The sequence below is a fragment of the Gordonia oleivorans genome, assembly GCF_040044975.1.
In the GTDB taxonomy this organism is placed as follows: domain Bacteria; phylum Actinomycetota; class Actinomycetes; order Mycobacteriales; family Mycobacteriaceae; genus Gordonia; species Gordonia oleivorans.
This window is the reverse complement of the sequence record NZ_JBDZDI010000001.1, coordinates 344,327-400,917: the sequence shown is the minus strand read 5'-3', so window position 1 is coordinate 400,917 and position 56,591 is coordinate 344,327. Positions and strand designations below refer to the sequence as shown.

At 66.9% G+C, this 56,591-nt stretch carries 53 protein-coding genes, 1 tRNA gene and 2 pseudogenes (2 of these 56 running past the window's edge); 25 read left to right on the top strand and 31 right to left on the bottom strand.

Annotation, left to right across the window (positions count from 1 at the left end; all coding sequences use genetic code 11):
• Both ABLE92_RS01755 and ABLE92_RS01750 read left to right on the top strand, forming a co-directional pair.
• Nucleotides 1-531 carry the 3' portion of a TNT domain-containing protein gene (locus ABLE92_RS01755; protein WP_348802809.1) on the top strand. It extends 177 nt beyond the left edge of the window, so only the last 531 of its 708 coding nucleotides appear in the window; its start codon lies beyond the left edge, outside the window; its stop codon occupies nt 529-531.
• 35 nt (nt 532-566) lie between these two features.
• The gene (locus ABLE92_RS01750) at nt 567-974 is read left to right on the top strand and encodes an Imm63 family immunity protein (RefSeq protein WP_348802807.1); all 408 of its coding nucleotides are present in this window, start codon (nt 567-569) and stop codon (nt 972-974) included.
• Between the two features lie 36 nt (nt 975-1,010).
• Here the strand turns inward: ABLE92_RS01750 and ABLE92_RS01745 are convergent, their stop codons facing one another.
• The 7 genes from ABLE92_RS01745 to ABLE92_RS01715 all read right to left on the bottom strand — a co-directional run bounded on the left by ABLE92_RS01745 (nt 1,011) and on the right by ABLE92_RS01715 (nt 9,696).
• Nucleotides 1,011-3,368 carry an MMPL family transporter gene (locus ABLE92_RS01745; RefSeq protein ID WP_348802805.1) on the bottom strand — a complete coding sequence of 786 codons (2,358 nt, stop codon included), beginning with the start codon at nt 3,366-3,368 and terminating at the stop codon, nt 1,011-1,013.
• Nucleotide 3,369: 1 nt separating this feature from the next.
• Nucleotides 3,370-4,026, bottom strand: coding sequence for a TetR/AcrR family transcriptional regulator (locus tag ABLE92_RS01740; RefSeq protein ID WP_348802803.1), 657 nt, complete (start codon nt 4,024-4,026; stop codon nt 3,370-3,372).
• A gap of 80 nt (nt 4,027-4,106) precedes the next feature.
• Nucleotides 4,107-5,594 carry a DEAD/DEAH box helicase gene (locus ABLE92_RS01735; protein WP_348802801.1) on the bottom strand — a complete coding sequence of 496 codons (1,488 nt, stop codon included), beginning with the start codon at nt 5,592-5,594 and terminating at the stop codon, nt 4,107-4,109.
• A gap of 285 nt (nt 5,595-5,879) precedes the next feature.
• Nucleotides 5,880-6,116, bottom strand: a complete 237-nt coding sequence (locus ABLE92_RS01730; protein WP_496560750.1) for a hypothetical protein — start codon at nt 6,114-6,116, stop codon at nt 5,880-5,882.
• Nucleotides 6,117-6,141: 25 nt separating this feature from the next.
• Nucleotides 6,142-7,683: an alkaline phosphatase family protein gene (locus tag ABLE92_RS01725; protein WP_348802800.1), complete on the bottom strand. Its 1,542-nt coding sequence runs from the start codon at nt 7,681-7,683 to the stop codon at nt 6,142-6,144.
• 138 nt (nt 7,684-7,821) lie between these two features.
• Complete coding sequence (locus tag ABLE92_RS01720; protein WP_348802798.1) at nt 7,822-9,366, bottom strand: alanine/glycine:cation symporter family protein; 1,545 nt, start codon at nt 9,364-9,366, stop codon at nt 7,822-7,824.
• A 180-nt stretch (nt 9,367-9,546) separates the two neighbouring features.
• Nucleotides 9,547-9,696 (bottom strand): hypothetical protein, encoded by a 150-nt coding sequence (locus ABLE92_RS01715; RefSeq protein WP_348802796.1) that lies wholly within the window; start codon nt 9,694-9,696, stop codon nt 9,547-9,549.
• Nucleotides 9,697-9,840: 144 nt separating this feature from the next.
• On the opposite strand from ABLE92_RS01715, the gene ABLE92_RS01710 reads away from it, so the two are divergent.
• From ABLE92_RS01710 to ABLE92_RS01695, 4 genes are all read left to right on the top strand, one after another.
• A complete protein-coding gene (locus tag ABLE92_RS01710) occupies nt 9,841-10,161 on the top strand; it encodes a hypothetical protein (RefSeq protein ID WP_348802794.1) in 321 nt (106 codons plus the stop codon).
• Nucleotides 10,161-11,627 carry a dihydrolipoyl dehydrogenase family protein gene (locus ABLE92_RS01705; protein WP_348802792.1) on the top strand — a complete coding sequence of 489 codons (1,467 nt, stop codon included), beginning with the start codon at nt 10,161-10,163 and terminating at the stop codon, nt 11,625-11,627. The genes ABLE92_RS01710 and ABLE92_RS01705 overlap by 1 nt, the downstream gene beginning before the upstream one ends.
• A 158-nt stretch (nt 11,628-11,785) precedes the next feature.
• On the top strand, nt 11,786-13,150 hold the full coding sequence (locus ABLE92_RS01700) for an MFS transporter (protein ID WP_348802791.1): 1,365 nt from the start codon (nt 11,786-11,788) through the stop codon (nt 13,148-13,150).
• 442 nt (nt 13,151-13,592) lie between these two features.
• A complete protein-coding gene (locus ABLE92_RS01695; protein ID WP_348802790.1) occupies nt 13,593-15,866 on the top strand; it encodes a DUF222 domain-containing protein in 2,274 nt (757 codons plus the stop codon).
• Between the two features lie 227 nt (nt 15,867-16,093).
• Here ABLE92_RS01695 and ABLE92_RS01690 read toward each other — a convergent pair whose 3' ends face one another.
• The gene (locus tag ABLE92_RS01690; protein ID WP_348802789.1) at nt 16,094-16,744 is read right to left on the bottom strand and encodes a GPR1/FUN34/YaaH family transporter; all 651 of its coding nucleotides are present in this window, start codon (nt 16,742-16,744) and stop codon (nt 16,094-16,096) included.
• A 254-nt stretch (nt 16,745-16,998) separates the two neighbouring features.
• Here ABLE92_RS01690 and ABLE92_RS01685 point away from each other — a divergent pair, with 254 nt between their 5' ends.
• From ABLE92_RS01685 to ABLE92_RS01675, 3 genes are read left to right on the top strand one after another with little or no spacing between them, the layout of a single operon-like run.
• On the top strand, nt 16,999-17,433 hold the full coding sequence (locus ABLE92_RS01685; protein ID WP_348802787.1) for a MarR family winged helix-turn-helix transcriptional regulator: 435 nt from the start codon (nt 16,999-17,001) through the stop codon (nt 17,431-17,433).
• 23 nt (nt 17,434-17,456) lie between these two features.
• Complete coding sequence (locus ABLE92_RS01680; protein ID WP_348802785.1) at nt 17,457-19,157, top strand: MFS transporter; 1,701 nt, start codon at nt 17,457-17,459, stop codon at nt 19,155-19,157.
• 10 nt (nt 19,158-19,167) lie between these two features.
• A complete protein-coding gene (locus ABLE92_RS01675) occupies nt 19,168-19,512 on the top strand; it encodes a DUF2200 domain-containing protein (protein ID WP_348802783.1) in 345 nt (114 codons plus the stop codon).
• 15 nt (nt 19,513-19,527) lie between these two features.
• On the opposite strand, the gene cynS is transcribed toward ABLE92_RS01675, so the two are convergent.
• The 9 genes from cynS to ABLE92_RS01630 all read right to left on the bottom strand — a co-directional run bounded on the left by cynS (nt 19,528) and on the right by ABLE92_RS01630 (nt 26,162).
• Nucleotides 19,528-19,980 (bottom strand): cyanase, encoded by a 453-nt coding sequence (gene cynS / locus ABLE92_RS01670; protein WP_348802782.1) that lies wholly within the window; start codon nt 19,978-19,980, stop codon nt 19,528-19,530.
• Between the two features lie 280 nt (nt 19,981-20,260).
• Nucleotides 20,261-20,443 carry a hypothetical protein gene (locus ABLE92_RS01665; protein ID WP_348802780.1) on the bottom strand — a complete coding sequence of 61 codons (183 nt, stop codon included), beginning with the start codon at nt 20,441-20,443 and terminating at the stop codon, nt 20,261-20,263.
• A gap of 113 nt (nt 20,444-20,556) precedes the next feature.
• On the bottom strand, nt 20,557-20,799 hold the full coding sequence (locus ABLE92_RS01660) for a ferredoxin (protein WP_348802779.1): 243 nt from the start codon (nt 20,797-20,799) through the stop codon (nt 20,557-20,559).
• On the bottom strand, nt 20,765-22,087 hold the full coding sequence (locus ABLE92_RS01655) for an NADH-ubiquinone oxidoreductase-F iron-sulfur binding region domain-containing protein (protein ID WP_348802778.1): 1,323 nt from the start codon (nt 22,085-22,087) through the stop codon (nt 20,765-20,767). The genes ABLE92_RS01660 and ABLE92_RS01655 overlap by 35 nt, the downstream gene beginning before the upstream one ends.
• The gene (locus ABLE92_RS01650; protein ID WP_348802776.1) at nt 22,084-22,704 is read right to left on the bottom strand and encodes a hypothetical protein; all 621 of its coding nucleotides are present in this window, start codon (nt 22,702-22,704) and stop codon (nt 22,084-22,086) included. Before ABLE92_RS01650 ends, ABLE92_RS01655 begins: the two co-directional genes overlap by 4 nt.
• The gene (locus tag ABLE92_RS01645; protein WP_348802774.1) at nt 22,701-23,660 is read right to left on the bottom strand and encodes an FAD:protein FMN transferase; all 960 of its coding nucleotides are present in this window, start codon (nt 23,658-23,660) and stop codon (nt 22,701-22,703) included. Before ABLE92_RS01645 ends, ABLE92_RS01650 begins: the two co-directional genes overlap by 4 nt.
• Complete coding sequence (locus ABLE92_RS01640) at nt 23,657-24,043, bottom strand: hypothetical protein (protein WP_348802773.1); 387 nt, start codon at nt 24,041-24,043, stop codon at nt 23,657-23,659. Before ABLE92_RS01640 ends, ABLE92_RS01645 begins: the two co-directional genes overlap by 4 nt.
• Before the next feature lie 47 nt (nt 24,044-24,090).
• Nucleotides 24,091-25,473, bottom strand: a complete 1,383-nt coding sequence (locus tag ABLE92_RS01635) for a HAMP domain-containing protein (RefSeq protein WP_348802772.1) — start codon at nt 25,471-25,473, stop codon at nt 24,091-24,093.
• Nucleotides 25,470-26,162 carry a response regulator transcription factor gene (locus tag ABLE92_RS01630; RefSeq protein ID WP_348802771.1) on the bottom strand — a complete coding sequence of 231 codons (693 nt, stop codon included), beginning with the start codon at nt 26,160-26,162 and terminating at the stop codon, nt 25,470-25,472. Before ABLE92_RS01630 ends, ABLE92_RS01635 begins: the two co-directional genes overlap by 4 nt.
• A gap of 75 nt (nt 26,163-26,237) precedes the next feature.
• Here ABLE92_RS01630 and ABLE92_RS01625 point away from each other — a divergent pair.
• The 3 genes and pseudogenes from ABLE92_RS01625 to ABLE92_RS01615 form a co-directional block, all read left to right on the top strand.
• Nucleotides 26,238-26,468, top strand: a pseudogene (locus ABLE92_RS01625) (GntR family transcriptional regulator); the annotation flags it as partial.
• A gap of 2 nt (nt 26,469-26,470) precedes the next feature.
• Nucleotides 26,471-26,659: pseudogene (locus ABLE92_RS01620) on the top strand (hypothetical protein); the annotation flags it as partial.
• A gap of 58 nt (nt 26,660-26,717) precedes the next feature.
• Nucleotides 26,718-26,912 (top strand): FCD domain-containing protein, encoded by a 195-nt coding sequence (locus ABLE92_RS01615; protein WP_348802770.1) that lies wholly within the window; start codon nt 26,718-26,720, stop codon nt 26,910-26,912.
• Nucleotides 26,913-26,992: 80 nt separating this feature from the next.
• On the opposite strand, the gene ABLE92_RS01610 is transcribed toward ABLE92_RS01615, so the two are convergent.
• The 3 genes from ABLE92_RS01610 to ABLE92_RS01600 form a co-directional block, all read right to left on the bottom strand.
• A complete protein-coding gene (locus ABLE92_RS01610; RefSeq protein WP_348802769.1) occupies nt 26,993-27,367 on the bottom strand; it encodes a hypothetical protein in 375 nt (124 codons plus the stop codon).
• A gap of 182 nt (nt 27,368-27,549) precedes the next feature.
• Nucleotides 27,550-28,065, bottom strand: coding sequence for a hypothetical protein (locus ABLE92_RS01605; RefSeq protein WP_348802768.1), 516 nt, complete (start codon nt 28,063-28,065; stop codon nt 27,550-27,552).
• Between the two features lie 119 nt (nt 28,066-28,184).
• Nucleotides 28,185-28,258: transfer RNA gene (locus ABLE92_RS01600), tRNA-Leu, on the bottom strand.
• Between the two features lie 131 nt (nt 28,259-28,389).
• Between ABLE92_RS01600 and ABLE92_RS01595 the strand changes: the two genes are divergently transcribed.
• The 3 genes from ABLE92_RS01595 to ABLE92_RS01585 all read left to right on the top strand — a co-directional run bounded on the left by ABLE92_RS01595 (nt 28,390) and on the right by ABLE92_RS01585 (nt 32,381).
• A complete protein-coding gene (locus ABLE92_RS01595) occupies nt 28,390-30,711 on the top strand; it encodes an MMPL family transporter (RefSeq protein WP_348802767.1) in 2,322 nt (773 codons plus the stop codon).
• Nucleotides 30,665-31,342: a TetR/AcrR family transcriptional regulator gene (locus ABLE92_RS01590; protein ID WP_348802766.1), complete on the top strand. Its 678-nt coding sequence runs from the start codon at nt 30,665-30,667 to the stop codon at nt 31,340-31,342. Before ABLE92_RS01595 ends, ABLE92_RS01590 begins: the two co-directional genes overlap by 47 nt.
• Nucleotides 31,343-31,523: 181 nt before the next feature.
• Entirely contained in the window at nt 31,524-32,381 is an 858-nt protein-coding gene (locus tag ABLE92_RS01585; protein WP_348802765.1) for a Bax inhibitor-1/YccA family protein, read from the top strand.
• A 65-nt stretch (nt 32,382-32,446) separates the two neighbouring features.
• On the opposite strand, the gene ABLE92_RS01580 is transcribed toward ABLE92_RS01585, so the two are convergent.
• Together ABLE92_RS01580 and ABLE92_RS01575 are read right to left on the bottom strand one after the other, a co-directional pair.
• Nucleotides 32,447-33,670 (bottom strand): acetyl-CoA C-acetyltransferase, encoded by a 1,224-nt coding sequence (locus tag ABLE92_RS01580; protein WP_348802764.1) that lies wholly within the window; start codon nt 33,668-33,670, stop codon nt 32,447-32,449.
• Nucleotides 33,671-33,718: 48 nt separating this feature from the next.
• Entirely contained in the window at nt 33,719-34,657 is a 939-nt protein-coding gene (locus ABLE92_RS01575; RefSeq protein ID WP_348802763.1) for an SGNH/GDSL hydrolase family protein, read from the bottom strand.
• Between the two features lie 84 nt (nt 34,658-34,741).
• On the opposite strand from ABLE92_RS01575, the gene ABLE92_RS01570 reads away from it, so the two are divergent.
• The 3 genes from ABLE92_RS01570 to ilvA are packed head-to-tail and all read left to right on the top strand — an operon-like array spanning nt 34,742 to nt 38,597.
• On the top strand, nt 34,742-36,142 hold the full coding sequence (locus ABLE92_RS01570) for a cystathionine beta-synthase (protein WP_348802762.1): 1,401 nt from the start codon (nt 34,742-34,744) through the stop codon (nt 36,140-36,142).
• Between the two features lie 39 nt (nt 36,143-36,181).
• Nucleotides 36,182-37,363, top strand: coding sequence for a cystathionine gamma-synthase (locus tag ABLE92_RS01565; RefSeq protein WP_348802761.1), 1,182 nt, complete (start codon nt 36,182-36,184; stop codon nt 37,361-37,363).
• Nucleotides 37,364-37,397: 34 nt separating this feature from the next.
• Nucleotides 37,398-38,597, top strand: a complete 1,200-nt coding sequence (gene ilvA / locus ABLE92_RS01560; protein WP_348802759.1) for a threonine ammonia-lyase — start codon at nt 37,398-37,400, stop codon at nt 38,595-38,597.
• 37 nt (nt 38,598-38,634) lie between these two features.
• On the opposite strand, the gene ABLE92_RS01555 is transcribed toward ilvA, so the two are convergent.
• Entirely contained in the window at nt 38,635-39,153 is a 519-nt protein-coding gene (locus ABLE92_RS01555; RefSeq protein WP_348802757.1) for an SRPBCC family protein, read from the bottom strand.
• 79 nt (nt 39,154-39,232) lie between these two features.
• Between ABLE92_RS01555 and ABLE92_RS01550 the strand changes: the two genes are divergently transcribed.
• Complete coding sequence (locus ABLE92_RS01550) at nt 39,233-42,604, top strand: AfsR/SARP family transcriptional regulator (protein WP_348802755.1); 3,372 nt, start codon at nt 39,233-39,235, stop codon at nt 42,602-42,604.
• Here the strand turns inward: ABLE92_RS01550 and ABLE92_RS01545 are convergent.
• The 3 genes from ABLE92_RS01545 to ABLE92_RS01535 form a co-directional block, all read right to left on the bottom strand.
• On the bottom strand, nt 42,586-43,422 hold the full coding sequence (locus tag ABLE92_RS01545; protein WP_348802754.1) for an ABC transporter permease: 837 nt from the start codon (nt 43,420-43,422) through the stop codon (nt 42,586-42,588). The two genes, ABLE92_RS01550 and ABLE92_RS01545, sit on opposite strands and share 19 nt — an antisense overlap.
• The gene (locus tag ABLE92_RS01540; RefSeq protein WP_348802753.1) at nt 43,419-44,456 is read right to left on the bottom strand and encodes an ATP-binding cassette domain-containing protein; all 1,038 of its coding nucleotides are present in this window, start codon (nt 44,454-44,456) and stop codon (nt 43,419-43,421) included. The genes ABLE92_RS01545 and ABLE92_RS01540 overlap by 4 nt, the downstream gene beginning before the upstream one ends.
• A gap of 98 nt (nt 44,457-44,554) precedes the next feature.
• Nucleotides 44,555-44,863 carry a hypothetical protein gene (locus ABLE92_RS01535; RefSeq protein WP_348802751.1) on the bottom strand — a complete coding sequence of 103 codons (309 nt, stop codon included), beginning with the start codon at nt 44,861-44,863 and terminating at the stop codon, nt 44,555-44,557.
• A 162-nt stretch (nt 44,864-45,025) separates the two neighbouring features.
• On the opposite strand from ABLE92_RS01535, the gene ABLE92_RS01530 reads away from it, so the two are divergent.
• The 6 genes from ABLE92_RS01530 to ABLE92_RS01505 all read left to right on the top strand — a co-directional run bounded on the left by ABLE92_RS01530 (nt 45,026) and on the right by ABLE92_RS01505 (nt 49,620).
• Complete coding sequence (locus tag ABLE92_RS01530) at nt 45,026-45,901, top strand: hypothetical protein (protein ID WP_348802750.1); 876 nt, start codon at nt 45,026-45,028, stop codon at nt 45,899-45,901.
• Nucleotides 45,902-46,000: 99 nt separating this feature from the next.
• The gene (locus ABLE92_RS01525; protein WP_348802749.1) at nt 46,001-46,264 is read left to right on the top strand and encodes a type II toxin-antitoxin system Phd/YefM family antitoxin; all 264 of its coding nucleotides are present in this window, start codon (nt 46,001-46,003) and stop codon (nt 46,262-46,264) included.
• A 6-nt stretch (nt 46,265-46,270) separates the two neighbouring features.
• Nucleotides 46,271-46,663, top strand: coding sequence for a type II toxin-antitoxin system VapC family toxin (locus ABLE92_RS01520; RefSeq protein ID WP_348802748.1), 393 nt, complete (start codon nt 46,271-46,273; stop codon nt 46,661-46,663).
• A 355-nt stretch (nt 46,664-47,018) separates the two neighbouring features.
• On the top strand, nt 47,019-47,765 hold the full coding sequence (locus ABLE92_RS01515; RefSeq protein WP_348802747.1) for a DUF4352 domain-containing protein: 747 nt from the start codon (nt 47,019-47,021) through the stop codon (nt 47,763-47,765).
• A gap of 332 nt (nt 47,766-48,097) precedes the next feature.
• A complete protein-coding gene (locus ABLE92_RS01510; protein WP_348802746.1) occupies nt 48,098-48,343 on the top strand; it encodes a helix-turn-helix domain-containing protein in 246 nt (81 codons plus the stop codon).
• Entirely contained in the window at nt 48,340-49,620 is a 1,281-nt protein-coding gene (locus ABLE92_RS01505) for a HipA domain-containing protein (protein WP_348802745.1), read from the top strand. Before ABLE92_RS01510 ends, ABLE92_RS01505 begins: the two co-directional genes overlap by 4 nt.
• A gap of 33 nt (nt 49,621-49,653) precedes the next feature.
• Here the strand turns inward: ABLE92_RS01505 and ABLE92_RS01500 are convergent, their stop codons facing one another.
• The 5 genes from ABLE92_RS01500 to ABLE92_RS01480 form a co-directional block, all read right to left on the bottom strand.
• Complete coding sequence (locus ABLE92_RS01500) at nt 49,654-50,844, bottom strand: Wadjet anti-phage system protein JetD domain-containing protein (protein ID WP_348802744.1); 1,191 nt, start codon at nt 50,842-50,844, stop codon at nt 49,654-49,656.
• A 28-nt stretch (nt 50,845-50,872) separates the two neighbouring features.
• A complete protein-coding gene (locus ABLE92_RS01495) occupies nt 50,873-54,268 on the bottom strand; it encodes an ATP-binding protein (protein WP_348802743.1) in 3,396 nt (1,131 codons plus the stop codon).
• Nucleotides 54,268-54,864 (bottom strand): DUF4194 domain-containing protein, encoded by a 597-nt coding sequence (locus ABLE92_RS01490; protein WP_348802741.1) that lies wholly within the window; start codon nt 54,862-54,864, stop codon nt 54,268-54,270. Before ABLE92_RS01490 ends, ABLE92_RS01495 begins: the two co-directional genes overlap by 1 nt.
• Entirely contained in the window at nt 54,861-56,315 is a 1,455-nt protein-coding gene (locus ABLE92_RS01485) for a DUF3375 domain-containing protein (protein ID WP_348802740.1), read from the bottom strand. The genes ABLE92_RS01490 and ABLE92_RS01485 overlap by 4 nt, the downstream gene beginning before the upstream one ends.
• Before the next feature lie 63 nt (nt 56,316-56,378).
• Nucleotides 56,379-56,591 carry the final stretch of an SGNH/GDSL hydrolase family protein gene (locus ABLE92_RS01480; RefSeq protein WP_348802739.1) on the bottom strand. It continues 669 nt past the right edge of the window, so the window shows 213 of its 882 coding nt (coding positions 670-882); the start codon falls outside the window, past its right edge; its stop codon occupies nt 56,379-56,381.

The window sequence follows — 56,591 nt, the reverse complement described above, 5'->3', positions numbered from 1 at the left end:
CCGGAAACCTTGTCGACGCTGCCGCCGGTGGCCACGCAACTCGAGGGTTATCGACGAACGGGGACGAAGGGCAAGAACAACCAGGAGTTCCTCCAGGCGTTCTGGACAGGGCCCAAAGAGACCGGGAAATGGAACTATCCCCCCGAGAACGGTTACGTCCTCGACGACGCCGGCAAACCCATCAAGTCCGAGAAGACGATGGTGCCCGGTGACCGGATGGACCGCTACGGCGGTGAGGGCGGCACTTTCATGGCCCCGGAGGGCACGCCGTATCCGCAACGGTCACTTCCGCCGGGAAACCTCGTCAGCAGCGCTTCGCCGTCGACCTGCAACTATCACGATTACATCGTGATCAGGCCGTTCAAGGTCTACGCCGGTGATATCGCGCCCGCATTCGACCAACCCGGTGGTGGCAAGCAGTACGAGATCGTCGATCCGTTGCTGGACCCGAACCCGGCCTGCGGCACCGCCGGCGTCCAGTTCCTGATCTGCGCCGGATACCTCGTCAAAATTTACCCCGGCCCGCTGTGACACCTGGCGGTGCTGACAGCCTGCTCGATGCGGAGATGCGAAGCAAGGTCGAGGACCTGGCCTCGCGCATGCACGCCCAGCCGGCCGACCTTCCCGAGATGGACCGTATCCGCGACGACGGCGTCCCGTCGTGTTGGCGGGACGCCGACGGATCGTGGCATCTGACGGTCCGAGAGCGCGCAAACACCCTGTCGGACAGGCCCACCCGGGATCCGGACGAGTACTTGCGGATCGTCGCCCAGAGCATCGCCGAGCAGCAGTCCTACCGACTGCACCCGCCGGGTTCGCCGGACTTCCGGCGGGAGTCCTGGCGGGCGCAGTTCGATTCGCTGGCGGCCATCAATCCGCTGTGGGCCCAGGCGTGGTTGCGGGAGATCCGACACACCCTCGTGGACAGGGGCGCCGATGCAACCGTCCTGGATCTGTTGCCGTTGGCCGACTGAGTTGGTGGGTGGCCTGCGCTGTCAGCGTCTGTACGGTCAGCGACTGGCCGGAACCGCGTCGCGGTCGGTGTCCGCCGATGGAGTCGTGTCCGCTGTCCCGCCGAGTGCCTCACCCTCGATGTCGACGTTGGGCAGGATGTGGTCGAGCCAGCGCGGCAGCCACCATGCCTTGTCGCCGAGAAGGGTCAGCACCGCGGGCATCAGGGTCATCCGGATGATGAACGCGTCGAAGACGACCGCGATCGCCAGCGCGAATCCCATCACCTTGATGAAGGCCATGTCCTGGAGCATGAACGCGGCGAAGACCGAGATCATGATCGCGGCGGCCGCGGCCACCACCCGGGCGCCGTGTCGATAGCCGACGATCACGGCCTGCTTGGCGTCGGTGCCGTGGACATAGGCCTCTCGCATCCGGGTCACCAGGAACACCTGATAGTCCATGGCGAGTCCGAACACGATGCCCACCAACATGATCGGCAGGAAGCTGACCAGCGGCTGCGGGTTGTTCACGATGCCCAGCCAGCCGTCGGTGAATAGTGCGACGGTGACACCGAAGGTGGCGGCAACCGACAGTAGGAAGCCGAGAGCCGCGACCAGGGGCACGAGGATCGACCGGAACACAACGATCAGGATCAGGAAGGCCAACCCGACCACCACGAGCAGATACGGGATCAGTGAGCCGGACAACCGGTCGGAGACATCGAGTTCGATGGCGGTCTGCCCGGTGACGCCGTAACTCACGTCGAGGCGTTGGTCGATCCCGGATTCGTTGTCGCGCAACGTGGTCACCAGATCGTGGGTCTGATCGGAGTCGGCGGCGGTGGCCGGGATGACGGTCACGATGGCGGCATCGGCATTGTTCTTGCTGACATCGCCGGCGTCGATCCATGCGGCAGCGACGCCGTCGGTGCCGCGGATGTCGTCGACGAGGCTGTCATAGGCACGGATGCGGGCTGCCTGATCGGGGAGTCGGGCACCGTCGGCGACGAGCACCAGTGGGCCGTTGTAGCCGGGGCCGTACTTCTCGGCAATGAGGTCGTAGGCCTGCCGTTGCGTGGTGGACGGGTCCGACGTGCCGTCATTGGGCAGCGCGAGTTTGAGGCCCGCCATCGGCAGCGCCAGCAGGATCAGGCCGACGACGATGACACCGGTGACCAGGCGCGGACGCTTGACCACCTGGTGCACATAGCGTTGCCCGTTGTGCACCCGCGCGGTCTCGTCGCCGGTCACGTCGGGAGCGTTGAGGAACGACAGTCGTCCGCCGAAGGCCTTGCCGCCGAACAGTCCGAGGATCGCCGGGAGCAGGGTGAGGGCCACCAGTACCGCGACGATGACGGTGGCCGCCGCCGCGATACCCATCGCGGTGAGGAACGGGATGTTGACGATGGCGAGTGCCGCGAGCGCGATGACCACGGTCGACCCGGCGAACACCACCGCCGAGCCCGCCGTTCCGACGGCTCTGCCCGCGGCCTCGGCACGCGTTGCGCTGCGGTGTATCTCATGGCGATAGCGGGACACGATGAACAGGGCGTAGTCGATACCGACCGCGAGTCCGATCATCGTTGCCAGGACCGGGGTTTCCTGACTGAGGTCGAAGAATCCGGTGGCGATGGACACGCCCATCATGCCGACGGCGACGCCGACGATGGCGGTGAGGATGGGCATACCCCAGGCCACCAATGAGGCGAAGGTGAGGATGAGGATCAGTGCGCCGACGGCGATACCGATCAGCTCCGAGGTCACACCGAGCTCGAAACTGCTTGTCGCCGTGCCCTTCATATCGACGGTCAGGCCGGCGTCGCGGCCGGTCTGGGCGACGGCGTCCATCTGATCGCGCATGGCGTCGGTGACGTCGGCGGAGGCGTCGACGTCGAATCCGGCGCCGAACTGCACCGCACTGGCGTCGGCGTTGACCGGGGAGCCGGCCTGCACCGTCGCGGCCGCCTGGTCCGGCGAGGCCCCGAACATCTTCTCCTGTGCGGCAACGAGTTCCTGACGTGCCGGGCCCGGTTGCTGTTGGGTTCCGTAGAGCTGCAACGGATTGACGACGGCGGTCTGGGGGTTCTTGACACCGTCGACCTGTCGGAGCTGGGTCACCATCTTCGCGACCGCGGCAGCGTACCGGGGATCGGTCAGTGAGGCGCCGTCGGGCGCGGCCACCACGTAGGTGACGCTGACGTCATTGCCGAACTTGGGTTTGTCCGGAAAGCGTTCGACCATCAGGTTCTGCGCGCGTTCGGACGGGATTCCGGGAATGGAGAAGGATTCGGTGGTGGGCTTGGAGAGGAATGCGGCTCCGAGGCCGAGCCCGATGAGGACCAACACCCAGATGGCGATGGTCTTGAATCTGTTGACGTAGGCCCAGCGGCCCACTCGGTACAGGAAATTGGCCACGTCAGTGCTCCTCGGGTGTCGGCCGTGGACGATTCGGCTGGGACAGTGATGGAAGTGGTTGTGCGATACCAGAACCGGTCTGGTCGAAGGCGAGATCGAGAATGCTGCGGGCGTCCGCTCCGACGGTGTCGCGAACTGTCATCCAGTGCTCGAGCCCCGACCGCGCGGTGGTGAGCGCGAGGCCGAAGGCGAGTCGGGGATACAACGCGGACGGGTCGACGCCGCGGGCGGCCATCATGGCGCGCAGTTGTTCTTCACAGGTGGCGAGCAGGTCGACGTGGCGGCTGTGGGCGGTCAGTGCCGGTTCGTTGTCGAAGAGGCGCAGGAGCGTCACGAACTGTTCGGGTTCGACGTCCTCGGTTTCGGTGGCGATCTCGATGAGGACCACACGGAGTGAATCCCACAGTGTTTCCGAACTCGGTCGGGAGCTCACGCCGGTCACGATCTGTTCGATCAGATCACCGGCGAAGCTGACCAGGGCGTCCTCTTTGCCGGTGAAGTAGTTGTGGAAGGTCCGGACGGAGACGCCGGCCTCGGCGGCGACGGCCTCGATGGTGACGTGGTCCATGCCGTCGCGCAGCGCGAGTGCGAGGACCGCGTGCGCGAGTGCCTGGCGGGTGGCCGCCTTCCTCGACTCGCGGAGGCCGGTGGGACGCATGTGTTCCACCGTACGTAAATTGCACGACCCTGCAATATTGCAGGGTCGTGCAATTTATGATCGTCTGGTCACACGCGGCGTCAGCGAGTGGTCTGGCTCACTGACCGTCGCGCGCCCTGTGAGCGGTTGCCGTGACCGCGGTTGCCGGTCGCCTGACCGTGCGACTGGCCGCGATTCGCGCCGTGCGAGCGGCCGCGACCGGTGCCGTTGTCGGCGGAACGTGCGGAACCCGAGCGGCCTCCACCGGATCGGGCGCCGCCGGATCGTGTACCTCCGGATCGTGCACCTCCGGCACGACCGCCTTCGGAACGTCCGCCGCCACCGGAACGGCGGCGGCCACCGGAGTTGCGGTTCTGTCCGCCGCGCTGCGCGGCTGCGGGGGCCTCGGGTGCCGGCGTCACGAACTCTGCGCGCTCACCGACCAGATCGTGGACGGCCGTCGACGTCGCCTCGACGCGCTGCGGGGTGACGGTGATCTTGGCCTTGCCCAGCAGCGACTTGAGGTCGCGGCGCTGCTCGGGCAGGCACAGGGTGACCACGTCGCCTGCGCTTCCTGCGCGGGCGGTGCGACCGGACCGGTGCAGGTAGGCCTTGTGCTCGGCCGGCGGATCGACATGGACGACGAGTTCGATGTCGTCCACGTGCACGCCGCGGGCGGCGACGTCGGTGGCGACGAGCACGCGCACCGAGCCGTCGCCGAAGGCGGCCAGGCTGCGATCACGTTGTGCCTGACTGAGATTGCCGTGCAGATCGACCGCCGGGATGCCCTCGGCGGTGAGCTTCTTGGCGAGTTTGCGGGCCTGGTGCTTGGTGCGCATGAACAGGACGCGGCGCCCGGTACCGGAGGCGAGTTCACGGACCACCGCCGTCTTCGCGGTGGTGTCGGCGACCTCGAAGACGTGGTGGGTCATCTGCTCGACCGGTGAGCTCGCGTCGTCGACCGAGTGCATCACCGGGTCGTGCAGGAATCGCTTGACGAGCTTGTCGACGCCATTGTCCAGCGTCGCCGAGAACAGCAGACGCTGTCCGTCGGCGGGGGTGGCGGCGAGGATGCGGGTCACCGCGGGCAGGAAGCCGAGGTCTGCCATGTGATCGGCCTCGTCGAGGACCGTGATCTCGACGTCGTCGAGGCGAATGATGTTCTGGCGCACCAGGTCTTCGAGGCGACCGGGGCATGCCACGACGATGTCGGCGCCGCGGCGCAGGGCTTGTTCTTGGCGGGTCTGCTTGACGCCGCCGAAGACGGTGGTCACACGCAGTCCGACGGCGGTGGCCAGCGGGGTCACCGCGTCGGCGATCTGGGTGGCCAGTTCACGGGTCGGCGCGAGGACCAGTCCGGTGGGGGCGCCCGGGGTGCGGGTCACCTCCATCTCGGCCAGACCGGCGACCAGCGGGATGGCGAAGGCCAGGGTCTTTCCTGAGCCGGTGCGGCCCCGGCCGAGGACGTCGGCGCCGTCGAGGGTGTCCGGCAAGGTGTCGGCTTGGATGGGGAATGCCTCGGTCTTACCGTCGGCGGCGAGAGCCTCGACCAGTGCGGTGGGCACGCCGAGGGACGCGAAGGTGGTCATGAACGTGTGGTGCCTTTCAGGCGGGTCTCACGGCGCAGGGGTCACCCACATCCGCGAGATCGGATGGCGAACGCGCGGGCTCGCGCATTCGTTCGCCGTATGAAGTGGAGTGATCGAGGCGGACGAATTATCTGCGGGCCTCTTCTATGAGGCCGCGGGGTCCGCCGACAACAGTCGTTCTACGACGCCTGACTCCGCGCTGGGCGGGTCATTCGTTGTATGACGCTACACGTGCAACGGCGTCAGCGCCGAATCGTGGTGTCGGTCACGGTATCGGCGACGGCGTCAGGCGACGCTGCTCACCACCGCGATCACCACACCGACGACGGTCAGCACAGCCACGACCACCGCATAGATCCACGCCGCGCGGCGTTGTCCGCGCCGGGCCGCGCTGATGCCGAGTCCGACAGCGATCAGGATCACCGCTGCGTAGACCGAGATGCCGATGGTGAGTCCGGCAACCGCGGCGTCGGTCATCGCGAGAATCTGCGGCGCGGCGGGCCCGTGGTACATACCGGTCATGACCTGAGTAGATCACGGCCGGTGCTCAGATCACCCCCGTGGGTGCTCGCCGGGTGCCGGGCTGCTGGGTGGGCATGCGGTTGGGTGGCACCGGGTACGGCGTGCCCTTGCCGAGCGTGCCCGCGGCGATGTTGGGACCGCATTGCACCAGGGCGTTCTGGGCGGCGGGGACCGGGTCGCCGAATCGCGGCCGCGCACTGTTGGGTGTGCTGCCGAAATCGAAGGCCGAGGTCATGTCGCCGACGACGGATCGGCGCCACGCCGTCAGGTTGGGGACGTCGACACCGAAGCGCTTCTCGATGAGGCGCAACTGCGAGGTGTGATCGAATCGTTCGGTCGCCACCAGACCGCCGCGGCTGTAAGGGGAGATGACGAAACACGGCACGCGATACCCGAGGCCGATCGGTCCGCGGATGCCCTTCGACGACGACACCGCGTTGATGTCGGGGACACTGACATATTCGCCGGGCGTTCCGGGCGGCGCGGTGGGCGGGATCACGTGATCGAAGAAGCCGCCGTTCTCGTCATAGCTGATGATGAGCGCGGTCTTCTCCCACACCGCCGGGTTGGAGGTGAGGATGTCGAGGAGTTGTACGATGCCGACGGCGCCCAGCGCGGCGGGAAGCGCCGGATGTTCGCACTCCATCGCCGGCGGCACCACCCACGACACCTTCGGCAGGCGGTTGGCCTTGACGTCGGCGGCGAAGTCGTTGGGGTAGGTGGGATCGATTCCGCGGCGGGCCAATTCGGAGTCCGGGTTCCGGGCCTGCGTGAAACAGCCCATCATCCCGTCGAGGATCACCGACGACACCGGCCCGAGATCCTTGTTGTTGTAGATCTTCCAGCTCACCCCGGCGTCGCGGAGATTCTCCGGCATGGTGCGCCAGCTGTAAGCGAATTTCGGTATGAGAGTGGGTGTTTCGAGAAGAGGGCCGCCGTGTTTGCCATCCGGGTCGAGGGATGCGCTCATCCAGTACAGCCGGTTGGGATCGGTCGGGCCGAGTACCGAACAGTGGTAGGCGTCGCACAGGGTGAAGGCCTCGGCGAGGCTGCGATGGACCGGGATGTCCTCACGTTCGTAATAGCCCATCAGCGCGGGTGCGTTGTCGGGGCCGACCGAGTCGATCGACATCGGCAGCCAACCGTCGTTGCGGCCGTGATTCCACGCCTGGTGCATTCCGGCCCACGAGTGATCGGGATCGTTGATGCACTCACCGTCGAGGTTGGCGTCGTGGGTGGTGTCGAGCCGGAACGGCATGGTGTGGCCGGTCGGGGTCGGGCCCACCCCCGGCGCCCAGCCCCGTTGTTTCCACAGTGGCGTCGATTCCCCGAAACCCCGTACCCCGGAATAGGTTCCGAAGTAGTGGTCGAATGACCGGTTCTCCTGCATGAACAGCACGATGTGCTCGATGTCCGAGAGCGAACCGCTGCCGCCGGGATCGGCCGACGCGTACGCCTTGTCGATGATCGGCGCGGCCCACGAGGTCAGCAGCGCACCTCCGCCGACGGCGGCGACACGATTGAGGAAGTCTCGCCGGGAATATCCGGCGAACGGGACATCGGGCACGGGCGCTCCTCGTCTGCGACGGTTGCACCGGGCTGATGGCCTTCAACTGATGGCACGTGGTGCTCACCGAACGGTGAGTCTAGACCCCAGCTCGCCCACGTGTGGATGAAGCCGGGACGAACATCCGGCGCCGCTCGATCAGACCACCGAACCCGTCCGCTCCGTCGACGAGTCGACCTTGTCCTTCTCCCAGAAGGTTGCCCCGACGATGCCCAAGGCCACCGGATCGAACTGCGGGTCGATGCCCGTTTTCTTCTGCCGTTCGTAGTCACGGAGTGCGGTGAACGCGGGTTGCTGCAAGATGAGGATGCCGACGATGTTGAGCCACGCCATCAGTCCGACGCCGATGTCGCCGAGAGTCCAGGCGTCCGTCGCCGTCGACACCGCGCCGATCGCCACCGACACCAGGATCAGGGCCTGCAGTAGCAGGGTGGCGTTGCTGCCGAGGGTGCTGCGCAGGGGGCGCACGTAGATCTTCGAGGCCTTGCCCATCAGGAATCGGAGATTGGTCTCAGCCATGTAGTAGTAGGCGATGATGGTGGTCAGGCAGAAGAACAGCAGTGACACCGCCACGAACGAGGAGCCCGCGCCGCTCCACAGGGTGTCGAATCCGGTTTGGACGAAGGTGGGTCCCACCTCGGCGTCGGCGGGCAGCATGCCACCTTCGGCGATGACCGCTCCGCTTTCCGATTCGCCCTCGAACACCCGGTACGCGCCGGTGGACAGGATGAGGAAGCCGGTGGCCGAGCAGACGAACAAGGTGTCGACGTAGACGGCGAAGGCCTGGACGAGTCCCTGCTTGGCCGGGTGGGAGACCTCCGCCGCGGCGGCGGCGTGCGGTCCGGTGCCCTGACCGGCCTCGTTGGAGTAGATGCCACGTTTGACGCCCCACATGATGGCGACGCCGATGATCGCGCCGAACGCCGAGTCCACGCCGAAGGCGGAACCGAAGACCGTGGCGATCACCCCGGGGACCTCCGAGGCGTTGAAGGCGACGATGATCAGCGCGATGACGATGTAGATGACCGCCATCAGCGGGACCACGATCGAGGCGAAGGTCGCGATGCGTTTGACGCCACCGATGATCACGAACGCCAGCACGATGACCGAGCCCACCGCGGCGATCCACTTCTCGATGCCCCAGGCGTTCTCCATCGCGATGGCCATCGAGTTCGACTGCACGCTGGGCAGCAGCAGGCCACAGGCCAGGGTGGTGACCGCGGCGAAGATCAGGCCGTAGACCTTGAAGGCGCCGGATGCCTTGGTGTGGGCGAACGCTCGGCTCAGGTAGTACGCCGGTCCGCCGCGGTACTCGCCGGTGAGGTGATCGCGCGTCTTGTAGATCTGACCCAGCGTGCACTCGACGAAGGAGGTCGACGCACCGAGGAAGGCGACCATCCACATCCAGAACAGTGCGCCCGGGCCGCCGAACGCGATGGCGGTGGCCACGCCCGCGATGTTTCCGGTACCCACACGACCGGCCAGTGACATGGTCAGCGCCTGGAACGACGAGACCCCCGACGGCGACTTCTCGCCGTGGAACATCAGCCGGATCATCTCCTTGAACTGACGTACCTGGACGAAGCGCGATCGGATGGAGAAGTACACACCTGCGGCGAGGCACAGGAAGACCAGTGCGTTGCTCCAGATGTATCCGTTGATCTCGGCGAGGACCTCGGACATGAGACTCCTGGCGTTGGGTGCCGTCCGTCAGGTCGACCCCTCGACCTGACGACGGAGAGGATGCCCGGGGCGTGGACGGCACGTGGCGAACTCTTGGACGTCTCTTTACCTTCGCATGACTCCGAGATGTTCGCGCGGTGAACGCGCGGCGGCGTCCTGGCCCGGCCGGGTGGGTGCTGGTCAGGCGGTCGAGTCCGGAGCCGCGGTGCGGATGAGGGCCTCGAGTTCGGCCCGGATCGATTCCAGCGGGTCGTAGCCGGCGATCGCCGTGGCGACGGCGGCTGCGTTGGTGACGAGCGCGTCGAGACGGGGCAGCAGCAGATCGTCCATTGATCGGGAATCGGGTGAATGAAGGTGTGCTGCAACTGGTATTGCGACAGTGCCAACCCTGTGTGGCGGTCGAGGTCAGGGAGGTATCCGTCGAGATCGCGTTCGTCGAAGTCGGCACGGCCGGTCAGTGGATCGAAAGCCGCAGTGCTGCAATCGGTGTCGGATCGCATCATCCTCGGTGGCGAGGCCTCAGAGGTGGCCGATCTCGGCTGGGTACATCGGCCGGCCGCCGAGGACGACCCACACGCACACCTGCGCATCCTCGTCACCGAACTCGTCTCATTGGCCGAGCGGGCCGCGCCGATCTGGCGGGTCACCCAGCAGGCGGCGGCGGAAGAACCGTGTTCGAGGTGCCGCGGACACACCGCCATCGGCTGGCCGGGACCGGCCGGCGGCGCCCGCGGTGAGCCTGCCGCCGGGTTCAATCGGCGTGTTCCGCGGAGCGTGCGGCCTACCGTGGAGTGATGACCACTTCGGAGAACTCCCCATCAGAGAACTCCCCATCAGAGATCTACGACGTCATCGTGATCGGCGCCGGGCCGGCAGGTGAGGACGCCGCCGACTACGCCATCCGCGGCAGCGATCGCACCGCCGCCATCATCGAGGAACAGTTGGTCGGCGGTGAATGCTCGTACTGGGCGTGCATGCCGAGCAAAGCGCTGCTTGGGGCCGGGGCGGCGCTCGACCGCGCGGTGGCGCTACCGGGTTCACGTGGACGGGTCACTACGTCAGCACCCGACGCGTCGGCGCTGCTGGACTGGCGGACCCGGATCGCCGGACGTGACGACACCGGCCAGGTGCAATGGCTTGACTCGGCCGGGATCGATTTGATCCGCGGACGCGGGCGCATCGTCGGGGAGCGTGTCGTCGAGGTCGGGGGTCGCACGGTCCGGGCGCGTGAGGCGGTGGTTCTGGCGACGGGGAGTGCCGCGGTGATCCCGCCCGTCGCGGGGTTGGCCGACGCGTTGCCGTGGACGTCGCGGGACGCGACGAACCTGCTCGAGGTGCCCGGCCGGATCGCGATCCTCGGCGGTGGGGTGGTGGCCTGTGAGGCCGCCACCTGGTGTGCCGATCTCGGCGCGGCCGTGACGATGGTGGTCCGCGGCGAGACGCTTTTACCGTCCATGGAACCCTTTGCCGGACAACGGGTTGTCGAAGAGTTGCGCGAGCGTGGCGTCGACATCCGGTTCGGATCCACCTTCACCGAGGTCTCGCGCCCGGACGTCGTCGACACCGGGTACGGGCGCATTCACGGCGGACCGGTCGCGGCAACGATCGCTGGTCACGGCGGTCATGCGGAAAGGTTCGAGGTCGACGAGATCCTGGTTGCCGCGGGGCGACGGCCGGGACTGGCGGGGCTGGGACTCGATTCGCTCGGTATCGATCCGTCGCGGCCGCTCGACGTCGACGATCACCTCAACGTTGCCGGGCATGACTGGCTGTATGCGGTCGGCGATGTGAACGGCCGTGCCCCGCTGACTCATATGGGGAAGTACCAAGCGCGGGTGGTCGGTGATGTGATTGCCGCGCGGGCGTCCGGTACGGCTTTCGACCCTCGGCATGCCGCGACCTCGGACCATGGCGCAATCCCGCAGGTCGTGTTCACCCGGCCGCAGGTGGCGTCGGTGGGAATAACGGAGGCCGAGGCTCGGGCGGCCGGCCACGCGGTGGCGGTGTCCGACCTCGACATTGCCGTCGCCGGGTCCGCAGTCGAGCGCGAGGACTACCGCGGGCACGCGACGTTGGTGATCGACAGTGATCGTGATGTGCTCATCGGGGCCACCTTTGTGGGGCCCGACATCGCCGAACTGCTGCACAGTGCGACGGTCGCCGTGGTGGGGGAGGTGCCGCTGTCTCGGTTGTGGCATGCGGTGCCGGCGTATCCGACGGTCAGTGAGGTGTGGCTGCGACTGTTGGAGAACTTGCGCTGAGTGAACCTTGGCTGACCGGTCCTACGGATATCGCGATGAATCGATCGACGGAATCGAACAAATCGGACCTGGTCAAGACTGGGTAAAACCCGGATGTGAGTGGGGCCACAACTGGGGAGCATTGTCTGCCAGACCACCACACAATCTGGAGGCAGCCCATGAGTTCCCCGTCCACCTGGTCCGGCCCGCAGCACCGAAGTAGCGTGCTCTGGATCGTCACCCTGGCCACCATCGCGATCGTCTTCGACGGTTACGACCTCGTCGTCTACGGCACCGTGCTGCCGATCCTGCTCGATGATCCCACCCAGCTCGGACACCTGAGCGCGGCCACCGCCGGTGCGCTCGGCTCGTATGCGCTGGTCGGGGTGATGATCGGCGCATTCATCGCGGGTGCCTTCGGCGATCGGGTGGGGCGGCGCCGGATGATGCTGTTCAACATCATCTGGTTCTCGGTCGGCATGGGTGCCACCGCGTTGGCGCACAACCTCGTCACCTTCGGCGTTCTGCGGTGCCTCACCGGCATCGGCATCGGTGGCCTGGTCGCCACCGTCGGCGCCATGGTGGCCGAGTTCGCGCCGCCTGCCAAACGCAATCTGTTCAACGCGATCGTCTACAGCGGCGTCCCGGCCGGCGGTGTCGTGGCCGCTGTGTTGGCACTGCTGTTCGCCGACCACATCGGATGGCGTGGACTGTTCTGGGTGGGCGCACTTCCGCTGATCACCCTCTTGCCGGTCGCCTGGTTCAAGATGCCCGAGTCGCCGCGTTGGCTGGTGGCCCGCGGCAGGATTGCCGAGGCGCAGGCCATCAGCGCACGTACCGGTATCCCGATGCCCGCCGAGGAATCACCGGCGGTGCCGAGCGTGGCCAGGGCTGTTGCCCCGTCGGAGAAGGTCGGGTTTGCCGCGCTGGCGACACGTCGGCTCGCCGTACCCACCCTGCTGCTGGGCCTGATGAGCTTCGCCGGGCTCCTGCTCACCTACGGACTGAACACCTGGCTGCCGCAGATCATGAAATCGGCCGGGTTCAACGCGAAGGGGTCCCTGTCGTTCCTGCTGGTGCTCAACGGTGGTGCGATCGTCGGCGGCCTGATTGCGGCCCGTCTTGCGGATCGTCGTGGGCCGCAACGGATCGTGGCCACATCCTTCTGCCTCGCCACCGTGGCGCTGGTATGCCTGACGGTGGGATTCCCGCTGCCGGTCCTGCTCGCTGCGGTTGCGGTGGCGGGCGTCGGCACCATCGGAACCCAGGTGCTCATCTACGGCTACGTCTCCAACTTCTATCCGACGAGTGCCCGGGCCGCGGGCGTGGCCTGGTGTGCCGGATTCGGCCGCCTGGGTGGAATCGTCGGACCGTTGATCGGCGGCATGCTGATCGGCGCGGGTATCTCCTCGAGTGTCGCCTTCTACATATTCGCCGGCATCGCGCTGGCAGGTTCGGTGGCCACCATGATGGTGCCATCGCGTGAGGCCGCGGAAAGCGCTGTGCCGAAGCATGATTCGCTGCCGCTTGCGACAGCGGAGTGATGTATCGCCCATCGTGACTGCGCCCTGCTCGGCCCCGACGTTCGCGTCGGGGTCGAGTTGCCTGTTGGTGGTCTGCAGTGAAAGCGCCTGCGGCACAGTGTCCAGAGAGAATATTGTTCGCCGATCGAGCCGCTGAGGAGCGCCGGCCGCCGCGTTGAGCTGCGTCGAAAAGACGAACCGTGTCCGCCGGGCCGGCTTGTCCGTCGGGCCGAGCTTGTCGAGGTCGAGGCCGAGGTCGAGCCCGCATTCCGCCGGTCGAGCCGACCGGAGCGCTAGCGAAGGTCGTGTCGAGACCACGCAAGACGACGCTGAAAACTCCACCACCCCAAACGCATTCAATTATTCACAACCTGTGAATAGCAAATACTTGCGATTCCGATAGAGAGTGGATATAATAGAACACATACGCCACAACGGCCTTTTCGGGGGAGGTGACATCAGCATGACAGACACCACCGACAGTCCCATGTCACGACCACTGCAGCTGATGCACCAACTCTCCGAGATCTTGGACGAGTTGGCCGACACTCCGATGACCGCCTGCTCCGACCTTGAGGTGGTGGAGGCGGCGAAACTGTCCGAACAGATCGCCATGCGGACCCACTTCCAAGGCGATCGGGCGATCCTGGAAATCTCTGATCGTGGTGTGCACCGCAAGGTCGGCAAACGCAGTCTGTCCAACTTTCTGAACTGGGATCTGCGGATCGCGCACCCCAGCATGCGGATCGCTCACATGAAGGCCACCGCCCGATTCCACGGGTTGACCGGGCAACCGGAGGAACCCAAGTTTCCGACCCTGTCGAAGGCGTATGAGCAGGGCTTCATCGGTCATACCCACCTGTCGGCGGCGTTGGAAGCCCTCGACAAGATCCCGAATGCCGTGCCGCACGACAAGAAGGTTGCGGCCGAAGCCACGTTGGGTGAGAAAGCCACCGAACACATCCCGGCGGACATCACGACGATGGGGGCGCGGATTTTGGCGCACCTGGACCCGGACGGGCAGTTGGTGGAGGAGAAGGAACGCCAACAGCGTCGTAACCTGTGGATCAACCAGTCTCGGGTCGATGGGATGGCGAAACTCAACGGGCATTTGACCCCGGTCACCCGTGCCTTGTGGGACACCATGCTCGACGCCTGGGCCAAACCCGGCATGAACAACTTGTCGGATGCGGAATCGCCGACCGGCGCGATCGGGGATGCCGACCCCGACGTGCTCGCCGCTGCAGTGAAGCGTGACGATCGTTCTCAAGCGCAACGCAATCATGATGCGATGCACGTGTTGTTGGTGTCGGCGATGAAAGAAGGGCTCCTCGGCAAGACCCATCGCGGCCTGCCGGTCGCGTTGATCATCAAAACCTTCCTGCAGGATCTCCTCGCGGGGGCTGGGTATGCCACCACTGCGTCCGGATCCACGATTCCTATTCCGGATTTGCTGAGTGCGTTGGGGGACATCAAAGACCCCAACGATCTGCAGCAGTTCCTGGCGGTGTTCTCCGACGCGATCGATCTGCCGTTGTATCTGGGGCGGGCGCGGCGGTTGGCGTCGACCGAGCAGCGGATCGCGTCGTTCTCCCGTACCGGTGGTGAGGTGTGCACCTTCCCTGGCTGCGGGCAACCCGCCTCCCGTTCGGAGATGCATCACGCCAACAAGGACTGGGCCGATGGTGGGAAAACCGACATCACCGATCTGGCGCCGGCGTGCGGTCCGCACAATCGGATCGTCGGGCCGAATCCCGGGCAGTACACCACCGGCATCTATACCGATGGGCCGCTGGCCGGACGCTGCTGGTGGCAACTCAACGCCGAACCCGGGATGCCGGAGAACCCGAAGATCGTCAACGATCACCCCGACATCACCGCACTCTACGAGCAGAAACTCGACCAGATCCGCGACCAGATCCACAGCGACCACAACGGCACCGATACCGGTAGTGGTTCCGGCGCAACCGAACCCGCAGACACCGACGTGGTTGACGCCGAAGCGGTCGATGCCGAAACTGATGACATCGAAGCCGCCGCCGCTGACGCGGAGGGTGACGCCGAGTCGGTCGATACCCTCATCGACGAACCGGCCGATCCCGACACCGACAGCAACCACGAGACTGAAGCCCCGGCAACCATCGAGGCCGAAACCCCGTCCCACCGTGGTGCTCCGAAGGATCAGCAGGCTCCGACCGCCGACACCTCGACCATCGACATCGCAGACAGCGTCGACAGCGAAGACATCGTGGACCACAGCGACGACCACGAGTCCGGCGTCGCTGAGCAACCGGAACCAGCCGTCGACGAATACGATTCCGGCGCAGCCCAATCCGATCCCGCCGAACCCCGACCACCCGATCAGCCCGACGGGCCCGACGCCGCAGGCGACGAGCACCCCGACGAACCCGGTGTCACCAACACCGGGGAGATCGACCTGGTCATCTTCGACGGAGACGATGTTCCGATCACCGACGATCCCGACGACCCAGCCACCGCTGCCGGGTTGGAGCGTGCCTCACGCACCCGAATCCGCGTCCGCGACACGACCGCCGAGGATCAGGCTCGCGAACGTCGCATCCGTAGTGGCGGATTCCGTATCAGCCGCGTCAAGATCGAACGTGAGCTCGAGGAACGTGAGCTCGATGAACTGGCCGCCATCGGCATGAACCCACGCAACAGCCGAATCGAACGAGTCCTGGCCGCCCGGCTCCACCACCGGCTCGACACTTCCTGAACCAGCTTGCCCCACCGGACTGGCCGGGCCGCACTGCCGCAGAAATGTTGTGGCCGTGGGGAGTTCCAGTGTCAGCTTGCGAGGCCTCGACCTCGACAGGATGGATCTCACGGGAGTAGCGGTTCTGCCCGCAGCAACAACGCCGCCGCGCCCGATCGGGACGCGGCGGATTGTTTGTGCTGCGGGAAGTGCGCTCCTGCAGCCACACTCATCATGTCCGGTTGTGGTCATCCACCGAGAACGGGGCGGCCCATCGGCAGTGCACGGCCACCTGTGGACGTCGACATCGCATCGAAGAACAGGTATGCCCCGACGGCTGCGAAGGCAAAGACGACCCAGCCTGCGGCGGTCTGGACGGCGGAGCTGCCCTGCGCGGTCGCGATCAGAACAAGCACGAGCGCGAGGTCGATCAATGCGAACAGCAGGGTGAATGCAGCGGGAAGCCGGAGGGTGGCCAGGGTCAACAGCACAATCACCACCAACCACGACGTGAGGAACACCTCCTGCGTCGCGACGGCGTTGTCGGCCCCGACGCCGTACCAGTTGTGCGTCAGTCCGAGAACCAGGGCGGCATAGCTGAACCAGAACCCGGAGAAGATGCCGAAGATCGCGGCAACCGCATTCTGCCCGAGAGACGATGCCCACACCGCGGCGACGAGCTGACCAACACCGGTGGCCGCCAGAATGATGGGAATCGAGGCGCCCACCGCGGTGGCAGGGACGACACCGATGAGCACCATGCCCAACGCGACCGAACCCACGATGAACGTCGGTACTCCGACGGTGGCGGGATTTCCGGTCGGGGCGGGCGCCGGCTCGGATGGTGGAGCGGAGACATCCGCGATCAGATCCGTTGGGGCCACGGCAACGTCAGTCATGAGAAGTCCTTTGCGAGGGAAGGGCATGCGTGGTGATGCCCACCGGAAACGTAGGACCCGGGTGTCGCAGATCACAATAGTCGGCGATATGAACCATCCGCGCACTGTCCGGTGGGGTAGTGGGTCAGCGCACCCGTTGTGCGGGAGTGCACCTGATCGTGCCTGGCCAAAGGGGCGGGCGGTGTCCGACTTGTGCGTAGTGGGCCGTTCGAGAGATTCGATCAGGAGCGCCTGATAAGCCTAGACTGATTAGCATGGCAAATGATGTCGTGATCGATGTGGCGTCTGATCTGCGCATCACCCTGGGAGCGTTGATCCGTCGACTCCGGTTGCATCGCAGTCCGGATGATCCCACCGTGCCCGAGACCGCGGTCCTGGCCCGGCTGGACCGCGAGGGGACCGCGACCTCGGCGGATTTGGCCCGGCAGGAGCAGATCAGCCCACAATCGATGGGTGCCACCATCGCAACCCTGCTCGACCGCGGGCTGATCACGCGCGCACCCGACCCGAATGATGGGCGGCGGGCGGTTCTGTGCCTCAACGACATCGGCCGGGCAGCACTGTGCGACCGACGAGATCACCGCACCCGTGCACTGGCGACCGCGATGGCCGAGGTCCTCACCGAGGACGAGGTGTCGGCGATCGGTGCCGCACTGCCACTGCTCGCACGCCTGGCCGACGCCCTGTGAGCGCGGAGTCGACCCCGGAAGCGGTGACCGCAGAGGACGATTCCGGGTACCGGTGGGTGGCGCTGTCCAACACCACCGCGGCGGTGTTCATGTCGGCGCTCGACGGGTCGATCGTGATCATCTCGTTGCCGGCGATCTTCCGTGGCATCGGCCTGGATCCGTTGGCCGCGCAAAACATCGGCTACCTGCTGTGGATGATCATGGGGTATCGGCTCGTCCAGGCCGTCGCGGTGACCACGCTGGGCAGGCTCGGCGACATGTTCGGCCGGGTGCGGATCTACAACGCAGGCTTCGCCGTCTTCACGGTCGCCTCGATTCTGCTGTCCTTCGACCCTTTTCACGCCTCCGGCGCCGCCATCTGGTTGATCGTGTGGCGTCTGTTGCAGGCGCTCGGCGGATCGATGCTCACCGGCAACTCTGCCGCGATCCTGACCGACGCGTTCCCGGCGGATCGACGAGGATTCGCACTGGGTCTCAATCAGGTTGCGGCCCTTGCTGGTCAGCTGAGCGGATTGGTGCTCGGGGGGCTCCTGGCCGCGTGGGATTGGCGAGCAGTGTTCTGGGTGAACGTGCCGATAGGTCTGTTCTTCACGGTGTGGGCGTACCGGAAGCTGCGTGACAATGGCGAACGGCATCCCGGCAAGATCGATTGGTGGGGTAACGCGACCTTCGCCATCGGACTGTCGGCGATCCTCATCGCCATCACCATCGGACTGCAGCCCTACGACGGGCACACGATGGGATGGGGCAACCCGGTGGTGATCGGCCTTCTCGTGACCGGTCTGCTCCTCCTGATCGCCTTCGTCGGAATCGAACGTGGCGTGGCCGAACCGATGATCGAGTTGTCGCTCTTCAGGATTCGTGCCTTCACCGCCGGTAATCTCGCCGCCCTGTGCGCCTCTCTGGCACAAGGTGGATTGCAGTTCGTGCTGATCATCTGGTTACAGGGAATCTGGCTGCCCCTGCGCGGCTACGACTATGCCGATACGCCGCTCTGGGCGGGGATCTTCATGCTGCCGTTGACGTGTGGTTTCTTCGTCGCGGGACCACTGACCGGGATGTTGTCGGACCGGTTCGGCGCACGGGGATTCGCCACGGTCGGCATGGTGCTCTTCGGATCCAGCTTCATCGGTCTGCTGTTCCTGCCGATCGTGTTCCCGTACTGGGCTTTTGCGTTGCTCATCGCGCTGATCGGAATCGGCACGGGTATGTTCGCCGCACCCAACACCTCGTCGATCATGGGCAGCGTGCCGGCACGCCATCGCGGGGTCGCGTCCGGTATGCGGGCCACCTTCCAGAACTCCGGCACCGCATTGTCGATCGGGGTGTTCTTCTCGCTGATGATCGTCGGACTCTCGGCGAACCTGCCGACGACCATGTCGACCGGGCTGCAGGATCAAGGGGTCCCGGCGACAGTGGCCGACAATGTCGCGAACCTGCCGCCGGTGGCGTCGCTGTTCTCGGCTCTGCTCGGTGTCAACCCGATCGATCACCTGCTGGCCGACTCCGGTGTCCTGACCACACTTCGCGCTGATCAGGTCCAGACACTGACCGGACACGAGTTCTTCCCCGGCCTGCTGTCGGGGCCCTTCCATGACGGGCTCGTCATCGTCTTCGTCGTATCGATACTGCTGTCGGTGTGCGCGGCGGTGGCGTCGCTGCTGCGGGGCGCGCCGCATCGGCTCGAACCGGTTGTGGAGTCTGCGACCTCGACGGCTCGATAGGCTGCCACACGTGAGCCACCGCATCTTCACCATGAGCTTTGCCTCGGTCTATCCCGCCTATCTCGCCAAGATGGAGAAGAAAGGTCGCACGCGGGCCGAGCTCGACGAGGTGATCGAGTGGCTCACCGGCTTCGACGACGCGGCGCTGGCCGCCCACCTGGAGAAGGGCACCACCTTCGAGGAGTTCTTCGCCGCCGCCGAGATCAATCCACACGTCGCGCTCATCACCGGATCGGTGTGCGGCGTCAAGGTGCAGGACGTCGAGGATCCGCTGATGCGCAACATCCGCTATCTCGACAAACTCGTCGACGAACTCTCCAAGGGGCGTCCGATGGAAAAGGTGCTGCGCGGCTGAATCCGGGGCCCGTGGTCACCAGCGGTAGTCGAGGAACTTTCCGTCGAAGGTCACCACGACACGGTCTCCGTCGGGGTCTGCTCGCCGCGAGAAGTCGACCTTGAAGTTGATGGCGCTCATGATGCCGTCACCGAACTCCTCGTGGATCAGTTCCTTGAGTGCGGGACCGTAGACGGCCAACGCCTCGTGAAAACGGTAGATCGTCGGATCGGCCGCGGCCGCGTCATCGGCCACCCGGGTCGGTTGGCGCACCAGGCTCTCCACAACACGGTCATCGAGGCCGAGGATGGCGCAGACCGCCACCGCCTTGTCGGCGGGCACCGGGTGCGATCCGAGTAGTGCCGACACCGTCCACACCAGCGGAGCATCGATCCGCTCGGCGATGTCTGCCCAGGTGAGTCCCTGCCGGATGCGTTCGGCGATGATCAGTTCGGCGGCGTCAGACTTCGGCATGATCGGGCTGGGCATGAGGTCTCCTCGGTGGACAGTCGGTTCTGTCAACCATGACCAGCACGACGATTGTTGTCCACATGAGGGCGGACGATTGTTGTCCGCTGAGACATGTGCGCACGGGTGCCCCCAGTCGGACTCGAACCGACACTGTGCGGGATTCAAGTACTGCCAGTCCGCTCGGTCTGGGCCTTGGCTACCAGTGGCAACGCCTTGGCGGTCTCGGAATCACCACAGGTGAAGCACTGTTTCTCGCCACCTATGGCGTAGTAACGGCCACCGCCGAACCACCGCCAGATCAGCGTCGGCGGGTAGCACCGGGGTAGCACGGCGGCACTTCGTCACCGCCTCGCCGGCAGCTGTGGCAGCCCTCTGCCAGCGACAGGGCCTGACCGCCGAAATACAGGCGGTAGTTGTGGATGCGCAGCGACGCGAACATGCCGCGGGATTCGGAAACCTCGGGAACGTGCTCCTGCGACATCGCAGTGCAGCGTATGCCGCAGGTCGAGCCCTCCCCGTCGTCGAGCCCTCCCGTCGTCGAGCCCTCCCGTCGTCGAGGTGTGGGGTGCCCCGGGGTTGTCGGAGGGGCCGAGATCAGCCGCGGGTGGCCGGATCTGCCAGTCGCAGCGCCAGCGCGGGGCACGCCGATACCGTGCGCCGGGCCTGCCGGACCTGTCCACGTTCGATCGGGTGGCCGTCGATGACGGGGAAACCCCAGTCGTCGACGGCGATGTGCTCGGGCATCATGCGCGCGCACAGTCCGTGGCCGTCGCATCGCGTCCAGTCCACGCGCATTACCTGCTCACCGGCCATGATCGGCTCCGTCCTGGTGGTCATTGGTGTCGGGTACGGGCAGGATTCCCAGCACGTCGCGGCCACAGCCGCCTCGCCGGTGGCGGTCGATCTCGGCGCCGAGCATTCCCAGCGCCGAACCGAGGAAGCCGACTGCACCGTCGGGGTGATGGCAGCTGCCGCGTCCGGCGACCAGTCCGAGGCGCCGTCGGATGGCGTCGAGGTCGCGCGGTTCGCCGTAATAGAAGGCCGAGAAATCGTCGGCCAGGGCCCGCAGCCCGAAGACGCATGGTCCGCATTGCCCGGCGGATCGATCGGCCAGCCAGTGGGCCACCCGGGCGATCTCACCCAGGGCGCACGTGTGGGGCGGCAACACCGTGATCGACCCGACGCCGCGGTCGAGGCCGCGTGCGGCCAATGAGTCGTGGTCGAGCCGGGTGGTCTCCTCTCCGATCCACCGGCCGTGGTAGCCGCCGAGCAGTACCGGGCGCGGTGACCGGGAACCGGGGGCACGGCCACCCAGGAGCGCCAGCAGTGGGGTGTTCGTCGCGACCTCGACGACTCCGGGTGAGGCCACGGCGCCGCTCAGGGTCAGCAGGACGGTGCCCCATTCGCCGCCGCTGCCCAGTTCGGCGAAGCGTTCGACGCCGAGTTCGGCCAGCAGTCCCAGCTGTGCGACGGTCTCGACGTTAGCGGCGAAGGTCGGTGCCCCGCCGATACCTCGTCGGGTCGCCGACACGTGGCGTCCCGGCGGCGTGGGGTGTGCGCCGTTGAGACCGGCGATGACGGCGTGGCTTTCCCCGGCGACGAACCCGCCGCCGACCACCCGGATGTCGACGGAGCCGGCGTCGGCGCGTTCGGCACACGCCTGCCACAGCGAGTCGGCGGAGGGTTCGTCGTGCGTGACGACGGTGATGGAGTCGGTGTTCAGTGCCGCCGCCGCGATCAGCGCGCCGTCGATGACACGATGCGGGGCCTGCCGCATCAGGGTGCGGTCCTTCCAACTCGTGGGGTCGCTCTCGGAGCCGTTGACCAGCACCTGGACCGAGCGGCCGGGCCGGATCGCGGCCAGCTTTTCGGCGACCGGGAATCCGGCACCCCCACGACCGCGGAGTCCGACACGACGCGATGCGTCGCACAACCACGCGAGGTCGCGGTGGCGTGGATATCCCGACCGGGCGAGATGGGCGTCAAATCCGACACGACCGTCGCGGGTGCCGGCCAGTAGCCTGCCGGTGCCCAGTGGGGTCCTGCCCGGTACCGGCGCGGGGGGTATGGGTGTGGGAGTGGGAGTGGGAGTGAGTGCGGACGGGATGGACGTCGAGGCGGTCATCGCCCCACCTCCTGCGGTTGGTGTGACTGATCGGCGTAATCGGCGGAGGGGATGACGAGCCGGTTCGACGTGTATCTGGTGTCGCGCGCGGCGATCCCTCGGATCACCAATGCGATGCCCACCGCGGCCGTGCACACGGCGTAGGTCGCCATCGCCCACCAGGTATGGGTGTCGGTGCCGGCGGTGAAGCCGTGGTAGATGCTCGCCGCCCAGCCGAGATAGGCACACGAGTGGATCACCCGCCAGACGCGGGCGGCAGCGGGTGACTGCGCGAATCTGCCCCGGCTCCAGCCGGAGACCGCGGTGACGACGAAGGCGTACAGCGCGATCACGCCCACCGCGATGGCCAATGGTCGGTAGCCGGAGCCGAAGGGCAGGATCGTGGCCGTCAGCGGGACGTCGACGTAGCTGTCGAGGACGGTCAACACCATGTGACCGGCGAGCGCGATGAGTCCGAGCACGGCCAGCGAGCGGTGGGTGAGTTGTCGGATGAGCCGGGCGTCGGCACCGGCCGGGGTGCGGGCCCCCACCGTCGATGCCAGCCCGAGTGTGATGCTGCCGGTGAAGGCGAGCAAGGACACGAATCCCAGTGCTCGGATCAGATACCAGCCGGTCATGCGGCCACCTCCGGGGTCGTGGGTTGCTCGTGCGGCCAGGTGCCGAGCCGGGTGATGGTTCCGTCGGTGCCCACCAGGCGAGCGGGGGCGCGTTCGGCGAGCAGGTGGGTGATCGCGGGGTTCGCCTCGACGAGCACCCAGGTCGATGCGACGTTCGCCGCGAGTGCCGAGCGCGCCCACACCGATGCGGTGCGCCAGCGTCCGATGGCAGGAGCCCCGGTGCGCGGATCGATGATGTGGTGGGCGGTGCCGCCCGTCGCGTCGCTCCAGGACCGGGCCAGGACGGACGAGGTGGCCAGTCCGCCGTGCCCGAGTCCGATTCGTGTCGCCGGACCGCCGGGAACCTCGGACGCGTCGATCTGCCAGGGCTGCTCGGCGTGACCGGCGGCGGCGAGGTCGCCCCCGATACCGACCAGCGCAGGGGTGTCGAGGGCATGTGCGACGCGGGTGGCGGCCTCGTCGGCCGTCCACGCCTTGGCGGTGGCGCCGAGGTCCACCGTCATTCCGGCGGGCACCGTCACCTCGCGGCGCTCGTGATCGAGCCGCAGGGCGCGCCACTGTCCCGATCGTGACCGTCCCGATCGTGCCTGTCCCGATCGTGACCGGCCGCCGCGATCTGCGACCACAGGTGCCGGGCGGGTGCGGACCGCGGCGATGTCGTCGTCGTAGCCGCACCGTACGAGATCGGTGCCCAGGGTCGGGTCGAGCGCACCACCGGTGCGCCGGGCGGCCTCGACACCGGTGACGACCAGGTGAAAAGCCAACGGGGACAGAGTTATCGGCGAATCAGGGTGTGAGTTCAGGTACTGGATCTCGGAATCGGTGAAGCGGCTGACGGCTTGCTCCACCTCGCTCATCAGGTCCCGCACGATGGTCGTCGCCTCATCTGGGACGGGGCCGGCACCGACGCTCACCGTGACCTCGCAGGACCAGTCCTGCCATCGACGCGTGGTCATGACGAATGGGTCGATCCGTTGGACGGCCCACCGTGGCCGGGTATGAGTCCGGACGAGCCCGACGAGTCGTCGCCGGAGTTCCACTGCGAGCCGCCCGAACCCCAGGGATCGGTGCTCGACTGGCCGCTTCCTGATCCCGTGCCGCCCGATCCGGTACTGCCCGATCCGGTGCTGCCCGATCCGGTGTTCCCGGACTGATCGCCGCTGCTGGTCTGGCTGCTCGGAGTGGTCGAGCCGGAGGTTCCCGACGCGGTGGTGGTGTGCGCTGCGGCGATCCCGAAGCCGAGCGTCGCCGCGAGGGAGACCCCGGCGGCGGTGAAGGTGTAGGCGCGGGTGCGCGACCGGATGTGGCGGCGTGGATCGGGCGAAGCGGTACTCGGCATGACACCCACAGTGGCCGTAGCGGTATCAGCGGGACCTTGTCACACCGTTAAATCGACCTCAAATCTCCCTCGGCACCGGTCGTGGACACATGCATCCGCAGCCGCACCCCGGACATCCCCGACATCCCCGAGGTCTCGGCAGTGACGAGTTCGAGCCCGCCGCCGGCGCTCTCGGCCACCGAGCGCGCGATATCGAGTCCGAGCCCGGTGGATCCCCGGTCGCTGCGTCCACGCGCCAGCGCTTCGGGCGAGACGCCGTCTCCGGCATCGAGCACGTCCAACAACACCGTCGTGCCCGCCAGGCCGAGGCACACGGCGAAGGCGGTTCCCTCGGGTGTGTGGGCAAGGACGTTCTCGACCAGTGCGTCCACGGCGTCGGCGAGATCCTCCCGTGCGGCACGCACGTGGAGGTCGCCGTCGGCGATCGACACGTCCACGTCGCGGCCCTGGTCCTCGGCCAGGGGCTGCCAGAACGCGACTCGCGAGCTGACCACCTCGCGTGCGTCGCAGCGCGGATGGACGCCTTCGCGTTGCGGGCGGCGAGCGTCGCGGATCACCTGGGTGAGCGTCCGTTCCAGGGCGGCCACGTGGGCTTCGAGCTCGGTGGTCAGCTCGCCGGGCGGCAACGCCTCGACCGACAGACGTATCGCGGTCATCGGTGTGCGCAGGCGATGGGACAGATCGGCGATGGTCTCGCGTTCGGACGCCAGCAATTCGTCGATGCGGTCGGCGAGTGCGTTGAGCTCGATGGCCACCTGCGCGACGTCGCTCGGCCCGGTGGTCGGTGCCCGCGCCAGCAGGTCACCCCGACTGAGCCGCTCCGCGGTGGCAGCCGTCTGGCGCAGCGGGCGGACCAGGCGCCGCGAGGTCACCTCCGCGGCAAGCCCGGCGAACGCCAGCAGGAACACCGCGGCGCCGGCGATCAGCAGGTAGCGGTCACGGACCTCGTCCTGAACGTGATCGGCAGGATTGACCGCGTACACGGTGTCGCGTCCCTGGGGACCACCGACCGACACCGTGGCCACGGTGTCTCCTGCGGTGGTCCGGGTGGTCTGCGGGGTGGATACGTTGTCCAGATCGGTGTACCGGGGGTCGCGGTCATGCTCGTGGTGCGGGCGCGCACCGGTCGCCGGCGGGGTCTCGACACCGGCGGGCAGAGCCGCCCCGAGCACGTCGCCGTCGCCCATCACCACAGTCACCTGGACGCGGGAGCGGTCGTTGGCGCGGGCGAGGTACTGGGCGAGGAGTTCGTCGTCGAACTGTCCCGTGCTCAGGTAGTCGGCGCTCGCCTGCGCGGCGTCCCGGGCCTCCTCAGCGGCGTGGTCGTAGACGGTGGTGCGCATCATGACTGCGATCGGGATGCCGGCCAGGACGATGATCAGCAACGCGATCCCGATGGCCAACAAAAGGATTCGTGCCCTCAGGCTCATCGCGGCTCCTCGGGGTCGACGAGTTTGACCCCGACGCCGCGCACGCTGATCAGATAGCGGGGGGTGGCGGCGGTCTCGCCCAGCTTTCGTCGCAACCAGGACAGGTGGACGTCGACGGTGCGGTCACCCCCGCCCCACGGCATATGCCAGACCTCGGCGAGGAGGCGAGACTTGGAGATCACCTCACCGGGGTGCTGCATCAACAGTGCGAGCAGGTCGAACTCCTTGCGCGTCAGCTCGATCTGCCGCCCGTCGAGCGTCACGGTACGCCCGACCTGATCGAGGCGCAGACCACCCACCGACAGCCCGCTGTCGACAGGCCCGGTGCCCAATCGACGCAGCACCGCCCGGATTCGGGCGTCCATCTGTGCGGCCGAGAACGGTTTGACCAGGTAGTCGTCGGCACCGGCGTCGAGAAGTCGGATGATGTCGCGCTCGTCGTCCCGCGCCGTCGCCACGATCACCGGGAGGTCGTCATGCATCGCCCGGGTGACGGCGAGGACGTTGGCGCCGTCCATGTCGGGCAGACCGAGGTCGAGCACCACCACATCAGGCCGCGCGGCACCGAGCTCGGCGATCGCGGCGACCCCGGAGGCGACCGGATTCATCACGTGGCCGAGATCGGTCAGCCCGCGCGTGAGCGCAGTGCGGATGGCGCTGTCGTCCTCGACCAGTAGCACTTGAGCCATCTCGATCGTCGTCTTCCTGCGTGTCGGTGCGCCGGGGCCCGCGGATATCGGCGTCGAAAGCTCACTCTATAGACCATGGCGGACAGTGCGATTGCCGACGACTCGGCGCGGCGTCGACGGCGTCCCCGGTTGTCCGACGAAGTGTCGGCATATATGCGTGAACTCATCGTCTCCGGCCGACTGCGTCCGTGCGAGTTCATCCGGCCGGAGAACGTCGCCGAGGAACTCGGCGTGTCGGCGACGCCAGCGCGCGAGGGCCTGCTGTCGCTGCAGAGCGAGGGGATGCTGCGGGTGCAACCGCGCCGCGGATTCATGGTCGCGCCGCTGAGCAGTACCGACATCTCCGATGTCTTCACCGGCCAGAGCTCTCGTCGGCGGCGAGCTCACCGCCCCGCGCGACCGATCGGATCGAGGAGACCGACCTCGTTGCGCTCGAGACGATCCAGGCCGATCTCGAGGCGGCCGTCGATCGCGGCGACAACGACGAGGTAGAGCGCCTCAACCACGAGTTCCACCGAGGCATCTATGCGGCGGCCGGTTCACCCACACTCGTGGATGATCTCGTCCTCCCTGAGTTACGCCCCGCGGCGATTCTTCGCCTCGGTCGAGGGTTGGCCGCAGGCGTCGGCACAGGATCACCGGGCGATCATCGATGCCCTGCGCCGCCGTGACGCCGACGCCGCTCGCACTGCCATGAGCGATCACATCCGAAAGGCCGGACGGCTGTTGGCGCAGCGCCGAGATCAGTGATCGACCGAGGCCAGGATGCGCTCGGCACGGGCCACCACCGGGGCGTCGACCATGTGACCGTCCACGGCCACATGGCCGAATCACCTGATGAGGCAGCCGCGACAATCGAACGCGCCCAGGCGATCTCTTCGTCGGTTGGGGGTGAGGCACTCATGCACCGTGGGAACCCGCGACGGGTGGATACACAACTCACCCGTCAGGCCGAGCCGGGCGGCATGACGCACGTCGTCGGCCAGGACCTCCGGCTCGCGCAGTGCCGTCGTGACTCCGTCGATCGGCGCGGCCTTGCCTGCGGCGGCGCTCGCCGTCACCAGCGAGGACCGCGTGAACAGCAGCGCCTCACGATCATTCGGGTCGACGCCGAGCTCAACTAGCACGGCCACGAACTGCTCACCGTCACCACCGACGTGGTCAGTGGAGCCAAGGCCGACGCCATGTTCGGGCGCGAGGGCCACAGTACGTTCACCCTCACTCTGGATACCTACGGCGACTGGATTCCGGAGGAGGGCGGCGGCGCGCTCAACGACCTGCCCGAGCCGTCCGTGCCGGAAAGCGCTGCGGCCCAACCAGAACCGACCAACGTGATCCAGCTATTCGGTAGATGACGCAGCCAGACTGCGGACAAAACAATGACGACCTATGGCGCGGGCTCGGTGGTCATCAGGGTGGTGCCGAGGGAGCCCCCGCTGACCAAGTCGATGGTTCGCAAATTGAAGACGACGACAGTGTCGTCGGACGCGCGGTAGCCGACCGCGCATTCGATTCCATATGTCAAGTCTTGGATAGGGTTCGGCTCGCCGTCGTCGTCCCAGGTTCCATCAGGTACCGACTGCTCACGTTTCGCGGTTACCTTCCCCGTGATTGTCCATGCCTTCGTCTCGCGGGTATCTGACGCGGGTGGTTGTTCGGCGTGCAAGTCGGAGAAGGCAATCGATGTCACGGTGGTGTGTGAGTAGTCCCAGCCGATAGCGCTCACGCCCTGCGGTGCGCCATTGAAGCTGGCGTGCTTCCGAATAGCGTCAGTACATGCGTCCGTAACTCTGGATTCAAGCGGCTCCTCTCCATCGCACGCGCAGAGAGACAGCGCGAGGAGTGTGGCCGACAATCCGGCGAAGCACGCACGAGCGGCAAGTCGGTGGGTGTTGACGTGCACCTCGCGAATCGTGCCACGGAAGACCCGATTGGGCGCACCGTTGGGTAGCACGGGGGTGGCATTTCACCCGTTCGAACTACAGGTCCCACGGCAACAGCCCGTCTACCAGCGGTTATACGTGCCCCCAGTCGGACTCGAACCGACACTGTGCGGATTTTAAGTCCGCTGCCTCTGCCAATTGGGCTATAGGGGCCGCGCTGAACAGCATGCCAGACCTGCCCGCACCGTCGATCCTGTGGTCCCAACGGAGTACTCACCGTTGACTCGGTGACTTAATAGCGTTAACTTAACGGCGATAAGTCACTGACTCCTCGTGGGGGAACCATGCTGACCCGAATCACCACCATCGCTGTATCCGCGCCGAAACGTGTTCTGGCCGTGCTGTTCCTGATCCTCATCGGGTGCGGACTCTACGGGGCCTCGGCGGCCGGGCACCTGCTCTCGGCGGGATACGAAGACCCGAACTCGGAATCCGCGCGGGCCACGGCCGTGGTCAACGAGACCTTCGAGCGCGGCGGTCCGCAACTGGTGTTCAAACTCGACGGCCCAGCAGGCGTCGACATGTGGGGCGATCCCGCGGCGGTCGCCCTCGGACGCCAGATGGTCACCGACCTGGCCGCGACCGACCATGTGCAACAACCGATCCTGTCGGTGTGGCAACAACCCGCGCTGGCGCCCGCGTTGTTGAGCACCGATCGCTCGTCGGCGCTGATCGTGGCCACCATCGATGGCGGTGACGCCAACGCACCGGCGTACGCGGAGGACATCGAACAACGCTTCGTGGGGGAGCACGACGGCATCACCGTCCGCGCGGGCGGGCAGGCGCTGGTGTTCGGCCAGGTCAACGAACAAACCACCAAGGATCTCGCGATGGCCGAGGCGATCGCCATCCCGATCAGTTTCCTCGTCCTGATCGTGGTGTTCGGCGGTCTCGTCGCGGCGGCCCTCCCGATCGTCGTCGGCATCATCGCCATCGTGGTGACGTTCGCATTGCTGCGTCTGGTCGGGTCGATCACCGACGTCTCCATCTTCGCGCTCAACCTCACCACCGCACTGGGTTTGGCGTTGGCCATCGACTACACCCTGCTACTGGTGACGCGCTATCGCGAAGAGGTCGCCGCCGGCCGGGACCGGCGAACCGCGATCTTCATCATGATGAACACCGCCGGGCGCACGGTGGCGTTCTCCGCGGTCACGGTGGCGCTGTCGATGTGCGCGCTCGCGGTGTTCCCGATGTACTTCCTGCGGTCCTTCGCCTACGCCGGTCTGGGGGTCGTCGTCATCGCGGTCCTCGCGGCGCTGATCGTGACGCCCGCCGTACTCACACTCCTCGGTGCCCGCATCGATGCGCTCGACGTGCGGCGCGGTATCCGCAGGCTCCGGGGACAGGATGAACCGGCCCCGGTGCCGATCGAACAGAGCCGGTGGTATCGGTTCGTCGGGTGGGTGCTGCGGCATGCCGCCCCGGTCGCGGCCGCGGTCATCGCGTTTCTCGTCATCCTGGGCGTGCCCTTCCTCTCGATCACCTTCGGATTCCCCGACGACCGGGTTCTCCCGCAATCGGCGAGCACTCACCAGGTCCAGGAGGAGATCCGCGACCAGTTCACCGACGACCTGAGTTCGACGCTGACCGTGGTGATCTCCGGGCCGGCCGACGACCAGGCGCGCGCACGGTACGCATCGGAGCTGTCCCGAGTGGACGGGGTGACCTCGATCTCCGGCGGCGTGGGAAGCTTCGTCGACGGCAACCAGGTCGCGCCGCCCGATCCCGCCGACAACCGGACCGGCGCCGACGGCCAGGTGACCTCACTGGTGACGATCTCCAGCGAGGTGCAGCCGCTGACGCCGCAGGGGGCCGACCAACTCGAGGCGCTCCGGGCGGTACCGACACCCGCGGGCCTCGACGTCGGCATCACCGGGATGCAGGCGGCCAACACCGACACCGTCGACTCGATCTACGCCCACCTGCCGTGGGTGCTGCTGATCATCGCCGTGGCCACGTTCATCCTGCTGTTCCTGTTCACCGGCTCGGTGGTGCTGCCCTTGAAGGCGTTGGTGCTCAACATCCTGTCGCTCTCGGCGACCTTCGGGGCGATGGTCTGGTTCTTCCAGGACGGGCACCTCGACGGCCTCGGTACCACCGCAACCGGATACCTCGTCGCCACCATGCCGGTGCTGATGTTCTGCGTCGCGTTCGGATTGTCGATGGACTACGAGGTGTTCCTGCTGGGACGCATCCGGGAGGAATGGTTGTCCTCCGACCGCACCCGGGCGGCCAACGATCACGCGGTCGCCGTCGGTATCGCCCGGACCGGACGAGTCGTCACCGCCGCGGCCCTGCTGATGAGCATCGTCTTCGCCGGGATTGCCGTGTCGGAGGTGTCGTTCATGCGTATGTTCGGGGTGGGACTGACGCTGGCCGTTCTGATGGATGCGACGATCATCCGGATGCTGCTCGTCCCCGCGTTCATGCGTTTGGCGGGCCGCTACAACTGGTGGGCGCCGCGCCCGCTGCGGGCACTGCATGATCGCATCGGATTGTCCGAAGAGGGGGCCGCCGGACAATTCGACCAGCCCGGTTTCGATGAGCAGGAGAACAGTGACCAGGTCCCACCGACGAAGTCGGTCGCCCCGCGGGTCGGGTGAACTCCTCGCCGAGGAGATCATCGACGCGGCCACCGAGCTGCTGCTCGACGAGCGGGACGCGGCGGGCGTGTCGATCCGTGCGGTGGCGACGCGGGTCGGGGTGACGCCGCCGTCGATCTATCTGCACTTCGCCGACAAGGACGCATTGCTCGACGCCGTCTGTGCGCGGTACTTCGAACAGCTCGACGATCGTCTGGTGGCCGCGACCATCGGCGTCGACGACCCGCTAGAGCGGGCGTTGTGCCTGGGCATGGCATACGTGCGGTTCGCCGTGTCGACCCCGGTGTTGTACCGGCAGGCGTTCTCGGCGACCACGATCGACACCACCACCAAGGTCGACGAGGTGCTCGCGGTCTCGGCGTTCGTCCGGGTCACCGAGACGATCAACGAGGTCGCCGAGGCCGGGATCTTCGATCCTGCGGACGTCGGCGACATCGTGCTCGAGTTGTGGTCGACCGCCCACGGTCTCGCCTCGCTGATGATCGCCAAGCCCACGTTGAGCTGGGGTGAGGACTTCGACCGTGCGGAGGTCACGCTGCGCGCGGTGTGTCTGGGTCGAGCGGTCATGGGGGTCACCGGATGCGAGCAGCCGCACGAGTTGCGACGGCTGCTCGCCGCTCTGCGACGCTGATCGCGGCCCATACGGACATATCGGTCAGGTGTCGACTCGCCCCATGATGGTCAAGAAAAGGTAAAGTCGGAACTCAGGGGGCGACTTCCGCGTTGGTCACAGCAGAGTTGGTCACAGCAGAACAGTCCCGTCCACACACGATGTGGCACGACGTCCACTCAGGTTCAGATAGGGAGCAGCAGTGCGAGACAGTAGCAATCCGGTGATGCGCGGCGTGGTCCGCGACAATCAGACTGCCGGCGGCTATGCGGGCTTCGGAACCGGCGCCGCCGGAGCCGGCCAGGCCGCGATGTTCAACCAGTACGGACAGCCGACCCAGCCGTATACCCCGGCCCCGCCCACGACACGGCAACTGACGATCGACGACGTCGTCACCAAGACCGCGATCACGCTCGGCGTGCTCTCGATCTCGGCGATCGTGGCCTACTTCCTGTGCGCGTCCAACGAAGCCCTCGCCGGCCCGCTGGCCGGCGTGGGTGCGATCGTCGGCCTGATCCTCGTCCTCGTCGCGAGCTTCGGCCGCAAGCAGGACAATCCCGCCATCGTGCTCGCCTACGCGGTGTTCGAGGGCTTGTTCGTCGGCTCGATCTCGTATGTCTTCGGCAACTGGGTCATCGCCGACAGCGCCAACGCCGGCGCGCTCATCGGTCAGGCGGTGCTCGGCACCTTCGGTGTGTTCTTCGGCATGCTGGTCGTCTACAAGGTGGGCGCGATCCGTGTCACGCCGCGATTCACCCGCATGCTGTTCGCCGGTCTGATCGGCGTGATCGTGCTCATGGTCGGCAACCTGATCCTCGGCCTGTTCACCCAGAGCGCGGGCATCCTGCGTGACGGCGGACCGATCGCCATCATCTTCTCGCTGATCTGCATCGCGATCGCCGCGTTCAGCTTCCTCATCGACTTCGATGCCGCGGACCGCTTGATCCGTGCCGGTGCGCCGTCGCGGGCCGCATGGGGAGTCGCCCTCGGTCTGACCGTCACCCTGGTCTGGCTCTACGTCGAGATCCTGCGACTGCTGAGCTACTTCCAGTCGGACTAGTCACCAGAGCACAGAACCCCGCGTCCGGATTCCGGAGGCGGGGTTCTGTCGTTGATCGGGTCTGGTCAGCTCAAACGCTCGAGCACCATCGCCATGCCCTGCCCGCCGCCGACGCACATCGACTCGATACCGAAGGTCTTGTCGTGGGTCTGCAGATTGTTCAGGAGCGTGGTGGTGATGCGGGCACCGGTCATGCCGAACGGGTGGCCCAGCGCGATCGCCCCGCCCGAGACGTTGAGCTTGTCGTGGTCGATGCCGAGGACATCGGCGGATCCGAGAACCTGCACCGCGAAGGCCTCGTTGATCTCGACGAGATCGATGTCGGACAGCGCCATGCCGGACACCTTGAGGACCTTGCGGATGGCCTCGATCGGGCCGAGACCCATGATCTCCGGTGAGAGTCCGGTCGCGGCCGTGGCCACCACACGCGCGAGCGGGGTCAGTCCGAGCTCCTTGGCCTTGGTGTCGCTCATGATGACCAGCGCCGCGGCACCGTCGTTGAGGGGGCAGGCGTTGCCGGCGGTGACGGTGCCGTCGGGCCGGAACACCGGCTTGAGCTGGCTGATCTTCTCGTACGTGGTACCCGCACGAGGGCCGTCGTCGGTACTGACGACCGTGCCGTCGGGCAACGTGACCGGGTCGATCTCGCGCTCGAAGAACCCGGACTTGATGGCCTCCTCGGCCCGGTTCTGACTGCGCACACCCCACCGGTCCTGGTCTTCACGGGAGATGCCGGTGTACGAGGCGACGTTCTCCGCGGTCTCGCCCATCGCGATGTAGACGTCGGGGAGGACGCCGTCCTCGCGCGGATCGTGCCACGCCGGGGCGCCGCCCTCGGCGGTCTTGGCGGTGCGGGCGATGGCCTCGTCAAAGACGGGGTTTTTCGAATTGGGGGCCCCGTCGGCTGCGCCGGAGATGCCGAAGCTCGACACGCTCTCGACACCGCCGGAGATGAACACGTCGCCCTCGCCTGACCGGATCGCGTGCAGGGCCATGCGCGTGGTCTGCAGCGACGACGAGCAGTAACGGTTCACGGTGACGCCGGGGATGTGGTCGTGGCCGAGTTCGACGGCCAGGACGCGACCGATGTTGTAGCCACCCTGGCCACCGGGCTGGCCGATTCCCCAGTGGATGTCCTCGATGTCCTTGGGATCGAGTTCGGGGACCTTGGCGAGGGCGGCGGCGATCATCTGCCGGGACAATTCGTCCGGACGGATGTCCTTGAGGGATCCCTTGGCGGCGCGGCCGATCGGGGAGCGTGCATGGGCGACGATGACGGCTTCAGGCATGTGGCCCAGGTTACGTCACCCACTCCGACGTCGATGAATCGTGGTGTGTCAATCGATGTCGCGCGCACGACGCAACAGCCGATCCATCAGCTTGCTCGACTTGACCGTGGGCGACACCTCGGGAAGCTGGGGGAGGGGAGCCGGTCCCCATTCCCCGATCGCGGCAAGGGTTTCCGGGAGCAGGATGTCGGCGGCCAGCTCGTACCCGTCGGCCGACGGATGGAACCGGTCGACGGAGAACATGCGGTCGGGGGACTGACGGAAATGGTCGGAGAGGAGATCGGCCAGTGGCACCGGCCGTCCACCGGCCCCGCGGACCGCGGCCTTCTGCCGGGCGGCGAGGCGCGCGCCCCACAGGCGCAGGAGGGTGCGCAGCGGCTGCGGTATCGCTGTGATGGCACCCAGGTCCGGGCACGTACCGACCACGACCTGGGCGTTGACGGCACGCAGTCGCCGCACCGCCTCGCCGAGTCGGGAGGCCGAGGCGCGGATCCCGTTGCGGGCGGTCACGTCGTTGGCGCCGATGAGGATGACTGCGATGTCGGGACGATGACCGGCGATCAGCATGGCGTCGATCTGGGCGGCCAGCCCCTTGGACGTGGCCCCGACGATGGCCTTGTTGCTGTAGCGCACCACGTTGTCGGTGTCGACGGCGATGCGCCGCGCCAGTCGTGCGCCGGGCGTCTGGTCAGGGGTGTCGGCGCCGAGTCCGGCGGCCGTCGAATCCCCGAAGACCGCCAGGTTCAATTCGACGACGTCGCGGTTCTCGCGGGTCACCCGGTACGGCCCGCTGCCATCGGGGCGGTAGATGCCGTCGCCGTTGGGGGCGTTGTCGGTGCGGTGCGGGATGACCGTGCGAGCCTTCTGGGCCTGCCATACCAACAGGTTGTAGCCACCCCAGGTGATCCCCGCCGCAGCGGACGTCGCAGCTGCGGTGGCGCCCAGATCACGCAGGAGTCGGTGGTCGCTGGAGCGGGTACCGGACACGTCAGCCAGCTTAGTGGCACCACGAGTGGGCCCTGCCCCGATGTCGGTTTCCACGGCGCCGAGCGACTCTGGGACGATGGAGGCATGCGCATCGCCAATTCTGTCGTCGACCTGGTGGGCAACACGCCCCTGGTCCAGCTCAACTCGGTGGTCACTCCCGGTTCCGGGCTCGTCGCGGCCAAGGTCGAATACCTCAACCCCGGGGGCAGCAGCAAGGACCGGATCGCCCTGCGGATGATCGAGGCCGCCGAGAAGTCCGGCGAACTGCGCCCCGGCGGCACGATCGTCGAACCCACCTCCGGCAACACCGGCGTCGGTCTGGCGCTCGTCGCGCAGCGGCGCGGTTACAAGTGCGTGTTCGTGTGCCCGGACAAGGTCGGCGAGGACAAACGCAACGTCCTGCGCGCCTACGGAGCCGAGGTGGTGGTGTGCCCGACGGCCGTCGCGCCCGAGCACCCCGACAGCTACTACAGCGTTTCCGACCGCCTCGCCCGCGAGATCGACGGCGCGTGGAAGCCCAACCAGTACGCCAACCCGGCCGGACCACAAAGCCACTACGAGACCACCGGTCCGGAGATCTGGGCCGACACCGACGGCAAGGTCACCCACTTCGTCGCCGGCGTCGGCACCGGCGGCACCATCACCGGCACCGGCCGCTACCTCAAGGAGGTGTCCGGCGGCGCGGTGAAGGTGATCGGCGTCGATCCGGAGGGCTCGGTGTACTCCGGCGGCACCGGCCGGCCCTATCTCGTCGAGGGGGTCGGCGAGGATTTCTGGCCCGAGGCCTACGACCCCAGCGTGCCCGACGAGATCATCGCGGTCTCCGACGCCGACTCCTTCGACATGACGCGCCGATTGGCCCGTGAGGAGGGACTGCTCGTCGGTGGGTCCTGCGGCATGGCCGTGGTGGCGGCACTGCAGGTGGCGCAGCGTGAAGGTCCCGACGCCGTCGTCGTCGTGCTGCTGCCCGATGGCGGCCGCGGCTACATGGCGAAGATCTTCAACGACGAGTGGATGAGCAGTTACGGATTCCTGCGCACGCCACTGGACAGCACCAGGCCGGAGCCGCTCGTCGGCGACGTGTTGCGCGGCAAGACCGGAGCCCTGCCGGATCTGGTGCACACGCATCCGTCGGAGACCCTGCGTGACGCCATCGAGATCCTGCGCGAATACGGCGTCTCCCAGATGCCGGTGGTCGGCGCCGAGCCTCCGGTGATGGCCGGCGAGGTGGCCGGTGCGGTCACCGAGCGGGATCTGCTCAGTGCCGTGTTCGAGGGCCGCGCGAGCCTCGCCGATCCGGTGTCGGCGCACATGGGAGAACCGTTCCCGCTCATCGGTTCCGGCGAGCCGGTGTCGGCGGCCACCAAGGCGCTCTCGGACACCGACGCACTCATGGTGGTCGAGGACGGCAAGCCTATCGGCGTCATCACCCGCCACGATCTGCTGGCCTTTGTCAGCACCCATCCCACCATCACCGCCGGTTAGGTCCGGCGAGTCCACCAGCTCAGCGAGGAGGAGTTGCACGTGAGTGACAGTCAGGACAGCACTGATCGTCAGGACACCGGGCGCCGCCGGGGGTTCGCCACCGACGCGATCCATGCCGGGTACGAGCCGAACCCGCTCAACGGCGCCGTCAACGTCCCGATCTACGCGAGTTCGACCTTCGCCCAGGACGGTGTGGGCGGCATGCGCGACGGATTCGAGTACGCCCGTACCGGAAATCCGACGCGTCGTGTCCTGGAGGCGAACCTGGCGGCCATCGAACGCGGCACGTACGGACGGGGTTTCGCCTCCGGTATGGCCGCCACCGACGCCCTGCTGCGGGCCTCGCTGCGGCCCGGCGATCACCTGGTCATCCCCAACGACGCATACGGCGGCACCTTCCGCCTGATCGACAAGGTCTTCACCCAGTGGGGGATCGACTACTCCGTCGCGCCGGTGACCGACGTCGATGCGATCCGTTCAGCGATTACTCCCGCCACCAAGTTGGTGTGGGTGGAGACTCCCACCAACCCATTGCTCAACGTCGGTGACATCGAGGAGATCGGGGCCGTCGCCCACGAGGCCGGGGCGAAATTGGTGGTGGACAACACCTTTGCCACGCCGTACCTGCAGCAGCCGCTGACCCTGGGCGCCGACGTGGTGCTGCATTCGACCACCAAGTACCTCGGCGGACACTCCGACGTGGTGGGCGGGGCGCTCATCACCGACGACGCCGAACTCGACGAGAAGATCGCCTTCCTGCAGAACGGCGCGGGCGCGGTGCCCGGACCGTTCGACGCCTACCTGACGATGCGCGGCGTCAAGACCCTGGCGGTCCGGATGGAAAAGCATTGCGACAACGCCGAAGCCGTCGTCGACTTCCTGTCGAGGCATGACCGCATCGAGCGGGTGCTCTACCCCGGACTGCCGATGCACCCCGGCCACGAGGTCGCGGCCAAGCAGATGAAGCGATTCGGCGGCATGGTGTCGGTCCTGGTGAACGGCGACGTCGACGACGCGAAGAAGTTCTGCGCGCGGACCGAGGTGTTCACCCTCGCCGAATCCCTCGGCGGCATCGAATCACTCATCGAGCATCCGGGCGCGATGACCCATGCCTCGACGGCGGGGTCGTTGCTGGAGGTTCCGTCGAATCTGGTGCGGCTGTCGGTGGGTATCGAGGACATCGACGACATCCTCGCCGATCTCGAGCAGGCCCTGAAGTAAGCCGCCGCGAGACACCCGGCACAGGTAACCGGCGATGTTGCTCACCCCGGACGAGATCGGTGCGGCCGCAACCGCGCTGAGCGGTGTCATGCGGCGGACACCGATGGTGGCCTCGCGGGTGCTCTCCGAACGGGTCGGCGCCGACGTCTGGATCAAGTGCGAGAACCTGCAGCGCACCGGCTCGTTCAAGCCCCGTGGCGCCTACTACCGGATCTCGCGACTGTCGGAGTCCCAACGACGCCGGGGCGTCGTCGCGGCCAGCGCCGGCAACCACGCTCAGGGGGTGGCCTGGTCGGCGGCTCGACTCGGCATCACCGCCCGGGTGTACATGCCGGTGGGTGCGGCCCTGCCCAAGGTCGTCGCCACCCGTGCCTATGGTGCCCAGGTCGAGTTGGCGGGAGCGACCGTCGACGAATCCCTCACGTACGCAAAGGAATACGCCGACCGCACCGGCGCGGTCCTGATCCATCCGTTCGATCATCGCGACATCGTGCTCGGGCAGGCCGGAGTGGGCGTCGAGATACTCGAACAACTCCCCGACGTCACCACGGTCGTGGTGCCGCTCGGCGGCGGCGGTCTGCTCGCGGGGGTGGCCGCCGCGATCAAGCCCGACCATCCGGGGATCCGGATCGTCGGGGTGCAGGCTCGGTCGGCCGCTGCCTGGCCGGAATCACTGCGCGCCGGTCATCCGGTGGCGGCGCGGGAGATGTCCACGATGGCCGACGGTATCGCGGTCGCGCTGCCGGGCGAGGTGCCGTTCGCCCACATCCGGGAACTCGTCGACGACGTCGTCACCGTCAGCGAGGAATCGCTGGCCACGGCACTGCTGTTGATGCTCGAGCGGGCGAAGCTGCTCGTCGAACCCGCCGGTGCGGCCGCGGTGGCGGCATCGATGGACGGCGCACTCGGGGATGTGGCGGGGCAGGTGTGTGTGGTGGCCTCCGGCGGCAACATCGATCCGCTGGTGCTGAGCCACGTCACCACCACCGGTCTGAGCGCGGCAGGTCGATTCCTGACGATCACCGCGTCGGTACCCGATCGGCCCGGCGGGTTGATCTCACTGCTGGAACTGCTGCGTGAGCAGGGCGCCAGCGTCGTCGACGTGGTGCACTCGAGGGTCGCCGAAGGGCTGTCGCTGGGCGAGGTCCAGGTGACCGTCAGCGCCGAGACCCGCGGCCCCGACCATCAGGTCGCCGTGCGTGCGGCGCTGACGCAGGCCGGTTTCGTCCGCTGACCTGCGGTGCCCGGCCCTGTGGTGTCCAGGTCGGTGCTCAGCCCTGCGGTGACAGATGCGCGAAGTGGCGCAGGGTGTCGGCCTCGATGGTGCGGAACACCGGCGTCGATGCGGGATTGGAGAACGCATTGAGCGCTCGCGAGGACGGCCCGAGTTCCAGCGCGAAGGTCCACACCAGTCGTGAGCCGACGGCGGCCGGGGTGATCTCGGTGTACTCGCCGAAGCGCCGCAACCCCGGGACATTGATCGATTCCACCCTAAAAGCGTTGTGGAACTTGGTGTTCTCCGGGTCCTCGGTCCAGTCGAAGAAGTACTCGTTCAGGGTGAGGTAGCCCGGAGAGAGCACCGCCCGTCGCGTGGTGCCGACGCCGTAGGGGGCCGGTGAGGTGAAGTCGATCGACTTGATCGGCTTGCACCAGTCCAGCGTGTTCTGCCGGGTCAGCTCCGCCCATGCCCGTGCGGGCGTCACCGGGATGTTCACATCGATGCGAAACCGGATCGGGGCGGTGTCGAAGAAGTCGAGTTCGAACGGTTCGAGGTCGTAGCTGCGCGCCATGACACGACAGTAGTCATGACGCGGTGCTCGACGAAGCAGGTTGCGGTGACGGTGTGCCGTCGTCCACTACCCTGGCGGGGTGGGGCCGGAGCAGCAGACCATCATCGGGCTACTGGGCCCGGTGGCGGTCATCACCGCGGCCGGGCCCGAGAGTGGTGCGCTGCCGGAGGATTCCGCGATCGCGGTGGTGCCCGGCATCCGCGCCAAACGCCTGCTGACCTCGCTGGCACTGGCCGGCGGCCGGACCCGGTCGGCCGAGCGACTCATCAACGATGTGTGGGGCGATACCCCGCCACGATCACCGGCGTCGGCGCTGCACACCCAGATCTCGCGGCTGCGAGGCCTGCTCGGTGCCGCGCACATCGAGGCATCCGGCACCGGATACCGACTGGTGGGATGCCGGACCGATCTCGATGTGGTGATGGCCTGCGCCGCTGATGAGGATGCGACGTCACTGGCGGATGCGATGGGCTGGTTCCGGGGTACGGCCGGCGACGATCTCGGAGCCGACGGTTCCGATGAGCTGATCGAGCAGGTGCGGACTCGTGCCACCGAGGTCGCCGACGCCCTCGATCGTCGTCGCGGTGGTGCCGCGATGGCCCGGGGGGATTTCGATCTGGCACGATCGATCGCCGAAAAGCGTTGCCGGACCGACATCCTCGACGAGTCTGCGCATCTGGATCTGATGCGCGCGCTGGTGGCGATGGGCCGGGGCACCGACGCGATCTCGGTGTACGCCCGACTACGGCGGGCGCTCGCGGCCGAACTCGGCGTCGACCCGGGTCCGCAGATCTCGGCGTTGCATGACGAACTGCTCGCAGGCGCTGCACACGACGGCCTCACCCCGGCCGGTGACTCCGCGAGTCCGCGGCGTGGCCGCTCATCCGGATTATTCTCCGAGACAACAGGTCTGATCGGTCGTGCCCGCGACGTCGAGGCGATCGACGCACTGCTGGGGACGCACCGGTTGGTGACGGTGCAGGGCCCCGGTGGCGTCGGCAAGACGCGGGTGGCCAACCGGGTGGGGCATCGGCGCGTCGACGCCGGCGACAGCGTGCACTTCGTGCCGTTGGCGCCGATTCGCAACGACGACGACGTCGTCCCGGCCATCGCGGCTGCGCTCGGCGTCGGCGAGGCCGAGCTGACCGGCAGTGGTCGTCCCCGTCGGGCCGTCGGTGATCTGCAGGAGCGGCTGCTCGACGCGCTGCGCGGCCGGCGGGTCCTGCTGATCCTGGACAACTGTGAGCAGGTCATCGACCGTTGCGCCCGCCTCGTCGCCGATCTCCTCGCCGCCGATCCGGCGCTACGGGTTCTGGTCACGAGTCGTTCACCGTTGATGCTGCCCGCCGAGCAGATCTACCTGTTGCCGGTGCTCGACGTCGAGGGTGGCGGTGCGGCAATGGAATTGTTCGTGACCCGGGCGGTCGCGGTCCGGCCGGGCGCCGACCTGGATCCCGCCGCGGTGGCCGGACTCTGCCGTCACCTCGACGGATTGCCGTTGGCCATCGAACTGGCCGCCGCGCGGATCCGGACGATGACGGTGGACGAGATCGCCGGCCGGTTGGCCGAGCGGTTCGCGTTGTTGCGCGGAGCCGATCGCAGCGCACCGGACCGGCACCGCACGTTGTACGCGGTGATCGACTGGAGTTGGGATCTGCTCGACGACGACGCCCGGGCCGCCCTGCGTCGTCTGTGCCGGTTCCCGGCGGGGTTCACCACCGACGCGGCCGAGATCGTCACCTGTTTCCGGGGAGTCCGCCTCGACGACGCGCTGGCGTCGTTGGTGAACCAGTCGCTGTTGACCGTCGCAGAGGAGGGCGGTCATGTGCGGTATCGCATGTTGGAGATGGTGCGCGAATTCGGCGAGGGCAAACTCGCCTCCGACGCAGGCGAATCCGAGGATGTCCGGGCCGGGATGCGCCGTTGGGCGCGGTCGCTGGCCGCTGACGTGATGACGTCGTACGAGGACGGCGTGGACGAGGAGTTGATCGGCGCCGTGGCGGCCGATGCGGAGAATCTTGTCTGGGTGCTCCGCGACTGCGTTGACGCGCTCGAAGCCTCGCAGTCCGATCTCCCTGTGCAGTCCGATCCTGCCGTGCAGTCCGATCCGGTGCCGTCCGGTGCCACGCCGGGTGCCGACGGCGCGGTCGACACCGCGGTGGTCAACACTGTGGTCACGGTGTTTCCGATCCTCGCCGGCTTCTGGATGGCGCGAGGACTGCATGCGGAGGTGATGAACTGGGGCGGAAGGCTTCTCGGTGTTCTACCGCCCCCGCCTGTGCTGGTCGCCGACACCGCGGTGCGCCGGGCGTGGCAGGCCACGCTGCTCATGTCGATGGCGCACCGGGTGCTTCATCACGACCTGCGGGCACTGGCGACCGGCCGCTACTATCTGCGGCGGTTGTTCCGGGCTGACCTGACCTATCTGTCGACGACCGATTTCGTCACCGCATGTGTGCTCAGCCGCACACCGATCGCAGCGCTGCGCCACATCGTACGGGCAACCCTCTCGGCGGACGCCGCGGTCTCGACGGCGGCGTTGTCGGCGCGAATGAACCTGCGGGAGAACCTCGGTCAGCTCGACGGGGCGCTCGCCGACGCGCTGCAACTGCGTGAGGTGGCCGCCCCGCGGGATGTCTGGCTGTCGGGGATGGCGCAGGTGCGGATCGCGAGTATCCATGGCCAGCAGGCGCAGTGGCGAACCGCCGTCGAGTTCTACCGGGTGGGCGTGGTCGACCTCGTCCGGCTCGGCGCCTACGAGGACGAGATACAGGCCCGCGTCCACCTCGTCATCACGCTGGTGGCCCTGGGTGAATTGCAGGATGCGGCAACGGAGTTGGCGATCCTGTCGGAGGGATGGACGCCCGCCGACCCCGATCCGCAGGCGAACCCGGAGATGGCCGCGGGAATCCTGCTGTCGCATGCGGAATACGCACTCGCCCGCGGCGAGGTGGACACGGCCGGCGACCTCTACCGGCGCACCATGGCGTTGCTGCGCCGCGATCATCCGATCGGTGCGGGAGATCCGAGTGTGGCCATGATGGTGGCGATGGCCGAGGTGGGATTGATGCGGTGCGGGCGGGCGCGGCAGGCCCGCGGCTTCGTGCCGATGATCGTCGACGGGTTGGTGTCGACCTACACCGGCGGATGGTTCGACGTGCCGCAGGCGGGGAGCATCGTCCTCGCCGCCGGCTACGTGCTCCTCGACGATCCGCGCACACACGACGACGGGGTGCGACTGCTGATGCTGTCGCGGCGGATGGGGGCACGCCGGGACAGCCTCGGTCTGTACCTCGTCGATCGTGACATGCGTGAGCTGTCGGAGGTGGATTCGGTCCGGTGGGACAACGAGATTCGTGACGTCGAGCGCATACGACGACGCCAGGCGGCCGCAGAGGTGCGGACCATCCTGGCGTCGTTCCGTGATGCGGATCAGGCGTTGCGCATATAGGCGCGCACCGCGAGCGGGGCGAAGATCACGGTGATGATCAACGCGCCGAGCAGGGCCCACACGACGTGGATGGTCGCCTGTCCGTTGGCGGTCAGATCACGAACCGCGGTGACCAGGTGGCTCACCGGGTTGGCGTTGACGAATCCCTGCAGCCACCCCGGCATGGTGCTCACCGGGACGAAGGCATTGGACATGAAGGTCAGGGGGAACATGATGAGCAGCGAAATGCCCTGCACCGCAGAGGCTTTGCTCATCAGGCAGCCCATCAGGGCGAAGATCCAGGACACCGCGAAGCTGCAGATCATGACGAGCAGGGCCGAGGCGATCGCGCCGAGCGCGTCCGGACGCCAACCCAGGATGATGCCCATCACGATGGTCAGCGTGCTGGCGATCAGATAGCGGATCACGTCGGCGAGCAATGCCCCCGACAACGGAGAGATCCGCGCGATCGGGAGCGAGCGGAATCTGTCGAACACGCCCTTGTCCATGTCCTCGCGGAGTTGGGTGCCGGTGACGATCGACGTCATGATCACGGTCTGCACCATGATGCCGGGAATGATCACCGGCAGGTAGGCGTGGACATTACCGCTGATCGCCCCGCCGAAGATGTAGGTGAACATCAAGGTGAACACGATCGGCTGGATCGTCACGTCGAAGAGTTGCTCGGGGTTGTGCCGGATCTTGAGCACGCCGCGGTAGGCCATGGTGAATGACTGACGGATCGTCTCGACGAGGCTGACCGAGCGTTTGGCCTGGCCGCGGACGTCGCGGGTGGTGATGGCCTGGGGAACGGATGTGGGTGCGACGGTGGTGGTCATCCCTGATTCTCCTCGTTCGCATCGTGATCGGAGGTGCCCTCGGTCTCGGCGGGTTTGCCGGTGAGAGTGAGGAACACCTCGTCGAGGCTGGGTTTCTGGACGGTGATCTCGTCGACGGTGATGCCGTCGGCGCGCATCGCGATGAGGACATCGGGAACGAGGTCGGGGCGGTGCAGCGATGCCGAGACCCAGCCGGCCTCGGCCGAGAGAGCGGCCGGTTCACCGAGGACCCGTTCGACGATCTCGGCCACCCGCGGCGCCGCGGCGCGATCGGCGGGCCTCAGCTGCAGGGTGGCCGAGCCGACCGAGTTCTTCAGCGCGTCGGCGGTGTCGTCGGCGATGACGCGACCGTGATCGATGACCGCGATGCGGTCGGCGAGTTGATCGGCCTCGTCGAGGTACTGGGTGGTGAGCAGCACCGTCGAGCCGTTCGCGACGAGTCGGCGGATGGTGTCCCACATCTGCGCCCGGGTACGCGGGTCGAGGCCGGTGGTGGGTTCGTCGAGGAACAGCAGGGGCGGAGTGTCGATGAGGCTGGCGGCGAGGTCGAGTCGTCGTCGCATGCCGCCGGAGAAGTCCTTGAGCGGACGGTCGGCGGCCTCGGTGAGGGAGAACTCCTCGAGGAGTTCGGCGGCGCGGGCCTTGGATGCCTTGCGGGACAGTCCGAGGAGGCGGGCGAAGACGACCAGGTTCTGGGTCGCGGTCAGGTCCTCGTCGACCGACGCGTACTGCCCGGTGACGCCGACGAGCGACCGCACCGCGACCGCGTCGTCGACGACGTCGAAACCGAAGACCTTGGCGGTGCCGGCGTCCGGTTTGAGCAATGTGGCCAGCATGCTGACCGTGGTGGTCTTCCCGGCGCCGTTGGGGCCGAGGACGCCGTACACCGATCCGGTGGGGACGACGAGATCGACGCCGTCGACGGCGCGGTTCGATCCGAATGTCTTGACCAGCCCGTGGGCCTCGATGGCGAGGTCGGTCCCGAAGGTCCCGTCACTCACCCGGGCCGGGCCGGCGGTGGTTGCTGATGTCATGTCAACCACTATGAACCGTGCCGCTGTCGTCGTCCTTACGTTCGCTTACGCGCGCCGACAAACGGTGTAATCGCGGTGCCCCGGCGGGTCAGCGCAGGTCAGGCGGCGGTCGGCAGCGGGCTGGTCGGCAGGTCGGCGCCGTAGCGGATGACCGATCCGACCGTCCCCAGTCGTCGTTCGACGGTCAGGATCGCCGCGGCGAGTTGTTCGGGGTCGTCGACGTCGGCGACCAGGGCGACCGTGTGGCCGTTGTTGCCGAGCATGTACGGGACGACGTCGGCGTAACTGGCGCTGACGATGGCCACCGGGACATCGGTGTCGAACAGGGCGTCGGCGTAGCCGCGGACTGCGGGATCGTCGGTGAGGACGATCATCGGGATCTCGGGGGTGTGCTTGTGAATCCGCATCGGGGTCTCCTTTCGTTGCGGGACCGATAAGTCCGATGAGTCCACCATGAACCCGCAGGTTGATGGTGATCTGGACCACGCCTGTGGATTGGCTGTGTGTGGGTGGCGGGCCTGTGGAATTTCCCGGAGGTGGTCGGGCGAATCGGGCTTACGCTGCCCGGCATGGGACGACGACACCACACCACACCGAAGAAGACCCGAGGCCGTCATGCCGGCCGTGACACCGGCCGACGGCGCCATGCCGCCGACCACCGCGAAGTACGGCGCGTGCCGTGGACGGTGACATCGGTCGCCGAGATACAGACCCGACTGGCCGGCGCGCACGACGAACTGGGCGAGGAGTGGTACTCCTACCTGCTCCCGCTGCAACGACGGATGTCGTCGGTGGAAGCGATGCTCGAAGACCTCGACGAGTCGGAGTTCGGGGCGGTCGACGATCAGGACCGGCTGATCGGGGAACTCGGCGACATCGTCGAGATGATCCGCCTCGCGTCGCTGCGTGCGGTGCACTCGGTCAATGCGGTCGACACGCTCGAACGCATCACCCCGATCTGGGTGCCCGAGCATGTACTCACGTGTCTCGGCGAGGCACCCCGAGGTGAGCCCGGCGTGACCACCGCCGTGGCGGAACTCGGGCCGGCCGGCCTGCTGCTCTTCGAGAAGTCACCGCAGCGCTTTCGCGAGATCCTGCCCGCCGACGCTCCGGAGATGCCGGAGGTCGACGTCGACGGAATCCTGTGGTGGACGAAGGAGAATGCACCCCTGGTGGTGGTCGCGCCACTCACACGCAGTCGTGACCTGGACTGGATTCGCGGCGCCGGATGGAAGAGATCCGTGCTCGTCGAGGCCACCTGCTTCGATGTGCCGTTGGCCGCGCGGCGTCGCTTCAACGACGCCGACGCCTCGATCGTGGAGCTGATGCAGAGGATTGGAAAAGCGTTGCAGGACAACGTCATCTCGGTGCGTTCCGATGGCGATTCCGATGCGCTCGGCGACAATGCGACAACGCCGCCGCTCCGGCTGCTCGACGTGGCGTGAGCGCATCGCGTGGGGGAGCCCGGGCGTTCGGTGCCGCACGACGCGGGGACGGCGGGCATTCGAGGGGCGGACCGCGGGCCTTGTTCTACAATGAAGCACATGTCCGAAGTCGGTATTCGTGCCCTGAAACAGAATGCGTCGGCGGTGGTGGCCGCGGCCGCTGCGGGCGAGACCGTCACGATCACCGATCGCGGCCGGCCGGTGGCGCAGATGACGGCCATTCCGGCGTCACCACTACGCCGTCGGCTTCAGGGCGGAACCGCCCGGCCCCCTCGTCGGGCCCTCCGGGATCTACCGGAACCGTTACCCGGTCCGAATCTGTCGGAGGCGCTGGCGGCCATGCGTGACGACGAACGGTACTGACGCAGCGTGGCGCACTACGTTGACACCTCGGCACTGGCCAAACTTGTTGTCGCAGAGACGGAGACGGTCGCTCTGCGTCGGTGGATGGCCGCCGATGAACGGGTGCTGGTGTCCTCGGATCTGGCGCGTACCGAATTGCTCCGCGCGGTACGTCGGGTGGCGCCGGACCTGGTGATCCAGACGCGCGCCGTTCTGGATGCCGTGATCCTGATGACCATGGGAACTGATGTCTTCGACGCTGCCGGACTGTTGGACCCCGCGGTGATGCGGTCCCTCGATGCGCTGCACCTGGCCTGTGCACTCGACCTCGGCGACGATCTCGAGGCGATCGTGACCTATGACGACCGACTGGCCGCGGCGGCTCATGCGCTCGGGGTCGCCACCGTAACGCCGAGCTGACCTACTCGAGCTGACCTACCCCGAGGTGACCGGCCGCGCGCGCGGTGACTTCGGCCATCACGGCCTGGCCGACGGCGTTGTAGTGGACCGACGGATTCTGCAGACGGGTATCTCAGCGCAGGCTTTCCTGTGTGACCGTGTCCATAGGCTCCGTCCGCGCCATATCGACCAAATCGGACACAGGCCGCGTAACGTAATTAGAGCGGTCGATTTGATCGGGTGCTATCAAATAGCTCCGAGAGGGGAAGCATTCGGTCGAATGACCGCGCGGCCGGTTCTGTCGGACCTCCTGAGCAGTGTGTGACGCCAGGCGGAGCCGACTTCCCGGGCGCCGCCCTGAGAAGGAGAACTCATCATGACCGATCCCCAGAATCCCGTTCAGCCGCAGCAGGGTTCGGAGCCGTACGGACCCGCCCCCCAGGATGGTGTGCCTCAGTCCGGTGTGCCCCAGTACGGCGCACCTCAGTACGGCGCACCTCAGTACGGCGCACCCCAGTACGGTGCACCTCAATACGGTGCGCCCCAGCAGCCGATGCCTGTGCCCAAGAAGCGGAAGCGGAAGTGGCCGTGGATCGTTGGTGCGCTGGTGGTGCTGTTCATCATCATCGTCGCGGCGGTGTCGGCGGGCGGGTCGGACGACTCCGCGTCGTCGGGCACCTCGGGTGGGCCGGCGACCGCCACCGAGGAGAACGGTGACCAGGCTGCGGGTCTGAACACGCCGGTGCGGGACGGTAAGTTCGAGTTCGTCGTCACCGGCGTCGAGAAGGGTCTGGCCAGTGTGGGTGACAATCCGTATCTGACCGAGCAAGCGCAGGGGCAGTTCGTGGTGGTGACCATGACGGTCAAGAACATCTCCGACCAGGCGTATGGATTCTCGCCGTCGGATCAGAAGCTGTTCGACGGTCAGGGTCGTAGCTTCGAGCCCAGCACCTCGGCCCAGATCGCGCTCGGCGGATCGGATATCCCCGTGTGGGACAACATCAATCCCGGTAACACGGTGACCGCGAAGGTGGTCTACGACATGCCCCAGGACGCCGTGCCGGCGAGCATCGAACTGCACGACTCCGCGTTCTCGGGCGGGGTGACGGTCAATCTGGCCTGAGCGATGCTGTGCTCGATGGCCTTCCGTCCGTGATGGGTGGGAGGCCACCGGGCTTGTGCGCGTTCATGACCCGGGTTCGGTCCTCAGTGCACGCGGGGGTCAGTCCCTTCTCGGGCATGAATCTCATGAGATTTTGAATGGTCTTTGCAGCAGTACGTGGCCGCTTTGTGCGCGGGCGGACCGTCATCGCTGAATGGCGCTCGTTGGTTCAGGTTCAACACTCGCTCCATTGTGTGCACGGACGTTCACCACCGAAGCTTGTGCACGCACGTGCACAAGAGTTATGGTGCACGAACGTGCACATGGTGAGCAGCAGTAGGAGAGGAGTTCGCATGTTTCGCACACCGCGTGAGGCGGGGATCGTCCTCCGGAGCCTCCGTGAGGATGCCGGGCTGTCGCAAGCGGCTCTGGCCGAGCGCGCCGGAGTATCGATGCGGTGGTTGCTGAACTTCGAGAACGGCAAACCGTCGGTGGACATGTCGAAGGTGATGGACGTCTACTCGGCGCTGGGTTACGCGTTCGACGTTGTCGCCGATCCCGCCTTCCCCGCTTCTGGTGACAACGAGGACCCTCGATGACGAACGTGCTCCTGGTCTACATGGATGGCGTCCTCTGCGGGCGTCTGCTGCAATCCGCCGCCGGTGACCTTCGCTTCGTGTACGACGATGACTACCGCTCACGCGCCGACGCGACGCCTATCTCGCTGTCGATGCCGCTCTCCATTGCAGAGCACCGCAGGCGAGCGGTGTTGCCGTATTTCAACGGGCTCATCACCGACAATGCCGCTGCCCGCGAGGCGATCGCTCGTCGATTCGGAGTCGCCGCCGGGAACCCTTTCGCGATCCTCGAGCACACCGGGGAAGACGTGGCCGGAGCCCTGCAAATTGTCCCCGAGGGGCGCGACTCCTCGGATGCGGTGCTGACCCGAGGGCGCTATCGCGAGCTGACCGATACCGAGGTCGCGTCCCAATTGCGGGCGGTGATCGACGAATATCGCGATGGGCGTTCCGCCGCTGCGGTATTGGGAAGGTTCAGCCTCGCCGGCGCACAGCCAAAGACAGCGCTGCTCCGCACCGGCGGCGGAATGTGGGCCGAACCGCTCGAGGCCACCCCGACCACCCACATCCTCAAGCCGACCGCCGGTGGGTTCCGGCGCCTCGACGTCGTGGAACACATGACGATGCGGGCGGCGGCGATCCTCGGACTTCCGGTGGCTGTGAGCGAAGTACACGTGTTCGACAACATTCCCACGATCGTGATCGAACGCTACGATCGGGCGTTTCGCGACGGACAGTGGTGTCGACTCCATCAGGAAGACCTAGGGCAGGCGCTTGCCGTCGCACCGGACAAGAAATATCAGCGCCATGACGGTGGCCCGGGTGTCGGTGATGTCGCGCGCCTATTCCGGGGACTTCCGCGCCCTGCCGAACGAGCGCCAGCGTCGTGGGCGTTCTACCAGGGCCTGATGTTCAACACCGTGATTCAGGGCACCGATGCGCATATCAAGAACTACTCGGTGATGCTTGATCGGACGTCGGTGCGAATGGCGCCACTCTACGATCTCGCGACCTACGCGCCCTATCGCACCCCGGACAGCCCGACATACTCCGCAATGCGGATCGGTAAAGAGTATCGATTCGACGCCATCGGCACGAAGCAATGCCTGGACGCCGCAAGGCAATTGGCGGTTGACCCCGAGCGGGCGATCGGCCTCCTCGATGGGCTGCGTGCCGACGCCCCCGGCGCGTTCGAAGCGGCCCGCGACGAACTGAGTCATGTCGACGTGGCAACCCGGGAATTCGCGACGTCCGTCGTCGACAGTGTGGCGACTCTGCCGCTACTCCGGAGAAACTGACGCCGGCGGTTCCAGGTGCGGTGTTGCCGACGACTACCCGTCGAGCCCGAGAACCTCGCGGGCCTGCGCCATCGGAATCCGTTCCTGCTCCAGCCTGATCGACGGACCGAAGGTCGCTTCGACGAGCGCCTGATAGGTCTGGGCCTCGGCGTCGGTCAGGCGTGGCAGCGATCGGGTGACCTGATGCGGTTCGGTGCCCCAGGAACGTCGATGGGCCAGCAGGGTGTCGGAGTCCATCAGGAACGACTCCGCGTGGCCGATGGTGACGCGGACCCGATCGAGAATGGCGAACCCGTGAGTGTCGAGATCACCCCAGTACCGAATTCGCTTGTCACGCAACCAGGTCAGTGCGCCGATCGCGACGGCCGCGTACCCGCCGCCGAAGAGGACGGCGGCGTCGGGCACGTCGGGGAAGGACAGGTACGTCGCCAGATTCTCGACGATGTAGACGGTCGAGACACGCAGTGGGGTACGGGCGAGGTCGACGGCGCGCACCTCGACGTCGTCGAATCCGGCGATCGGCGAATCGATGTCGTGATCAAGCATCCGGAACCGGATGCGGGTGTCGGCGGTGGCGAATCCGAAGCGGCCGGCGATGCCCGGCTCGGTGGGACGCATCAGGTCGGATTCGACCACCAGCGCCCCGAGTTCGAGCAGGATGCGGTGGTGGGATTCGATGAACTTGGTGTCGATGCCGGGCGCATCGATCTCTCGTAGTCGCCGGCCACTGCCGGCGTTGTCGACGATCCAGCGCAGCGCCACCATCAGCGCGGCGAAGTCGTCGGCGTGGGCGAGTGCCCGATGCGGTTTGTCCGCGACCCAGTCGCGCACCCGGGGAGCCCACGCCGCCGATTCGAGAAGCCGGTCGTGGGTGGCGATCTGACGCGTGGTGCCGAGCAGCCGGGACAGGTCGGCGAGATCGTCCACCCGTACGCGTGCGGGCAGGGTGGTGACCCCGAACCGCCGCCCGCCGACGGTCTTGTCGATGACAGTCAGCGGGTGTTGTCGACGTGCGTTGTGCCACAGTCGAACCCACGCGCCGACATCGTCGAAGCGTTCGCCGAGTTCGCCGACCTTGGGGCCGCGGATCGGCAGGTCGAGCACCTCGAACGGTGCGTGATGTGCGCGGGCGCGCAGGAATTCGCCGCGATCCCACCGGCGACGGAGCCTGCCGACGATGTCGTCGGGGGTCGTCCACTCCGTCATCGGGGCGGTCTCAGTCATCGGGGCGGCCGCATCGCACGCACACCACTCATGCGGTGCCGGTGCCGTCGTCGATGACGGAGATCATCTCCCGGGCACGACGTTGCGCCTGGTATTCCTCGATGGTCAGGCACTGCAGTTGGGAATTGCTGCCGGTGCGGTTCTCCACATAGCCGACCGCCGACACGAACGGTTCGATCGTGTAGATCTTGGTCAGCGGCGTGACGATGAGCAGTTGCAGTCCCAGCCGCTTGAACAGAGACAGGGCATAGCGTGCGGATTCGTCCGAACCGCGACCGAAGGCCTCGTCGATGACGACGAAGCGGAAATCCCGCGACGTCCGCGCACCCCACTTCAGATCGAACTGATACGCCAGGGAGGCCGCGAGGATGGTGTAGGCGAGCTTCTCCTTCTGACCACCTGACTTACCGTCGGAGTCGGTGTAGTTCTCGAACTCGACGTCGGTGTCGGTGAAGCGTTCCGACGCCGCGAAGGTCACCCAGTTGCGCACGTCGGTGACGTGGCGCGTCCACTTGCGGTCGATGTCGGTGTGGCCGTCACGTCCGCGGAATCGCTCCACCAGGGACTTGACGAGCAGGAACTTCTCCTCGGCGTAGTGGTCGTCGGCATCGGCGTCGAAGGAACCGTCGCTGCAGCGGCGGAGTTGGTCGCGGAAGTCGCGGATCTCGGTGTTGGGGGAGGCGTTGACCTCCAGCCGGATATGTCGGCCCGGGTTGTACTGGATACCGGCGAGCGAGTCGTTGATGGTGTCGATCTTCGACGCGATGACATCGACCTGTTTGTTCAGTTGCGCGGAGAAGATGGCGATGTCGCGGATCGCGTTGGTGTTGAGGTAGGTCTTGAATTCGTGCTCGAAACGGGGCAGATCGTCATCGGCGAGTCGGCGGTGCAGGTCCCGGAACTCGCCTGCGGCGCCGATGTCGGCGTCCATCTCGGTGGACACCACCGGATGGTTGCGGAGAAACTCCGACATCTTGTTGACCACCCGGGTGGCGAACAGGCCGGCCCGCGACGCGTGCTGATCGGAGTCGGCGGTGAGCGATGCCGACAGCCGGTTCTCGATGTCGGCGGCCGTCTCCAGCGTCACCGGGGCCTCACCGATGTCGGAGGTGATCACCTCGAAATGCGTTGCGGCATCGGCGTAGCCGTCGTCGTCGAGCAGTGCCTGCGCGGAGGTGCGCCCCGCGCCCGACTGTGTCAGCGCCACCTCGACGCGGGAGATGGTGTCACGCAACCCATCGCGCCGGGAGTTGGTCGAGGCGATGCGTTCGGTGGTGGCATCGATGTCGGCGGTGATCCGGGCGAGTTCGTGGGAGGACTGTTCCAGTTCGGTCTTGCGCGCGGTCAGGGTGGCGATCCGCGCGGCCACCGACCGCCAGTCGACGGTGTCGAACGAGGTGAACACGGTGAGCTTGTCCAGTGCCGCACGGCGTGTGGTCAGGATCTCGACCTGCCGGTTGCGGGCGGTCAGGTCGTCACCGATGCGGTTGAGTTCGGCCTGGATGCGTTGTGCCTCGCTGATCAGCGCGGCTATCTTCTGTTCGTTGCGCCAGCCCAGGACGTAGTTGCGGCGATCGTCGATCCGGTGCGAGTCGTCCTTCTCGTGGCGTCCGCCGCCGGACCGGATCTGGCCGGCCACGGTGACGGCGTACTCCTCGCCGCGGAACCGGTCCATCGTGTCGGCGCAGATGTGCCGGGCGCGTTCGAAGAGCTTGCGTTCCAGCCACCCGTAGAACGGACCGTCCTTGATGTCGAGCTTGTGGACCAGGGCATCCGACGGTGGGGCGGGCTGATCCTGGCGCGGAACACGGTTCGGCACCCGGAAATACACGACACGGCCACCGAGGTGGTGGTCGTTGATCCAGGCGGAGACGTCGTCGTAGTCGTCCTGCGCCACCAGGATCGACAGTCCGAATCCCCGCAGGACGCGTTCGGCCGCGCCCTCCCAGCGGGTTTCGTCGTCCCGGATGCCGATCAGCTCACCGACGAACGGCAGCCCCGACGGCGCGATACCGGTTCCCGCACAGATCATCTCGCGGATTCGCAGGTTGCGATCGGGGATGTTGGAGGTGCGACCGCGCAGACTGGCGATCTCCGCGGCCAGGCGTGCGCCGTCGGTGTCGAACTGCCGGCGGTCGACGCCGAGTTCGGTGATCGCGTTGCGGTGCTCGGAGATGTCGGTGTCGAGACGCTCGACGGTGCCGGCGACCTCGCTGATCCGCTGATCGAACTGCGCTCGATCGCTCACCTCGGGCAGATCGGCGGCCTCGAGCAATCCGGCGAAGGTGGCGTGCGCGCGACTGCGCTCCTCACGCTGCCGTGTCGCCTCGGCGATGCGCTGTTCCAGGGTGGCGATCTCGGTGCCGCCGTGACCGGCCTGCTCGATCTTGAGCTCATCGAGTCGGGAACGCAGATCGGCGAGTGTGGTCTCGACGGTGTCGAGTTCACCGGCGGTGGCCGACAGTCGGGCGCGGTGGGCGTCGATGTCGGCGGTGAACAACTCGACGCGGCGTTCGGCGAAGTAGAAGCGCAACGCCGCGCGACGCGCACGAAGGTCGGCGGCCCGGCGCGAATGATCCTCGTAGCGGTCGTGATCGGCCAGCAGCGGTTCGAGTTCGGCGAGTTGGGTGCGCGCCATGACGACGGCGTCGTGGGCGGCGGTGAGGTCACCGAAATGTTCGACGAGGTTCTCGACCCAGGTGCCGGAGTCGAACGGTTCGAGCATGTGGTCGCGGACGAAGTCGTTGAGGTTGCCCACCGCCTTCATCGACACGGTCTGATGGAAGAGGTCCATGGCCTGCTCGGACCGGATGGCCAACCGACGCCGATAGTCACGACCGTACTCGGGGAAGTGGTCGTGGATTCGGGTCCCGTTGTGTCGGAGCCGCTTCCGCAGGTTCTTGAGGTCGTTGCCGAAATCGGTGAAGTCGGCTTCGATGGCGAGGGCGTGGTCGGTGACGGTGAAGAATCGCTCGGGCTGGCCGTTGTCGCGGCGCGTGGAGAAGACCTGCGCGAGGGTGACCTCCTCGTCGACTCCGGTGTTGGCGAACACCCCGAGGATCACCGAGTAACTCGACGTGCCGCGCAGGGCGACCGGTCGTGAACTGCCGGTGGTCTCGTTGCGTTCGGACTTGTAGTGGCCCAGCACATAGGAGCGCAGGTCGCGCTCCCGGGTGTCGGCGCCGGCGGCCTTGTTGTAGGCCACCCGGTTCGCCGGGAGCAGCAGCGTGGTGAGGGCATCGACCAGCGTCGACTTTCCCGAACCGATGTCGCCGGTGAGCAATCCGTTGCGACCGTCGAGGTTCAGTGTCCAGACGCGGCCGTCGAAGGTGCCCCAGTTGAGCACCTGAAATCTGCGGAGACGAAATCCGGGCAGGGCGTCGTCGGTGCTCTGGAGTTCGGTGGCGGCGAAGAGTCCGGTCATCAGCGTCCCTCCGCCAGGATCTCGGCGTACTCGGCGAGGTGGGCGTCGAGGCCGGCCAACCACTGGGCATCGACGAACGCCTTGATCACGCGGCGGACCTCGAACTTCCCCTCCTGCTTGGGGATTCGTCGGACGAACCCCAGGTCGGCGGCACGCCGCAACGCCGTCTCGACGAGGTCGACGGTGCGTGCCTCGTTGGTGCTCTGCGGCAGCATCGGCGTCATCATCTCCACCATCTGCTCGGTGGACACGATCAGCCGGGGCCCGGAATCGGTCGAGTCGAACTCGGCGAGACGTTTGCGCAGCAGCGCCAGCAGCACGCTGGTGTGCAACGAGAGTTGATGCCGGGGAACGAGTCTCGGGATTCCGAGGTCGGCGAGCTCATCGTCGCTCTTGGACCGCAGGAATGCATAGCCCTCCGATTCGTCGATGAAGACGGTCAGACCCAGGGAGGCGACATAATCGGCGACCTGCGGCGCCAACCCGACGAGATGAGGCCAGATCGTCTCGTGCGCATCGCGATACACCACCCCCTTCATCAGGGCGGTGACGGCCAGCGGGAGGTGCAGGTCGGTGCGGGTGGCGGGTCGGGTCATCGGACTCGTGCTCCGTGGGTGGCGCGGGTGTAGATCACCCTGGGGATGCGGGCGGTGCGGGTGGTGCCGTTCTCGTCGGTCCAGGTCACCAGGTCGGTGGCCGACTCGTCGAAGCTCTTGGCGAAGGTGGTGTCGTCGAGGCTGAGGTAGGTGACGAGTTCGGCGAGGCCCTGACGCAGCGGCGCGGCCGCCACGACGTCGGTGAGAGTGATCTGGTCGGTGCGGCGCAACATCTTCCGGACGCCGTCGATCAACGGTGCGGGATCGACATGGATCTGCTCGTAGAGTGCGTCGGCACTTCCGTCGACCTGCCCGGCGGTGATGCCGCCGCTGTCGACGGCGGCGGTCGCCGGTTTGCGATACAGCGGACGCTCCATCGGGAGCGTGACATCGGGTGCGGTGGCATCGATCTCGTGGGAGAAGTCGGTGACGCGTTCGTCGCGCAGACCGATCGCGGTGGCCTCGATGTTGCGCAGCAGGTCCATGACACGGCGGTTCTCCAGCCAGACCTGGTCGTCGAGGAACCGGCGGAGTTGTTCCGACAGTTGCCGCACCGTGGCCTGTGTCCGGCCACCGGCGTCGAGCCAGTCGTGATGGACGTGGCCGAGTCGCGCATCGATGTCGCGCACACCGTCGACGGTCTGCACCCGACGGATCAGATCGGTCAGCTCGTCGAGGCGGTCGGCCGACAGCAGCAGATCGTAGAAGGCGCCGAAGCTGCGGCCCTGATCGGAATCGCTGATCATGTTGCGGCTGCCGACGATGTCGTCGAGGAGTTCGCCCTTGGTGCCGTTCCAGGTGGCGATCCGTTCGCGCATCTGCCGATCGAGGGCGCGGAAGTTGGCCTCGACCTCCCGGAAGTCGGAGAGCAGAGCGCGGGCGGTATCGGAGAACTGTTGATACCGGTCACTGCGACTGGTCGCATCCAGGAGCCTGATGTCGCCGCGTTCCACGGCGTCGATCTCCGCGTCGATGTCGGCGCGCCGCCGCCGCAACTCGGCGAGGCGTACCTCGGGGTCGGTCTCGGTTCCGTACACGATCTGCCGCAGCAGGTCGAACACGGTGTTCAGCCGGGACTCGGTGCCGACGAATGATCGCACGCGCAGTGCATCGACCCAGGCGACGGCACGTTCCACCGCGGCCGTCGCGTCGTAGTGGGGTTCGTCGCTGTCGGTGATGTAGTACTTGCGCAACCATCCCGATTCCGCCGAGGACCAGTCGTCGAGGTAGGCCTTCGCCGACTTGGGGTGGGTGTCGGCGCCGAGGCGCTGGTTGACGGCGTACAGCTCGTCGTCGAGCAGTCCTGTCAGGTGCGATTCGGAGATCTCACGGACGTTGTCGTCGACGAACACCCGGCCGAGGAACGACAGGATCAGCGGTGCGTTGTCGGCGCGCAGCAGTCGCCAGGCCGCGCTGGTCGCGCGCACCGAGGCGATCTCGTCATACTGCACGAAGCCAGGTTAGACGCCGGGACCGACATCCTCGCGGACGCGGTGCGCGTCGACGAGCAGGTGTCAACGTTTGAGATCCAGTGCTCCGACCGTGATGGTGGCCAGTTCTCGTTCGCCCAGGGCATTCGGGTGGACCGGGACGATCTGTTGATCGGAGATCAGGGGTTCGACCCACCGGCTGCCCACCGGTTGGCAACTGTCATGTCCGACCGACGGTGTCGCGGCATCGACGTAGGTGACGCCGGTCTGACGTGCGGCCCGTTGAATCGAATCGTT

Coding starts and splice junctions, on each gene's coding strand:
- ABLE92_RS01750 (WP_348802807.1), top strand. CDS start 567: ATGCGAAGCAAGGTCGAGGACCTGGCCTCGCGCATGCACGCCCAGCCG.
- ABLE92_RS01740 (WP_348802803.1), bottom strand. CDS start 4,026: ATGCGTCCCACCGGCCTCCGCGAGTCGAGGAAGGCGGCCACCCGCCAG.
- ABLE92_RS01735 (WP_348802801.1), bottom strand. CDS start 5,594: ATGACCACCTTCGCGTCCCTCGGCGTGCCCACCGCACTGGTCGAGGCT.
- ABLE92_RS01730 (WP_496560750.1), bottom strand. CDS start 6,116: ATGACCGGTATGTACCACGGGCCCGCCGCGCCGCAGATTCTCGCGATG.
- ABLE92_RS01720 (WP_348802798.1), bottom strand. CDS start 9,366: ATGTCCGAGGTCCTCGCCGAGATCAACGGATACATCTGGAGCAACGCA.
- ABLE92_RS01715 (WP_348802796.1), bottom strand. CDS start 9,696: ATGGACGATCTGCTGCTGCCCCGTCTCGACGCGCTCGTCACCAACGCA.
- ABLE92_RS01705 (WP_348802792.1), top strand. CDS start 10,161: ATGACCACTTCGGAGAACTCCCCATCAGAGAACTCCCCATCAGAGATC.
- ABLE92_RS01700 (WP_348802791.1), top strand. CDS start 11,786: ATGAGTTCCCCGTCCACCTGGTCCGGCCCGCAGCACCGAAGTAGCGTG.
- ABLE92_RS01695 (WP_348802790.1), top strand. CDS start 13,593: ATGACAGACACCACCGACAGTCCCATGTCACGACCACTGCAGCTGATG.
- ABLE92_RS01690 (WP_348802789.1), bottom strand. CDS start 16,744: ATGACTGACGTTGCCGTGGCCCCAACGGATCTGATCGCGGATGTCTCC.
- ABLE92_RS01685 (WP_348802787.1), top strand. CDS start 16,999: ATGGCAAATGATGTCGTGATCGATGTGGCGTCTGATCTGCGCATCACC.
- cynS (WP_348802782.1), bottom strand. CDS start 19,980: ATGCCCAGCCCGATCATGCCGAAGTCTGACGCCGCCGAACTGATCATC.
- ABLE92_RS01665 (WP_348802780.1), bottom strand. CDS start 20,443: ATGTCGCAGGAGCACGTTCCCGAGGTTTCCGAATCCCGCGGCATGTTC.
- ABLE92_RS01660 (WP_348802779.1), bottom strand. CDS start 20,799: ATGACCACCAGGACGGAGCCGATCATGGCCGGTGAGCAGGTAATGCGC.
- ABLE92_RS01655 (WP_348802778.1), bottom strand. CDS start 22,087: ATGACCGCCTCGACGTCCATCCCGTCCGCACTCACTCCCACTCCCACT.
- ABLE92_RS01650 (WP_348802776.1), bottom strand. CDS start 22,704: ATGACCGGCTGGTATCTGATCCGAGCACTGGGATTCGTGTCCTTGCTC.
- ABLE92_RS01645 (WP_348802774.1), bottom strand. CDS start 23,660: ATGACCACGCGTCGATGGCAGGACTGGTCCTGCGAGGTCACGGTGAGC.
- ABLE92_RS01640 (WP_348802773.1), bottom strand. CDS start 24,043: ATGCCGAGTACCGCTTCGCCCGATCCACGCCGCCACATCCGGTCGCGC.
- ABLE92_RS01635 (WP_348802772.1), bottom strand. CDS start 25,473: ATGAGCCTGAGGGCACGAATCCTTTTGTTGGCCATCGGGATCGCGTTG.
- ABLE92_RS01630 (WP_348802771.1), bottom strand. CDS start 26,162: ATGGCTCAAGTGCTACTGGTCGAGGACGACAGCGCCATCCGCACTGCG.
- ABLE92_RS01615 (WP_348802770.1), top strand. CDS start 26,718: ATGATCTCGTCCTCCCTGAGTTACGCCCCGCGGCGATTCTTCGCCTCG.
- ABLE92_RS01595 (WP_348802767.1), top strand. CDS start 28,390: ATGCTGACCCGAATCACCACCATCGCTGTATCCGCGCCGAAACGTGTT.
- ABLE92_RS01580 (WP_348802764.1), bottom strand. CDS start 33,670: ATGCCTGAAGCCGTCATCGTCGCCCATGCACGCTCCCCGATCGGCCGC.
- ABLE92_RS01570 (WP_348802762.1), top strand. CDS start 34,742: ATGCGCATCGCCAATTCTGTCGTCGACCTGGTGGGCAACACGCCCCTG.
- ilvA (WP_348802759.1), top strand. CDS start 37,398: ATGTTGCTCACCCCGGACGAGATCGGTGCGGCCGCAACCGCGCTGAGC.
- ABLE92_RS01555 (WP_348802757.1), bottom strand. CDS start 39,153: ATGGCGCGCAGCTACGACCTCGAACCGTTCGAACTCGACTTCTTCGAC.
- ABLE92_RS01545 (WP_348802754.1), bottom strand. CDS start 43,422: ATGACCACCACCGTCGCACCCACATCCGTTCCCCAGGCCATCACCACC.
- ABLE92_RS01540 (WP_348802753.1), bottom strand. CDS start 44,456: ATGACATCAGCAACCACCGCCGGCCCGGCCCGGGTGAGTGACGGGACC.
- ABLE92_RS01535 (WP_348802751.1), bottom strand. CDS start 44,863: ATGCGGATTCACAAGCACACCCCCGAGATCCCGATGATCGTCCTCACC.
- ABLE92_RS01530 (WP_348802750.1), top strand. CDS start 45,026: ATGGGACGACGACACCACACCACACCGAAGAAGACCCGAGGCCGTCAT.
- ABLE92_RS01525 (WP_348802749.1), top strand. CDS start 46,001: ATGTCCGAAGTCGGTATTCGTGCCCTGAAACAGAATGCGTCGGCGGTG.
- ABLE92_RS01515 (WP_348802747.1), top strand. CDS start 47,019: ATGACCGATCCCCAGAATCCCGTTCAGCCGCAGCAGGGTTCGGAGCCG.
- ABLE92_RS01510 (WP_348802746.1), top strand. CDS start 48,098: ATGTTTCGCACACCGCGTGAGGCGGGGATCGTCCTCCGGAGCCTCCGT.
- ABLE92_RS01505 (WP_348802745.1), top strand. CDS start 48,340: ATGACGAACGTGCTCCTGGTCTACATGGATGGCGTCCTCTGCGGGCGT.
- ABLE92_RS01500 (WP_348802744.1), bottom strand. CDS start 50,844: ATGACTGAGACCGCCCCGATGACGGAGTGGACGACCCCCGACGACATC.
- ABLE92_RS01495 (WP_348802743.1), bottom strand. CDS start 54,268: ATGACCGGACTCTTCGCCGCCACCGAACTCCAGAGCACCGACGACGCC.
- ABLE92_RS01490 (WP_348802741.1), bottom strand. CDS start 54,864: ATGACCCGACCCGCCACCCGCACCGACCTGCACCTCCCGCTGGCCGTC.